The 56,580-nt window shown below is 73.2% G+C and carries 52 protein-coding genes and 1 tRNA gene (1 of these 53 only partly in view); 14 read left to right on the top strand and 39 right to left on the bottom strand.

The genetic code is table 11. The features are described from left to right. Together G8D98_RS14110 and G8D98_RS14115 are read right to left on the bottom strand one after the other, a co-directional pair. A partial coding sequence (locus G8D98_RS14110) for a helix-turn-helix domain-containing protein (protein ID WP_338088791.1) occupies nt 1-315 on the bottom strand: 315 nt, incomplete at its 3' end. A 1,079-nt stretch (nt 316-1,394) separates the two neighbouring features. After that, nucleotides 1,395-2,402: a hypothetical protein gene (locus G8D98_RS14115; RefSeq protein ID WP_166104733.1), complete on the bottom strand. Its 1,008-nt coding sequence runs from the start codon at nt 2,400-2,402 to the stop codon at nt 1,395-1,397. Between the two features lie 52 nt (nt 2,403-2,454). Between G8D98_RS14115 and G8D98_RS14120 the strand changes: the two genes are divergently transcribed. Next, complete coding sequence (locus tag G8D98_RS14120; protein ID WP_166104736.1) at nt 2,455-3,060, top strand: TetR/AcrR family transcriptional regulator; 606 nt, start codon at nt 2,455-2,457, stop codon at nt 3,058-3,060. A gap of 18 nt (nt 3,061-3,078) precedes the next feature. On the opposite strand, the gene G8D98_RS14125 is transcribed toward G8D98_RS14120, so the two are convergent. From G8D98_RS14125 to G8D98_RS14145, 5 genes are read right to left on the bottom strand one after another with little or no spacing between them, the layout of a single operon-like run. After that, a complete protein-coding gene (locus tag G8D98_RS14125; RefSeq protein ID WP_166104738.1) occupies nt 3,079-4,149 on the bottom strand; it encodes an ABC transporter ATP-binding protein in 1,071 nt (356 codons plus the stop codon). 2 nt (nt 4,150-4,151) lie between these two features. Further along, a complete protein-coding gene (locus G8D98_RS14130) occupies nt 4,152-4,997 on the bottom strand; it encodes a carbohydrate ABC transporter permease (protein WP_166104741.1) in 846 nt (281 codons plus the stop codon). Then, entirely contained in the window at nt 4,994-5,914 is a 921-nt protein-coding gene (locus G8D98_RS14135) for a carbohydrate ABC transporter permease (protein WP_166104744.1), read from the bottom strand. Before G8D98_RS14135 ends, G8D98_RS14130 begins: the two co-directional genes overlap by 4 nt. A gap of 3 nt (nt 5,915-5,917) precedes the next feature. Continuing rightward, nucleotides 5,918-7,240, bottom strand: a complete 1,323-nt coding sequence (locus G8D98_RS14140; RefSeq protein ID WP_166104747.1) for an ABC transporter substrate-binding protein — start codon at nt 7,238-7,240, stop codon at nt 5,918-5,920. Nucleotides 7,241-7,249: 9 nt separating this feature from the next. Beyond that, nucleotides 7,250-8,266 carry a Gfo/Idh/MocA family protein gene (locus G8D98_RS14145; protein WP_166104751.1) on the bottom strand — a complete coding sequence of 339 codons (1,017 nt, stop codon included), beginning with the start codon at nt 8,264-8,266 and terminating at the stop codon, nt 7,250-7,252. A 181-nt stretch (nt 8,267-8,447) separates the two neighbouring features. Between G8D98_RS14145 and G8D98_RS14150 the strand changes: the two genes are divergently transcribed. Beyond that, nucleotides 8,448-9,617 carry an ROK family transcriptional regulator gene (locus G8D98_RS14150; protein ID WP_166104754.1) on the top strand — a complete coding sequence of 390 codons (1,170 nt, stop codon included), beginning with the start codon at nt 8,448-8,450 and terminating at the stop codon, nt 9,615-9,617. Here the strand turns inward: G8D98_RS14150 and G8D98_RS14155 are convergent. Next, entirely contained in the window at nt 9,614-10,081 is a 468-nt protein-coding gene (locus tag G8D98_RS14155; protein ID WP_166104757.1) for an arsenate reductase ArsC, read from the bottom strand. The genes G8D98_RS14150 and G8D98_RS14155 overlap by 4 nt on opposite strands. A gap of 17 nt (nt 10,082-10,098) precedes the next feature. Next, complete coding sequence (locus G8D98_RS14160) at nt 10,099-10,716, bottom strand: arsenate reductase ArsC (RefSeq protein WP_166104760.1); 618 nt, start codon at nt 10,714-10,716, stop codon at nt 10,099-10,101. Nucleotides 10,717-10,762: 46 nt separating this feature from the next. Between G8D98_RS14160 and G8D98_RS14165 the strand changes: the two genes are divergently transcribed. Then, nucleotides 10,763-11,455 carry an arsenate reductase/protein-tyrosine-phosphatase family protein gene (locus tag G8D98_RS14165; protein WP_166104762.1) on the top strand — a complete coding sequence of 231 codons (693 nt, stop codon included), beginning with the start codon at nt 10,763-10,765 and terminating at the stop codon, nt 11,453-11,455. Here the strand turns inward: G8D98_RS14165 and G8D98_RS14170 are convergent. From G8D98_RS14170 to G8D98_RS14180, 3 genes are all read right to left on the bottom strand, one after another. Next, nucleotides 11,433-13,169: a SelB domain-containing protein gene (locus tag G8D98_RS14170; protein ID WP_166104765.1), complete on the bottom strand. Its 1,737-nt coding sequence runs from the start codon at nt 13,167-13,169 to the stop codon at nt 11,433-11,435. The two genes, G8D98_RS14165 and G8D98_RS14170, sit on opposite strands and share 23 nt — an antisense overlap. After that, the gene (gene selA, locus G8D98_RS14175) at nt 13,170-14,465 is read right to left on the bottom strand and encodes an L-seryl-tRNA(Sec) selenium transferase (RefSeq protein ID WP_166104768.1); all 1,296 of its coding nucleotides are present in this window, start codon (nt 14,463-14,465) and stop codon (nt 13,170-13,172) included. It abuts the gene before it with no gap. A 33-nt stretch (nt 14,466-14,498) separates the two neighbouring features. Further along, nucleotides 14,499-14,593: transfer RNA gene (locus G8D98_RS14180), tRNA-Sec, on the bottom strand. Between the two features lie 207 nt (nt 14,594-14,800). Between G8D98_RS14180 and fdh the strand changes: the two genes are divergently transcribed. The 5 genes from fdh (at nt 14,801) to G8D98_RS14210 (ending at nt 21,469) form a co-directional block, all read left to right on the top strand. Continuing rightward, nucleotides 14,801-18,040 carry a formate dehydrogenase gene (gene fdh / locus G8D98_RS14190; protein WP_229661955.1) on the top strand — a complete coding sequence of 1,080 codons (3,240 nt, stop codon included), beginning with the start codon at nt 14,801-14,803 and terminating at the stop codon, nt 18,038-18,040. 68 nt (nt 18,041-18,108) lie between these two features. Continuing rightward, nucleotides 18,109-18,954: a 4Fe-4S dicluster domain-containing protein gene (locus G8D98_RS14195; RefSeq protein ID WP_166104908.1), complete on the top strand. Its 846-nt coding sequence runs from the start codon at nt 18,109-18,111 to the stop codon at nt 18,952-18,954. After that, nucleotides 18,951-19,889 carry an NrfD/PsrC family molybdoenzyme membrane anchor subunit gene (gene nrfD / locus G8D98_RS14200; protein WP_229661956.1) on the top strand — a complete coding sequence of 313 codons (939 nt, stop codon included), beginning with the start codon at nt 18,951-18,953 and terminating at the stop codon, nt 19,887-19,889. The genes G8D98_RS14195 and nrfD overlap by 4 nt, the downstream gene beginning before the upstream one ends. Before the next feature lie 14 nt (nt 19,890-19,903). Continuing rightward, nucleotides 19,904-20,890, top strand: a complete 987-nt coding sequence (gene selD / locus G8D98_RS14205; RefSeq protein ID WP_166104910.1) for a selenide, water dikinase SelD — start codon at nt 19,904-19,906, stop codon at nt 20,888-20,890. Between the two features lie 87 nt (nt 20,891-20,977). Continuing rightward, the gene (locus tag G8D98_RS14210; RefSeq protein ID WP_229661958.1) at nt 20,978-21,469 is read left to right on the top strand and encodes an SRPBCC family protein; all 492 of its coding nucleotides are present in this window, start codon (nt 20,978-20,980) and stop codon (nt 21,467-21,469) included. A 4-nt stretch (nt 21,470-21,473) separates the two neighbouring features. Here G8D98_RS14210 and G8D98_RS14215 read toward each other — a convergent pair whose 3' ends face one another. From G8D98_RS14215 to G8D98_RS14255, 9 genes are read right to left on the bottom strand one after another with little or no spacing between them, the layout of a single operon-like run. Beyond that, nucleotides 21,474-23,066: a phytoene desaturase family protein gene (locus G8D98_RS14215; RefSeq protein WP_205859792.1), complete on the bottom strand. Its 1,593-nt coding sequence runs from the start codon at nt 23,064-23,066 to the stop codon at nt 21,474-21,476. Nucleotides 23,067-23,102: 36 nt separating this feature from the next. Then, nucleotides 23,103-24,302 (bottom strand): zinc-dependent alcohol dehydrogenase, encoded by a 1,200-nt coding sequence (locus tag G8D98_RS14220; protein ID WP_166104776.1) that lies wholly within the window; start codon nt 24,300-24,302, stop codon nt 23,103-23,105. Nucleotides 24,303-24,339: 37 nt separating this feature from the next. Continuing rightward, entirely contained in the window at nt 24,340-25,068 is a 729-nt protein-coding gene (locus tag G8D98_RS14225) for a glycosyltransferase family 2 protein (RefSeq protein WP_166104778.1), read from the bottom strand. After that, nucleotides 25,065-26,456 (bottom strand): PIG-L family deacetylase, encoded by a 1,392-nt coding sequence (locus G8D98_RS14230; RefSeq protein WP_166104780.1) that lies wholly within the window; start codon nt 26,454-26,456, stop codon nt 25,065-25,067. Before G8D98_RS14230 ends, G8D98_RS14225 begins: the two co-directional genes overlap by 4 nt. Further along, complete coding sequence (locus tag G8D98_RS14235; RefSeq protein WP_166104783.1) at nt 26,453-27,472, bottom strand: acyl-CoA dehydrogenase; 1,020 nt, start codon at nt 27,470-27,472, stop codon at nt 26,453-26,455. Before G8D98_RS14235 ends, G8D98_RS14230 begins: the two co-directional genes overlap by 4 nt. Then, nucleotides 27,469-28,365, bottom strand: a complete 897-nt coding sequence (locus G8D98_RS14240) for a glycosyltransferase family 2 protein (RefSeq protein WP_166104786.1) — start codon at nt 28,363-28,365, stop codon at nt 27,469-27,471. Before G8D98_RS14240 ends, G8D98_RS14235 begins: the two co-directional genes overlap by 4 nt. Beyond that, nucleotides 28,362-29,357, bottom strand: coding sequence for a UDP-N-acetylglucosamine--N-acetylmuramyl-(pentapeptide) pyrophosphoryl-undecaprenol N-acetylglucosamine transferase (locus G8D98_RS14245; RefSeq protein WP_166104789.1), 996 nt, complete (start codon nt 29,355-29,357; stop codon nt 28,362-28,364). Before G8D98_RS14245 ends, G8D98_RS14240 begins: the two co-directional genes overlap by 4 nt. Continuing rightward, a complete protein-coding gene (locus G8D98_RS14250) occupies nt 29,354-30,430 on the bottom strand; it encodes a glycosyltransferase (RefSeq protein ID WP_166104791.1) in 1,077 nt (358 codons plus the stop codon). Before G8D98_RS14250 ends, G8D98_RS14245 begins: the two co-directional genes overlap by 4 nt. Then, on the bottom strand, nt 30,418-31,485 hold the full coding sequence (locus tag G8D98_RS14255; protein WP_166104794.1) for a glycosyltransferase: 1,068 nt from the start codon (nt 31,483-31,485) through the stop codon (nt 30,418-30,420). The genes G8D98_RS14250 and G8D98_RS14255 overlap by 13 nt, the downstream gene beginning before the upstream one ends. Before the next feature lie 132 nt (nt 31,486-31,617). On the opposite strand from G8D98_RS14255, the gene G8D98_RS14260 reads away from it, so the two are divergent. Next, nucleotides 31,618-32,277, top strand: a complete 660-nt coding sequence (locus G8D98_RS14260; RefSeq protein ID WP_166104797.1) for a LuxR C-terminal-related transcriptional regulator — start codon at nt 31,618-31,620, stop codon at nt 32,275-32,277. 34 nt (nt 32,278-32,311) lie between these two features. Here the strand turns inward: G8D98_RS14260 and G8D98_RS14265 are convergent, their stop codons facing one another. The 5 genes from G8D98_RS14265 to G8D98_RS14285 are packed head-to-tail and all read right to left on the bottom strand — an operon-like array spanning nt 32,312 to nt 35,255. Next, complete coding sequence (locus G8D98_RS14265; RefSeq protein ID WP_166104799.1) at nt 32,312-33,382, bottom strand: YihY/virulence factor BrkB family protein; 1,071 nt, start codon at nt 33,380-33,382, stop codon at nt 32,312-32,314. Further along, nucleotides 33,379-33,660: a DUF3618 domain-containing protein gene (locus tag G8D98_RS14270; protein ID WP_166104802.1), complete on the bottom strand. Its 282-nt coding sequence runs from the start codon at nt 33,658-33,660 to the stop codon at nt 33,379-33,381. The genes G8D98_RS14265 and G8D98_RS14270 overlap by 4 nt, the downstream gene beginning before the upstream one ends. Continuing rightward, nucleotides 33,657-34,112 carry a phage holin family protein gene (locus G8D98_RS14275; protein WP_166104804.1) on the bottom strand — a complete coding sequence of 152 codons (456 nt, stop codon included), beginning with the start codon at nt 34,110-34,112 and terminating at the stop codon, nt 33,657-33,659. Before G8D98_RS14275 ends, G8D98_RS14270 begins: the two co-directional genes overlap by 4 nt. Then, nucleotides 34,105-34,401: a hypothetical protein gene (locus tag G8D98_RS14280; protein ID WP_166104807.1), complete on the bottom strand. Its 297-nt coding sequence runs from the start codon at nt 34,399-34,401 to the stop codon at nt 34,105-34,107. Before G8D98_RS14280 ends, G8D98_RS14275 begins: the two co-directional genes overlap by 8 nt. Before the next feature lie 47 nt (nt 34,402-34,448). Further along, entirely contained in the window at nt 34,449-35,255 is an 807-nt protein-coding gene (locus G8D98_RS14285) for a mechanosensitive ion channel family protein (RefSeq protein WP_166104810.1), read from the bottom strand. 298 nt (nt 35,256-35,553) lie between these two features. Here G8D98_RS14285 and G8D98_RS14290 point away from each other — a divergent pair, with 298 nt between their 5' ends. From G8D98_RS14290 to G8D98_RS14300, 3 genes are all read left to right on the top strand, one after another. Next, complete coding sequence (locus G8D98_RS14290) at nt 35,554-36,282, top strand: TetR/AcrR family transcriptional regulator (protein ID WP_166104812.1); 729 nt, start codon at nt 35,554-35,556, stop codon at nt 36,280-36,282. A 326-nt stretch (nt 36,283-36,608) separates the two neighbouring features. After that, nucleotides 36,609-38,516, top strand: a complete 1,908-nt coding sequence (locus G8D98_RS14295) for an Ig-like domain-containing protein (RefSeq protein ID WP_166104815.1) — start codon at nt 36,609-36,611, stop codon at nt 38,514-38,516. Between the two features lie 327 nt (nt 38,517-38,843). Beyond that, nucleotides 38,844-39,773, top strand: a complete 930-nt coding sequence (locus G8D98_RS14300; RefSeq protein WP_166104818.1) for a ketopantoate reductase family protein — start codon at nt 38,844-38,846, stop codon at nt 39,771-39,773. 52 nt (nt 39,774-39,825) lie between these two features. Here the strand turns inward: G8D98_RS14300 and G8D98_RS14305 are convergent, their stop codons facing one another. The 3 genes from G8D98_RS14305 to G8D98_RS14315 form a co-directional block, all read right to left on the bottom strand. Further along, on the bottom strand, nt 39,826-40,167 hold the full coding sequence (locus tag G8D98_RS14305; protein ID WP_166104820.1) for a hypothetical protein: 342 nt from the start codon (nt 40,165-40,167) through the stop codon (nt 39,826-39,828). A gap of 1,022 nt (nt 40,168-41,189) precedes the next feature. Further along, the gene (locus G8D98_RS14310; protein ID WP_166104823.1) at nt 41,190-41,747 is read right to left on the bottom strand and encodes a dihydrofolate reductase family protein; all 558 of its coding nucleotides are present in this window, start codon (nt 41,745-41,747) and stop codon (nt 41,190-41,192) included. Nucleotides 41,748-41,771: 24 nt separating this feature from the next. Beyond that, nucleotides 41,772-42,164 (bottom strand): hypothetical protein, encoded by a 393-nt coding sequence (locus G8D98_RS14315; protein WP_166104825.1) that lies wholly within the window; start codon nt 42,162-42,164, stop codon nt 41,772-41,774. 508 nt (nt 42,165-42,672) lie between these two features. Between G8D98_RS14315 and G8D98_RS14320 the strand changes: the two genes are divergently transcribed. Beyond that, nucleotides 42,673-43,014, top strand: coding sequence for a hypothetical protein (locus G8D98_RS14320; RefSeq protein WP_166104828.1), 342 nt, complete (start codon nt 42,673-42,675; stop codon nt 43,012-43,014). A gap of 615 nt (nt 43,015-43,629) precedes the next feature. Here G8D98_RS14320 and G8D98_RS14325 read toward each other — a convergent pair. After that, entirely contained in the window at nt 43,630-45,903 is a 2,274-nt protein-coding gene (locus G8D98_RS14325) for a glycosyltransferase family 2 protein (protein ID WP_166104830.1), read from the bottom strand. A gap of 189 nt (nt 45,904-46,092) precedes the next feature. Between G8D98_RS14325 and G8D98_RS14330 the strand changes: the two genes are divergently transcribed. Next, nucleotides 46,093-47,643 carry a chitinase gene (locus tag G8D98_RS14330; RefSeq protein ID WP_166104832.1) on the top strand — a complete coding sequence of 517 codons (1,551 nt, stop codon included), beginning with the start codon at nt 46,093-46,095 and terminating at the stop codon, nt 47,641-47,643. 111 nt (nt 47,644-47,754) lie between these two features. On the opposite strand, the gene G8D98_RS14335 is transcribed toward G8D98_RS14330, so the two are convergent. From G8D98_RS14335 to G8D98_RS14375, 9 genes are all read right to left on the bottom strand, one after another. After that, nucleotides 47,755-48,168 carry an HXXEE domain-containing protein gene (locus tag G8D98_RS14335; RefSeq protein ID WP_166104835.1) on the bottom strand — a complete coding sequence of 138 codons (414 nt, stop codon included), beginning with the start codon at nt 48,166-48,168 and terminating at the stop codon, nt 47,755-47,757. Between the two features lie 84 nt (nt 48,169-48,252). Beyond that, complete coding sequence (locus G8D98_RS14340) at nt 48,253-49,836, bottom strand: hypothetical protein (protein ID WP_188744926.1); 1,584 nt, start codon at nt 49,834-49,836, stop codon at nt 48,253-48,255. Beyond that, nucleotides 49,833-50,756, bottom strand: coding sequence for an ABC transporter ATP-binding protein (locus G8D98_RS14345; protein ID WP_205859793.1), 924 nt, complete (start codon nt 50,754-50,756; stop codon nt 49,833-49,835). The genes G8D98_RS14340 and G8D98_RS14345 overlap by 4 nt, the downstream gene beginning before the upstream one ends. Beyond that, entirely contained in the window at nt 50,753-51,553 is an 801-nt protein-coding gene (locus tag G8D98_RS14350; protein ID WP_166104840.1) for a MerR family transcriptional regulator, read from the bottom strand. The genes G8D98_RS14345 and G8D98_RS14350 overlap by 4 nt, the downstream gene beginning before the upstream one ends. 371 nt (nt 51,554-51,924) lie before the next feature. Next, nucleotides 51,925-52,422 carry a GNAT family N-acetyltransferase gene (locus G8D98_RS14355; RefSeq protein ID WP_166104843.1) on the bottom strand — a complete coding sequence of 166 codons (498 nt, stop codon included), beginning with the start codon at nt 52,420-52,422 and terminating at the stop codon, nt 51,925-51,927. 364 nt (nt 52,423-52,786) lie between these two features. Further along, entirely contained in the window at nt 52,787-54,376 is a 1,590-nt protein-coding gene (locus G8D98_RS14360; protein WP_166104845.1) for an alpha-amylase family glycosyl hydrolase, read from the bottom strand. A gap of 102 nt (nt 54,377-54,478) precedes the next feature. Continuing rightward, nucleotides 54,479-55,168: a nucleoside/nucleotide kinase family protein gene (locus tag G8D98_RS14365; RefSeq protein WP_166104849.1), complete on the bottom strand. Its 690-nt coding sequence runs from the start codon at nt 55,166-55,168 to the stop codon at nt 54,479-54,481. Between the two features lie 5 nt (nt 55,169-55,173). Continuing rightward, nucleotides 55,174-55,941: an SDR family NAD(P)-dependent oxidoreductase gene (locus G8D98_RS14370; RefSeq protein WP_166104851.1), complete on the bottom strand. Its 768-nt coding sequence runs from the start codon at nt 55,939-55,941 to the stop codon at nt 55,174-55,176. 132 nt (nt 55,942-56,073) lie between these two features. Continuing rightward, nucleotides 56,074-56,580, bottom strand: the end of a protein-coding gene (locus G8D98_RS14375) for a sugar ABC transporter substrate-binding protein (protein ID WP_166104853.1). It continues 507 nt past the right edge of the window; only the last 507 of its 1,014 coding nucleotides appear in the window; its start codon lies off the right edge, out of view; it ends in the stop codon at nt 56,074-56,076.

Genomic DNA, 56,580 nt, shown 5'->3' on the forward strand with positions numbered 1-56,580 from the left:
GATCGTCGCCCGCGACGGGGCGTGGACCCCGGCCTGTTCCACGTGCCAGGCGATCGTCTCCGGGCCGGCGTCGTGCCCGGAAGTGGTCAGCCGGTCCCGCTGAGCCAGGACCGCCTCGACCACCTCGCCGGGGACCGCGCGCGGCGAGGTGCGCGACCGACGCGAACGCGGCTCGAACGCCGCCTCACCCTCGACCCGGTAGCGGGCCACCAGCTCGTACGCCCACGACCTCGAGACTCCGTAGCTCGCAGCGACCTCGGCCACGGAGCGGTGCTGCTGAACGACGGCTGTGATCACCAGACGGGCTTTCGACACCCACCCCAGCGTCCCGCGTCAGTGTCCGGGATGTCTTGAGACACCTGTCCGGGATGTCCTGAGACTCAACACTGTCACCCCGACCAAGAGATTCATGGTGGAACCCTGGTCCTCGTGGACCGGGGTTCCTTCGTTTTCCCAGGCCATCGGCCCGTCGGGTAGAGATCGTCTGTTCGGTCCAGCGTGACGCAGCAGACGCCGCCGGTGGCTACGAAGCAATCGCGGAGTCGTGGACATCCGCAACGACAGGGGAGGTCACCGGAACGACGAAGAGGTCGATGGTTCGACCGTGAGCGGTTCGGTGGCTTCTGCTCGATGGCTCCAGTCGCTCCCGCAACTGGTCTGTGTCGACCGCGTCGGCGTAGAAGGCGTGCTCGCACACCAACGCTCTGACCCCACTCAGGGCGTGATCCGTGAGCTGGATCTTGGCTCACCCGTCCTCCACGGCACGGTTGACGCTCGCCTGGCTGGTCGTACGGAAGTCGCAGCAGTTCTTCCGGACCTGTCGTCTGGTGCGCACGAATTCAGACCTGCGACGTGAACAGGCGATCTAGGGCGGCGAGTACGCACCTCGACTACTTCTGCGAAGCTGTCGGAGGCCCGGATTCCTGACACTCGGCCACCAGCGCCTGAAGAGCATCTTCACGCGACTCGCCGCGGCGCAGTCGCCTCTGGTACAACACTCGGTCACTGCCCATTCGGCGAGCCTCCACGACACCGACCTTCCACCGCCGAGCTGTGGCCTGTCGAATCTCGAGGTATATCGTCCAGATCAGGTTGTCGACTATTCCTGTTCCGGGGGTGTTGGTGATGCGCAGCGGAAACCACGTCGGAACAACGGCAACCTGCAGTCTTCGGCCATCGGGAGACCGTGCCTCTTGGCGCATGTCATCTCCGTTTCTGGGAGTCCCTCAGAGCCACGTAGAGCACCTTTCCCACGGCCGTCGTCATGCCGATGATAGTTCGGGCGAGGCCCCGGGACAGCAGAGACACGGGTTGCGGGACACCGGTGCCACGAGCCCAGGTACCGGAGTGAGGGGGCGCCCCCGAGGCTCTGGTGTGGGCCCCGGGCGCCGGCGTCAGGCGGGAACGTCGAGGGTGCGTCGGTTCCCGGCGGCGCGCGGTCGGTGGTGCAGCAGGAGCAGCCCGCCGGCCGCGAGCGCCCAAGCCGCGAGCACGACGAGCTCTCGGGACATCCCGTCGCGGCCGTAGTACCCCGCGTCCACGAGTGCGCGGAACGCCGCACCGGGCGGGAGAGCGCGCCCCACCGCCGCGACGAGGGCGGGCATGAGGTAGGCGCTCACGGTGGCGCCGCTCGTCGCGTTGCCCAGTGTGGTGAAGACCAGCGTGGCGAGCACGTTGCCCATCGGCCCGACGAGGGCGGCCACCGCCAGGGTCGAGAGGGAGACCGCGGTCGCGAGGAGGACGAGGACGCCGACGAGGACCGGCCCGGACGCCGGCGTGGCACCGAAGACCGGGCCCGCGAGGACCGCCACGGCGACGGCGCTGGCCACGGCACCGACGAGCAGGGTGAGGACCCGCCAGCGCAGGCGCACGAGAGCGCCGACGGAGACCATGACCTGCGCCAGGACGAAGGAGGCCAGGGTCACCCCGAAGACGATGTAGAAGCCCACGAGTCCCTGCTGGTCGTGCTCGACGAGAGGCACGAGGTCGATCGAACCGCTCAGCCGCTGGCCGCTCACCCGGGCCAGCACCTCGGCGCTGGCGGTGGCCGCACCGACGGCGCTGCGCCCGTCCGCTCCCGCGACCGAGAGCTCGAGCGACCCCGGCGCGGACGCCGGGGTGAGCGCCGCGACCGCCTCGTGGGCACGCACTGCCCGCCGGGCCTCCTCGGCCGAGGCGTAGACGTGGACGACCACGCCGTCCGGCGCCGCGTGCCCGGCGACCTCGCCGAGGGAGGCGCCGCTGACGGCGACCGGAAGGCCGTGCGGCCTGGGGTCGCGCTGCAGGCCGACGTACAGCCCGACGAAGGCGGTGGCGACGACGACCCCGACGAGGACCTGAGTGGCCAGCATCCCGGCGAGGCGGGCACCGGTGAGACGAGAGGGCACGGCAGGCTCGGTCATGTCGGCTCCAGTAGTAATTGAATGATTACTACGTAGACCGTAGCATGACGGCATGACCCGAGCACCCCGGATGTCGGCCGACGAGCGACGCGAGGCGACGGTCCTCGCGGCCACCCGGGTCTTCGGACGGCGGGGGTACCACGGGGCGACGACCGACGAGATCGCCCGGGAGGCGGGGATCAGCCAGCCCTACGTCGTGCGGATGTTCGGCAGCAAGCAGCAGCTCTTCCTCGCCGTGACCCAGCAGGCGCTGGAGCTCACCCTCGCCGCCTTCCGCCACGTCGTGGAGGACTCGCGGGAGGAGTCCCGGGCCGTCGTGGTGGTCCGCCTCGGGGAGGCCTACCGGGCGCTCGCGGCGCGCCGGGAGATCCACCTGGTCCAGATGCACGCGTACGCCCTCGGCGCCGACCCGGTGATCGGGCCGGCAGCCCGTGCCGGCTTCCGCCAGCTGGTCCAGTTCCTCCTCGACGAGGCAGGCCTCCCGCCGGCCCAGACCGACGACTTCATGGCCCGGGGGATGCTCGTCAACACCGTGCTCGGTCTGCGCATGGCCGAGGACCCGACACCCGTGAGCCGGCAGCTCGTCGACCGGGTCCTCCCCGAGGCCCCCGCGGCCGCAGGAGCCACGGAGCGAGGGCAGCGGGGGGCGGCCGGCTGACCGCCTGTGCCGGCAGCATCAGCCCAGGCGGGCGCCGCTGTCGACGTCGAACAGGTGGGGCAGCGCCCCCTCGGCGGCGACCCGGACGGGGTCCCCCGGGCGCAGGTCGGTGAAGCCGGAGACCCGGACCCGGAAGGCGCCGCGTGCGGTGTCGACGACGAGGTCGGTGTGGCTGCCGAGGGGCTCGGTGACCCTGACCGTCCCCGTGGCCGGCGCGCCCGGCTCCGGGCGCAGCAGGTCGCACTCGTTGGGACGCAGCCCGAGCCGCACGACGCGCCCCTCCCCGAGGTCGTGGTCGTGCCGCAGCTGCCACCCCTCGGCCAGGTGGAGGCCCTCGTGGGTGGTCCGGACCGTGAGGAGGTTCATCTGCGGCTTCCCGACGAACGACGCGACGAACTCGGTGGCCGGGCGCTGGTAGATCTCACTCGGCGTGCCGTACTGCTCCAGCCGCCCCCGGCTCATGACGGCGATCTCGTCCGAAAGCGACATCGCCTCCTCCTGGTCGTGCGTGACGTACACCGTGGTCGCTCCGACCTCGGCGTGGAGGACCTTGAGCTCCTCGCGGGTGCGGTCCCGCAGCAGGGCGTCGAGGTTGGAGAGGGGCTCGTCGAACAGGAGCACCGCGGGACGGCGAGCGATGGCGCGGGCGAGGGCGACCCGCTGACGCTGCCCACCGGAGAGCGACCGCGGCTTCTTGCGCAGCTGCGCGGTGATCTCGAGCCGCTCCGCCGCGTCGGTGACCCGCGCGTCGATCTCGGCCCGGTCCATCTTGCGCATGCGCAGCCCGAAGGCGATGTTCCCGTAGACGTCCAGGTGGGGGTAGAGGGCGTAGTCCTGGAAGACGAACGCGAGGTCGCGCTGGTGGGGCTCGACGTCGTGCACCGGCCGGCCGCCGATGCTGATCTCGCCCTCGGTCACCCCCTCGAGGCCGGCGATCATGTTGAGGGTCGTCGACTTGCCGCACCCGGAGGGGCCGAGCAGCGAGACGAAGTGCCCGCTGCGGATGGTGTAGGACAGGTCCCGGACGGCGGGCTCCTCGCCCTTGCCGGGGTAGCGCTTGCTCACGTGCTCGAACCGGATGTCTGCCATGGTCAACCCTTGACGGCCCCTTCGGTGATGCCCTGGACGATCCACCGCTGGGCCACGAGAGCGAGCGCCAGCACGGGCAGGGCGGTGATGACCCCGGCCGTCGCGGCCGCGGTGTAGTCCATCGCGAACAGCCCCTGGAACGAGGCGGTCCGGACCGGGAGCGTCTCGGCGTCCGGCCCGGTGAGGATCTTGGCGAGGAAGAAGTCGCTCCACGCGGTGATGAAGGCGAAGATGGCGGTGGCCGCGAAGCCCGGCCCGGACAGCGGCAGCACGACCCGGCGCAGGACGCCGAGCCGCCCGCAGCCGTCGATCCGGGCCGCCTTCTCCAGGTTGACCGGGATCGAGTCGAAGAAGCTCACCATCATCCAGATGACGAGGGGCAGGATGAACGCCGCATAGGTGAGCACGAGGCCGACCAGGGTGTCGTACAGCCCGAAGTCACGCATGAGGACGAACAGCGGTACCGCGAGCACGATGGCGGGGATCGCCTGCACCGTCATCATCGACAGCAGCAGGGTCTGGCTGCCACGGAAGCGGAAGCGCGAGATCGAGTACGCGGCGAGACTCCCGAGCAGCATGCACAGCACCGTCGTCGCCGCCCCGACGACCGCCGAGTTGCGCATGGGCAGCAGGAACGAGGGGTCGCTGAGCAGGTCGGCGTACTCGGTGAGGGTGAGGTCGCCGGGGTCGAAGCTCATCGGGGTCGCGCGCAGGTTCGTCGAGGGGTAGACGCTGTAGACGACCATCCAGGCGAACGGCGCGACGAGCCACAGGACGAGGACGGCGACCGCGAGGCGGTGGGCGACCCGGCCGACGGTCCAGCGCCGGCGGCCCGAGAGCGCGCTCATCGCGAGGCCTCCTTGCCCCGACGGCCGAGGACGAGGACCCAGAAGGCCGTGACGACGGCGACGAGCACCATGATGGCGATGGACATCGCGGCGCCGTAGCCCCGGTCGAGGTAGCTGAAGGTCGTCAGGTAGGCGAGGAAGTTCACCGTCGTCGTCGCCCCGGCCGGGCCACCGGAGCCGCCGGTGAGGACGTAGATGCTGTCGAACACCTTGATGCTCCACATCGACTGCACGATGAGCAGGAACATGATGGTCCCGCGCAGGTTCGGCACCGTCATCCGCCAGAACCGCTGCCACGAGCCGGCCCCGTCGATGCTCGCGGCCCGGTACATCGAGGCGGGGATGGACTGCAGCGACGCGATGACCATGAGGGTGAGGAACGGGGTCAGCTTCCACAGCTCGGCGAAGACGAGCACGCCCATCGTCAGGTCGGGCACGGCGAGCCACTGGACCCGGTGGTCGACGATGCCGAGGGTCATCAGGACGCTGTTGGCCACGCCGTAGGAGCCGTCGAAGACGAGCTTCCACATGATCCCGTTGACCACCGGCGGCACGGCCCACGGCACGAGCAGGAGGACCCGCGCCGCGAGGCGTCCGCGGAAGGGCTGGTTGAGCAGCACGCCGAGGCCGACCGCCAGGGCCACCCCGCCGAAGACGGTGAACAGACAGAACACGCCGGTGCGGGCCAGGGACGCGAGGAACTTCTCGTCACCGAGCAGCTGGAGGTAGTTCGCCAGCCCGACGACCCGGGTGGCCGCGGGTCGCTTGTCGTTGAGCTCGTAGAGGCTGAGGACGACGGCGTAGCCGAGCGGGTAGACGAACAGTGCGGCGATGGTCAGCGCGGCCGGGGTGGCCGCGAGCAGCGCGAAGCGCCGGTCGCCCCGCTCGATCGCCGATCGCCCCGACCGCACCGCCATCGCTCAGCCCAGGTACTTCTCGACGATGGGCTCGAGCTCCTGCTGGGCCGCGGTCATGGCCTCCTGGGGCTCCTCCTTGCCGTTCATCGCCCGGTTGACGTGGACGCTGAGCAGCTGGTCGAGCTCGTTGGACCAGGGGGTGCCGTAGCGCTTGGTCACGTACTCGGTCGACTTCTGGTAGGTCTCGACGACCGGGAGCGCCTCGAGAGTGGCCGGGTCCTGGAGGATCTCCTGGGAGACCGGGAACCAGCCCTCCTGCTGCACGATCTCGGTCTGCGAGGTGGCGCTCGAGGCGAACTCCAGCCACTTCATCGCCGCCGCCTTGTTCTCGGAGAACCTGCTGATCGCGTACCCCTCGGAGCCGTCGATGGAGGCCGAGCGGACGTTGACGCCCGGCAGGAGCCCGTTGCCCACGGTCTCGGCCGAGGTCTTGGCGCCCTTCTGGGTGGCCACGGACCACTGGAAGGGCCAGTTGAAGACGATAGAGGTGTTGCCCTGGGCGAACACCTCGACGAGGTCGGAGGCGTTGGTGATCTGCAGCGAGGCGGGGTCCATCGCCTTGTGGACGCGGAAGAGCTCGACGAGCTTGCTCATCGCCTCCACCCCGGCCTCGCTGTCCAGCTGCGGGGTCCAGTCGCTGTCGTAGAGCTCGCCACCGCACAGGAGCATCGTGCGCAGGAAGTTCTGGTAGGCACCGGCGGGGTTGCCCATGTCGCACGTGTACCCGTAGCGGCCGTCGGTCGTCAGCTTCTTGGCCGCGGCGACGAACTCCTCCCAGCTCTGGGGGCCGGCGTCGGGGTCGAGGCCGGCCCGCTCGAAGTGCTCCTTGTTCCAGAACATCGTCTGCACGCTGGCGAACTTCGGCAGCCCGTACACCTTCCCGTCCCACGAGACGGCGTCGAGGGCCGGGCGGATGACGTCGCTCGGCAACGCGTCCTGGGAGATCTCCTGCAGCCAGCCGGCCTGGCCGAACTCGGCCGACCAGCCCGCCCAGGTCATGATGACGTCGTAGGAGGAGTCCTCGCCCGCGAACATCGTCGCGAAGCGGTCGTGCAGGTCGTTGAAGTTGGCCATCTCGTAGTTCTTGACGGTGATGCCCGTCTGCTCCTGGAACGTGTCGATGAGACCGTTCTTGAAGACCGAGTTGGTGTTGTCGTCGAGGATGGAGATCTCCCCGCCGGCGTCGCCGGTGGCCTCGAGCGCGCCCGAGGACGCGGTGTCGGAGGAGCCGGACGGGCTGACACACCCTGCGAGGGTGGCGCCACCGAGGACGAGCCCACCACCCATGAGGGCGCGACGGGTCAGGGTGCGGTGCGGAGCAGGCATGGCGGGTCCTTAGTCGTCGATGCGGATGTTCTGGCCGGTCGCGAGGGAACGGTGGAGAGCCTCGATCGCGGTGGTGACCGTGACACCGTGGTCGAGGGAGGGGACGTCGACGTCGGCGCCCCGGCACAGGTCGATGAAGTCGCGGGTCATCTCGACCGGCGCGCCACGCAGGCGTCCGCGCAGGTCGTGCTCCGGTGGGCCGAGGTAGGTCAGCCCGGTGTCGGTCACCCGGGTGACCCCCGAGCGGTCGACGTCGACGAGGTAGTGGCCCGCGCGGGTCTCCACCTCGAAGCGGAAGTCGAAGACGGCCGGGCGTCCCGTCGGCAGCGCCCACCCGGAGTCGAGCGTGACCAGCGAGCCGTCCGACATGACGAACGAGGCGCTCACCCGGTCCCAGGTGTCGATGCCGTCGGCGGCCAGGACGGTCCGCACCCCGCGGGCGAACACCTCCACGGGGGTGCTCCCCGAGAGCCACATGGCCATGTCGAGGCTGTGTGGCATGAGGAACCAGGCCGGCGTCGAGCGCGAGCTCCACGCGAGCATCTCCCGAGGGACCCAGTGGGTGTCCTGCAGGGCCGCGCGCTGGGCGAGGAAGGCCTCGCCGCTCTCGTGCAGCGCTGCCCGCACGCTCTGGAAGCTGGGGTTCCACCGGTTCTCGAAGCCGACCATCGAGTGCACGCCGGCCGGCCGGGCGTCCCGCAGGGCCCGGGCGTCCTCGACGGTCGTCGCGAGCGGCTTCTCGAACAGGGTGTGCAGGCCGTGGGAGAGCGCCAGCTCCCCCGCCTCCCGGTGGGCGAAGTCGGGGGTGGCCACGATGACCGCGTCCACCGCGTCCACGTGCTCGAGCAGCTCGGCCAGCGAGGCACGCACCGGGACGGCGAACTGCTCGGCGACGGCGGCCGAGGCGGCGGGCGCGGTCTCGCAGACGCCGACGAGCGTGCTGCCCGGGTGCTCCTGCACGACGGCGCCGTACATGCGCCCACGGATGCCTCCGCCGACGACGGCGACGTGGAGCCGGTCAGTCATCTGTGGCCTTCCTCGGGGTGGGCCGGACGGGGGTCACGGTCCCGCCGGTAGGTATGTCGTGGAACACTACAAACCTGATGATGGGCTGTAAAGAGGTTCGGTGGATGTTTCTGGCGCCCGTGCGCGAGCATGGGGGCGCAGCCCGAGGCCGGTCACGGCCGACCCCGTCCAAGGAGCACCGATGAGCGGCCCGCTCGACCACCTCGTGAGCTCCACGGACGTCGGCGGGGTCAACCGGGCGAGGGTCATGCGGGCCCTCTACCGGCACGGTCCGCTCAGCCGCTCGCAGCTGGCACGTCACCTCGGGGTGAGCCGCGCGACGATCACCGCCGTCGTCCAGCCGCTGCTCACCGACGCCGCGCTGCGCGAGCTGCCGCAGCGGGCCGCGTCCGCCCAGGGCGGCAAGCCGCCGAAGCCGCTGTGGTTCGGCTCGGACACGACCATCGGGGCGGTCTACCTCGCCGCCGACGCCGTGACCGTCGCCCTCGTCGCCAAGGACGGCTCGGTCCTGCGCCGCCGCGACGTCGCGTTCACCGACGGCCGCGACGTGGACGACGTCCTCGGCACCCTTCGGGAGGCCCTGGGGCTCTTCCGCGGCGAGTCGCTGCTCGGCATCGGGGTCGGGATGGCCGGGATGATCGACACGAGCGAGGGGCGGGTGCTCGCGAGCCACCGGGCGCCCTCGCTCAACGGGCTACCCCTGGCCGAGCACGTCACCGCCTGGTTCGACGTGCCGGTCTACGTCGACCACCACCCCCGCGTCCAGGCCATCGGTGATCAGTGGTTCGGCCTCGGCCGCGACCTCGAGGACTTCGTCTCCGTCTTCACCGGTGAGGTGCTCGGCGCCGGGATGGTCATGTCCGGGCACGTCGTCCGGGGGCCGGACGGCGCCGGGGGCGAGGCCGGGCACATGGTCCTCGACGCCCGGGGCACCCGGTGCGAGTGCGGGCGCCGGGGGTGCTGGGAGACCGTCGCCACGCTGCCCTGGCTGCGCGCGGAGTCGGCCCGGGCCGGCGTGCCCGAGCCGTCCTCGGCCTCGAGTGCCCGGCTCACCCGCCTGGCGCGTGAGGGCTCGCAACCGGCCGAGGACGTGCTCGACCGGTACGCCCGCAACATCGCCGAGGGGATGGCCAACCTCGACCAGCTGCTCGGGCTCGGCCACTACATCGTCCACGGGGACGCCGTCGGCGGCGGGGAGGAGATGCGTGCGCGCATCGCGGGGCACCTCGAGCGGTCGGCCCCGCACCGCGGGGCGGCTCCGGTCGTCATCCTCGCCGAGCCCTCGGACGAGTCGACGATCCTCGGCGCCGCGGGACTCGTGCTCTCGCGGGTCTACTCCTACAGCCTCTAGCCGGCCGCGGCGGCCTCGGGCACCCCGAGCTGCCCGAGCAGGGCGACGACGCGGGCGCGGATCTCGTCCCGGATGGGTCGCACCGCCTCGAGCCCCTTGCCCGCCGGGTCCTCGAGCACCCAGTCCTCGTAGCGCGTCCCCGGGAAGACGGGGCAGGTGTCACCGCATCCCATGGTGACGACGACGTCGGAGACGCGCACGGCGTCCGCGGTGAGCACTGTGGGCCGCTCGGCGGTGATGTCGATGCCCTCCTCGGCCATCGCCGCCACCGCCGCGGGGTTGACCTGCTCCGCCGGTTCGGACCCCGCCGAGCGCACCTCCACCCGGCCACCGGACAGGTGCGTCGTGTAGGCCGCCGCCATCTGGGAGCGTCCCGCGTTGTGGACGCACACGAAGAGCACCGACGGCCGGTGGCTGTCGGAGGTGTCGTCGGGGACGTCGGTGTCGGGCGCGGTCGCGGCCATGGGGTCTCCTTCGGTGGTCACGGTCGGTCGAGGATGTCGCGCAGCAAGGTGGTGACCCGCCCCTGGAGGTCGTCGCGGATGTCACGGACCTCCTCGAGCGGCCGGCCGGCCGGGTCGGCGACGTCCCAGTCCTCGTAGCGCTTGCCCGGGTAGATCGGGCACGCATCACCGCAGCCCATCGTGACGATGACGTCCGCCGCCCGCACGACGCTGTCGGACAACGGCTTCGGGTACGGGGCGCTGAGCTCGATCCCGCGCTCCCGCAGGGCGGTGACGACCACGGGGTTCACCTGCGTCCCCGGCTCGGACCCGGCGGAGCGGACGTGCACGCGGCGGGCGGAGAGGTGCTCGGCCAGGGCGGCGGCCATCTGCGAGCGCCCGGCGTTGTGGACGCACACGAAGAGCAGCTCGGGGACCACCTTGGCGACCCGCCCCTCGACCTGCGCGGCCGCCATGAGCTGCTCGCGGGCCTGGCGGGCCACGAGGACCGGCAGGTAGGTACGCACGGCCGCCCGGGGCTCGAGGAGGCGACGGGCCTCGGCGACGGCCGCGGCCACGCTCGCCCGGGAGAAGACCCCCTCGTAGGCGTAGGCGAGGTCGTCGACGAGCGGGTCCTCGGCCGGCACGTCACTCATGTCGGCATCTTGACCCACGCCAGTTATCTCAGTCAAACTTGAGTCAATGAACAGTGAGCAAACTACCGACATCGCCCGTCGGGTCCGGTGGCACGCGGCCCTGGCCGACCCGACCCGGCTGCGGGTGGTCGACCTGCTCACGGTGAGCGACCACTCCCCCTCCGAGCTCGCCGCCGTCCTCGGGCTGCCCTCCAACCTGCTCGCCCACCACCTGCACACCCTCGAGGAGGCCGGCGTGCTCGAGCGCCGCCGGTCCGAGGGCGACGGGAGGCGCAGCTACCTGCGGCTCACCTCGCAGGCCCGCCGACGGGCCGGCGAGGACGGCCGCAGCGCAGCGTTTCCCACCCCGCGTCGGGTGGTCTTCGTGTGCACCGCGAACACGGCACGCTCCCACCTGGCCGCGGCCCTGTGGCGGCGCGCCAGCGCCGTCGACGCCACCTCGGCCGGCACCCACCCGGGTGAGCGGGTCCACCGAAGGGCCCTGGAGGTGGCGCGACGTCACGGGCTCGACCTGCCGGACGTGCCTCCCCGGGGTCTCGAGGAGGTCACCGGGGAGGGGGACGTGCTCGTCACCGTCTGCGACCGTGCGCACGAGGAGGTGGGTGGCCGGGCCTGGGCCCACTGGTCGGTGCCGGACCCCGTCGCCCTGGGTACCCGGGCGGCCTTCGAGTCGGCCCACGACCTGCTCGCCGACCGGGTCCGAGGCCTCGCGCGGCTCACCCGGGCCGGCTCGGTCTGACCCGGCGCCGGTCGTCGGGGAGCCGGCTGGTCAGGCCGGCCGCGTCGAGGTGGGCCAGGAGCGGCAGCGCGACCCGGCGGCTGGTGTCCAGGGCGGCACGCGCCTCCCCCGCGGTGAACGGCTGCGCCAGGGCAGCGAGGCGGCGGACGGCCTCGGCGGTGGCTCCGGGCAGCAGGACGACCCCACGCCCGGCGCGCTCGAGGTGACCGGCCCGCACGAGAGCATCCAGCCGGGGGCCCTCGAGGCCGAGCTCTCGCAACCGCTCGAGGGTCGGCGCCGCGAACGGCCGGCCCTCGAGGTCCGCCCGCACGGCCGCCAGGGCGTCCCTCTCGTGCTCCTCGAGGGCCACCGCGGCGTCCTCGAGGACGATGCGTCCAGCGGCGAGGGAGAGCGGCGCTCGGACCAGGGCCAGGGCGACCTCGGCGTCCTCGACCCCCACGGCCCGCGCGGCGGCGGCGGGGGCCAGACCCGCCGGCCCGGACCCCCGGACCGCCTGCTCGAGCGCCGCCCGCAGCTCCTCGGCCCGGTGGCCGGAGAGCACGTGCTCGCCCGCGAGGAGGGCACCGGGCGGCGGGTCGCCCGGTGTGCCGAGGCGGCGGAGCAGCTCGCGGGTGACGAGACCACGGCGGGAGACCTCCCCGGCCAGGGTGCCGTCGTGCCCCTCGAGCTCGGCCGCCCGCTGCCGGGCCGCGCCCCGCCCCTGCAGCGGCGGCGGAGCCGGGTCGAGCACCTCGAGCGCCCACAGCCGCCGGCTCCCCGGGTCGCGCAGGACGCCCCGGTCGCCGACCCGCAGCGGGAGGGCCCGCGAGAGGCGCAGCCGGAGGAGCCCCGGGCGAAGGGGGCGGGCCCGCACCTCGAGGTGGTCGCTGCCGACGTGCAGCAGAGGGCGCTCGGGCGGCCGCTCCCCCGGCCGGACCCGGACGTCCACGACATCGGCCCGCACCAGCGCGCCCGGCGTCACGACCTGGGTCCCGCGCCGCAGACGCGGGGCGCCGCTGCCGAGAGCGAGCGCCACCCGCGCCGGTGCGCTCACCTGCGCACGTGAGCGGCCGAGCGCCTCGACCCCGCGGACCCGCACCTCGCCCTCGTCGGTCTCGAGGACGTCGCCGGGCCGGACGGTGCCCGAGGCCAGGGTGCCGGTGACGACGACGCCGGCGCCGCGCACGGTGAAGCAGCGGTCGACCCAGAGCCGGACGTCCGAGCCGGTCGGGCCCGGCGCCGCGCGCAGCACCTCGGCGAGGGTGTCCCGGAGGCGGTCCATGCCCTCGCCGGTGCGCCCGCTGACGACGACGTCGGGCACGTCACGAAGTGTCGTGCGCCCCACCTCGGCCCGCGCCCTGGCCAGCGCCGGTGCGGGGTCGGCGAGGTCGGACCGGGTCACGACGAGCAGCCCGTGTCGGACGTCGAGGGCGTCGAGCGCTGCGAGGTGCTCGGCCGCCTGCGGCATCCACGGGTCGTCGGCGGCGACGACGAGCATCGCGACCCGCAGCGCGCCGAGCCCGGCCAGGGTGGTGCCGATGAACCGCTCGTGCCCCGGCACGTCGACGAAGGCCACCTCGCCGACTCCCGGCAGCTCGCTCCAGCAGTAGCCGAGCTCGATGGACAGCCCCCGGCGGGCCTCCTCGGCGAGCCGGTCGGGGTCCTGCCCGGTGAGCCCCCGCACGAGGGTGGACTTGCCGTGGTCGACGTGCCCGGCGGTGGCGACGACGTGCACTCAGCCGCCCCCGCCGGCGCGGGCGCGGCGTACCGCCTCGAGAAGGGTGGGCTCGGCAGCCTCGGGCACCGTGAGCAGGTCGAACAGGAGCCGCCCGTCGCGCACCCGGCCGACCACGGGTGGGTCGCCGCGGCGCAGCGGGAGCGCGAGAGCCGCCGGGAGCGACAGCGCGGCGCTCGGCAGGGGGACGCCCGGTGCGCCGCCGCCGCCGACCCGCCCGTCCGTCGTCTCGACCCTCACGTCCCCCCCGAGCTCGGCGGCCAGCCGGCGGGCCCGCTCCTGGAGCTGCGGCTGCCGTCGGGCGAGGGCCTCCGCCACCGGCACCGGAGGCCCGGCGAGGGTGGCCTCGAGGGCGGCGAGGGTCAGCTTGTCGACGCGGACGGCCCGGGCCATCGGGTGACGGCGGACGGCATGGACCAGGTCGCCGCGCCCGAGGACGAGCCCACACTGCGGCCCCCCGAGGAGCTTGTCCCCCGAGGCGGTGACGAGCGAGGCGCCGGCTCGCAGGGCACTCGCGGCGTCCGGCTCCTCCGGCAGGCGAGGGTGCGGCGCGAGCAGGCCGGAGCCGAGGTCTGCCACGACGGGCAGGCCCAGCGACGCGAGCCGGTCGACTCCCACGGAGGAGGTGAAGCCCTCGACCCTGAAGTTGCTCGGGTGCACCTTGAGGACGAAGGCCGTCCGCTCGCCGACCGCGGCGGCGTAGTCCTCGAGCCGGACACGGTTGGTCGTGCCCACCTCGCGCAGCCGCACGCCGAGCGACTCGACGAGCTCGGGGATGCGGAACCCGTCACCGATCTCGACGAGCTCGCCGCGCGCCACGAGCACCTCGCGGTCCGCGGCCAGGGCCCGGGCCACGAGCGCCACCGCGGCCGCCCCGTTGTTCACGACGTGCACGTCCTCGGCGTCCGGGACGGCGCAGCGCAGGGCTTCGAGCGCCGCAGCACCGCGAGGCCCCCGACGGCCGGTCTCGAGGTCGAGCTCGACGTCCGTCGTGCCGGCGGCGAGGGTGAGCGCCTCGACGGCGGCCGCCGAGAGCGGGGCTCGGCCGAGGTTGGTGTGGACGACGACGCCGGTCGCGTTGAGGACCGGGCGCAGCGAGGTGCTCGAGCGCGGCAGCCGCTGCAGCACCTCCGCGACGACGGCGGCGGGCGTGAGGGCCCCCTCGCGGCAGGCCTGGAGCACCTCGGCGACCACGCCCTTGACCCGGGGGCGGCCGAGCCGGGCCGCGGCGTCCGCGACGGCCGGCTCGGCGAGCACGGCGTCGGTGCGCGGCACGTGGCGACGAGGGTCCTCCACGGGGCTCCTTCGCGGTCGAGGCGGACGGGAAGCTGGCGGAGGCGGACGGGAATCGAACCCGCCTGACCGGGTGTCCCGGTCACGTCGGTGTTGAAGACCGCGCCCGTCACCAGACGAGGAACGCCTCCGCGACCGACCCTAGCCCGCAGCGGGCCCCGCATCGCACCGGAACCCCCGGGGTCCCGCCGAGGTCGAGGCGGCGCAGGTCGGTCGGGTTTCCCCCGCGGCGCGGCGGGTAGCAGTACGGTGCTGACCAGGCCCGACCCGAGAACCCACCCGGGCTCGAGACCGACCGAGCGCCAGGACCTTGCCCCCGAGCCAGGAGGACCGCCGACGTGCGTACCCCGCTGGAGTGGCCGGTGCTGCGCCAGGTCCGCGGCCGTGACCGGCTCGGCCGGGGCGCCGCGGCGCAGTCCGCCCACACGAGGGCACTGACCCCGCGCACCGAGACCGCCGACCGGGTCGTGGACTCCGTCTGCCCGTTCTGCGCGGTCGGCTGCGGCCAGAAGGTGTACGTCGAGGACGGGCGGGTCACCCAGATCGAGGGCGACCCGGCGAGCCCGGTCTCCCGGGGCCGGCTGTGCCCCAAGGGCAGCGCCAGCACCCAGCTCGTGACCTCCGACCGGCGGGTCACGACGGTGCGCTACCGCCGGCCGCACGGCACCGAGTGGGAGGACCTCGACCTCGACACCGCGATGGACATGATCGCCGACCGGGTCGTGGCCACCCGCCGCCGCCACTGGGAGTGGGAGGACGACCAGGGCCGGCGCACCCGGCGCACCCTCGGCATCGCGAGCCTCGGAGGAGCGACCCTCGACAACGAGGAGAACTACCTCATGAAGAAGCTCTACACGGCGATGGGTGCGATCCAGATCGAGAACCAGGCGCGTATTTGACACTCCTCCACCGTTCCCGGTCTGGGAACGAGCTTCGGCCGGGGAGGGGCCACCACCTTCCAGCAGGACCTGTCCAACAGTGACTGCATCGTCATCCAGGGCTCGAACATGGCCGAGTGCCACCCCGTCGGGTTCCAGTGGGTGATGGAGGCCAAGCGCAAGGGGGCGACCGTCATCCACGTCGACCCGCGGTTCACGCGCACCTCCGCGGTGGCCGACCTGCACGTGCCCCTGCGGGCGGGCACCGACATCGCCTTCCTCGGTGGGCTCGTCCACTACGTCCTGGACAACGACCTCGACTTCCGCGAGTACGTCGTCCACTACACGAACGCCGCGGCCATCGTCGGAGAGGAGTTCGCGGACACCGAGGACCTCGACGGGCTCTTCTCCGGCTACGACGAGGAGAGCGCCCAGTACGACCCGACGAGCTGGCAGTACGAGAACGCCCCCCAGGCCCCGGCGGCCGGGATGCGCGACCCGCGCCAGCCTGCGGGACCCGAGGCGTCCGAGGAGCCCGCCGAGCACGAGGCCGCCCGCTCGGAGGAGACCGGCTCCGGCGGCCCCGCGGTGCACGCCAAGCCCGAGCGGGACGAGACCCTCCAGCACCCGCGGTGCGTCTTCCAGATCCTCAAGCGGCACTTCGCGCGCTACACCCCCCGGCTCGTCGCCGAGGTCTGCGGCGTGCCGGAGGAGGACTTCCTGCGGGTCGCCCGCGCCCTGACCGAGAACTCCGGGCGCGAGCGGACGAGCGCCTTCTGCTACGCCGTCGGCTGGACCCACCACTCCACCGGGGTGCAGACGATCCGGACGGCCTCGATCCTGCAGACCCTCCTCGGCAACATGGGCCGTCCCGGCGGTGGCATCCTCGCCCTGCGGGGGCACGCGAGCATCCAGGGCTCCACCGACATCCCGACCCTGTTCAACATCCTCCCCGGCTACATCCCGATGCCCCATGCGGCCCAGCACGAGAACCTCGCCCAGTTCGTCGCGGAGGACGCCGGCTCGACCGGCTTCTGGGGGAACATGGACGCCTACACCGTCAGCCTGCTCAAGGCCTGGTGGGGGTCGGCGGCCACCCCGGAGAACGACTTCTGCTTCGACTACCTCCCGCGGCTCACCGGTCACCACGGCACCTACGACACGGTCGTCAACCAGATCGAGGGGCGCAGCCCGGGGTACTTCGTCATCGGCGAGAACCCCGCGGTGGGCTCGGCCAACGGCAAGATGCAGCGCCTCGGGCTGGCCAGCCTGGAGTGGCTCGTCGTCCGCGACCTGACGATGGTCGAGACCGCGTCGTTCTGGAAGGACGGGCCGGAGATCGAGTCGGGGGAGCTGGTGACCGAGGAGATCGGGACCGAGGTCTTCTTCCTGCCGGCCGCCTCGCACGTCGAGAAGAAGGGGAGCTTCACCAACACCCAGCGGATGCTCCAGTGGCGCCACCAGGCGGTCGAGCCACCGGGCGACGCCCGCAGCGACCTGCAGTTCTACTACGAGCTCGGCCAGCGGATCCGCGAGCGCCTCGCCGGCTCGACCGACCCCATGGACGCCCCCCTGCTCGACCTCACCTGGGACTACCCGACCGAGGGGCCGCTCGCGGAGCCGGACGCCGACGCGGTGCTGCGCGAGATCAACGGGCAGGACGCCTCGGGCGAGCCGCTCTCCTCCTACACCCAGCTCGCGGCCGACGGCTCGAGCAGCTGCGGCTGCTGGATCTACTGCGGGGTGTACGCCGACGGTGTCAACCAGGCGGCCCGGCGCCGCCCGCACTGGGAGCAGTCGCTCGTGGCCCCCGAGTGGGGCTGGGCCTGGCCGGCCAACCGTCGCATCCTCTACAACCGGGCCTCGGCCGACCCGGACGGGCGGCCGTGGAGCGAGCGCAAGAAGTACGTCTGGTGGGACGCCGAGCAGGGTCGCTGGACCGGGGAGGACGTCCCCGACTTCGTCGTCGACCGGCCCCCGGACCACGTCCCCGACGAGGGCGCGACCGGCCCGGACGCGCTCGGCGGGCGCGACCCGTTCATCATGCAGACCGACGGCAAGGCCTGGCTCTACGTGCCGACCGGGCTCGCCGACGGCCCGCTGCCGGCGTTCTACGAGCCGGTCGAGTCGCCCGTCGGCAACGCCGTCCACGGGGTGCAGCGCAACCCGGCGCTCGAGGACGTCGCCGAGCCCGACAACCCGCTGAACCCGGCCGGTAGCCGGGTCTTCCCCTACGTCTTCACGAGCTACCGGCTCACCGAGCACCACACGGCCGGTGGGATGTCGCGGACGCTGCCCTACCTCAGCGAGCTCCAGCCGGAGATGTTCTGCGAGGTCTCGCCGCGCCTGGCGCAGGAGGGCGGGCTCGAGCACGGCGGGTGGGCCACCATCGTCACCGCCCGCTCCGCGATCGAGGCGCGCGTCCTCGTCACCGCCCGGATGCGCTCGCTGCGCCTCGGGGACCAGTGGGTCGAGCAGGTCGGGCTGCCCTACCACTGGGGTGCGAACGGCCTGGTCACCGGCGACTCCGCCAACGACCTCGTCGGACTGGCCCTGGACCCCAACGTGCACATCCAGGACAAGGTGGGCACGTGCGACATCCGTCCCGGCCGCCGTCCGCGCGGCCCCGCCCTCGTCGCCTTCGTCGACGACTACCGGAGGCGCTCCGGCGCCCACCCCGCACCGGAGGAGACCTCGTGAGCCACTCCCTGTTCGGCCCGCTCGAGGACGTCGCCGGCGACGCCGGGCACGAGGCGCACCCGCCCCGGATGGGCTTCTTCACCGACACCTCGGTGTGCATCGGGTGCAAGGCCTGCGAGGTGGCCTGCAAGGAGTGGAACCTCGTCCCCGAGGACGGGCTCTCGCTCACCGGGATGTCCTACGACAACACCGGCGCGCTCGGGGCGAGCACCTGGCGGCACGTCGCGTTCGTCGAGCAGCCGGCCGGGCGGGCCTCGCGCACCGACCTGGGGATGCCCGGGATGGGCCCGCCGGAGCCGGCCCCAGCGCCCGACGGCCCGGGGCAGGAGAGCGAGTCCGGTGAGGGCGGCGTGCGCTGGCTGATGTCCTCGGACGTGTGCAAGCACTGCACCCACGCGGCCTGCCTCGACGTCTGCCCGACCGGCTCGCTCTTCCGTACCGAGTTCGGCACGGTCGTCGTCCAGTCCGACATCTGCAACGGGTGCGGCTACTGCGTGCCGGCCTGCCCGTACGGGGTCATCGACATCCGCCCGGGCGACGGCCGGGCGTTCAAGTGCACCCTGTGCTACGACCGGATCGGGGAGGGGCTCACCCCGGCGTGCGCCAAGGCGTGCCCCACCGAGTCCATCCAGTACGGCGAGCTCGACGAGCTGCGCGAGCGCGCCGGGCGCCGCCTCGGGCAGCTGGAGGAGCAGGGGGTGGACGGCGCACGGCTGTACGGCGCCGACCCCGAGGACGGCGTCGGCGGCGACGGCGCCTTCTTCCTCCTCCTCGACGAGCCCGAGGTCTACGGCCTGCCCCCGGACCCGGTCGTGACCACCCGCGACCTCGCCTCGATGTGGCGGCACGTCGGCGCCGCCGCCCTGGGGCTGGTCGGGGTGGGCGTCGCGTCGTTCCTCGGGGGACGCCGATGAGGGAGGCCCCGATGGTCCCGCAGGCCACCCCCGACTCCTACTACGGGCGGCCGATCCTCAAGCAGCCGACGTGGAAGACACCGGACGTCCCCCTCTACCTCTTCCTCGGCGGGCTGGCGGGCGCCTCCTCCGTCCTCGCCGAGGGCGCCGCGCTCACCGGGCGCCCGGAGCTGGAGCGGGTGGCCCGCGTCGCCGCGGGCGCCGGTGCCGGCCTCGGCACCGTCGCCCTCATCCACGACCTGCACCGCCCCGAACGCTTCCTCAACATGCTCCGGGTCTTCAAGCCGACCTCCCCGCTGTCGGTGGGCTCGTGGGTCCTCGCGCCCTTCGGGACCCTCTCCGGCGCGTCGGCGGCCTCGGCGGTCACCGGGTGGCTGCCGCGGGCGGGCCGGGTGGCCGGAGCCGGGGCCGCCGCGCTCGGCCCCGCGCTCGCCACGTACACCGGAGCCCTGCTCGCGAACACCGCGGTGCCGGCCTGGCACGAGGCCCACCGCGAGCTCCCCTACGTCTTCGCCGGCTCGGGCGCCACCGCGGCCGGCGGCCTGGCCTGCATGCTCGTGCCGCCCGCGCAGGCCGGCCCGGCCCGGCGGATGCTCGCCGCCGGGGCCCTCATGGAGCTCGCGGCCGCCGAGCGCGTCACCCACCGGCTGGGCCTGGTCAGCGAGCCCTACCAGCAGGGCCGGCCGGGGCGGCTGATGCGTACCGCGCGCGTGCTCACCGCGCTCGGCGGGAGCGCCGCCCTCGTCGCCGGTCGGCGCTCGCGCACGGTCTCCGTGGTGGCCGGCGCCGCCTGCGTCGCCGCCTCGGTGATGACCCGCTTCGGGGTCTTCGAGGCCGGGCTGGCCTCGGCGCGCGACCCCCGCTACGTCGTCGAGCCACAACGTGCGCGGCTGCGGGCCCGCCACGAGGAGGCAGCGGCGACAATGGCCAGGTGACGGCCACCGACGACATCACCGACCGGACACCACGCCTCACCCAGCTCGCCTCGGGGGGCGGCTGCGCCTGCAAGGTGCCGCCCGGGGAGCTCGAACGCGTCCTCGGCGGCCTGACGCCCGCGGCGGGGGCTGACCTGCTCGTCGGGGTCGAGTCGGGGGACGACGCGGCCGTCGTCCGGCTCGACGGTGAGCGCGCGGTCGTCCTCACGACGGACTTCTTCACCCCCGTCGTCGACGACCCGTACGACTGGGGCCGGATCGCGGCGACCAACGCGCTCTCCGACGTGTACGCGATGGGGGGCGAGCCGCTCGTCGCGGTCAACCTCCTCGCCTGGCCGCGCGACCGGGTCCCGTTCGACCTCGCCGCCGAGGTGCTGCGCGGCGGGGCCGACGTCGCGCTCGCCGCCTCGTGCCACCTCGCCGGGGGGCACAGCGTCGACGACGTCGAGCCCAAGTACGGTCTCGCGGTGACCGGCACCGCCGACCCGCGGCACCTCCTGCGCAACGACGCCGGTCGCGCCGGGGTGCCCCTGACCCTGACCAAGCCGCTCGGTCTCGGGGTCCTCAACAACCGGCACAAGGCGACCGGTGAGGTCTTCCCCGAGGCGCTCGAGGTGATGACGACGCTCAACCGCGAGGCGTCCCGGGCCGCGCTCGAGGCGGGGGCCCGATGCGCCACCGACGTCACGGGTTTCGGGCTCCTGGGGCACCTGTACAAGCTGTGCCGGGCCTCCGGGGTCTCGGCGGTGCTCGACGCCGCGGCCGTCCCGTACCTCGAGGGGGCCCGTGCCTCGCTCGAGGCGGGGTTCGTCCCCGGCGGCAGCCGGCGCAACCTGGACTGGGTCCGGCCCCATCTGTCCGCACGCCTGCCCGAGGACGAGCTCGTCCTCCTCGCCGACGCCCAGACCTCCGGCGGCCTGCTCGTCGCGGGCGAGCTGCCCGGCCACCCGGTGGTCGGCGAGCTCGTCCCCGCGGGCGAGAGCGTCCTCGAGGTCCGCTGACCCCGACCCGCGTGCGGGGCCTGCGCAGCGGGTAGGGAGCAGGCACGCCCCGGCCGCCGGCCGGCCCGTTGACCACGGAGGACCCTCGTGACCGACGACCGTGCGCTGGACCGCCCCCGGGTGTCCCGGGCCGTGGCCGCTCCCGCCGAGGCCGTGTGGGACGTGGTCTCCGACGGCTGGCAGTACGCCACCTGGGTCGTCGGTGCGGCCCGCGTGCGCGCCGTCGACGACTCCTGGCCCGCACCGGGGGCACGGTTGCACCACAGCGTCGGCCCGTGGCCGGCCATGCTCTCGGACACCACGAGCGTCGAGGAGTCCGAGCCGCCCCACCGGATCGTCCTCACCGCTCGCGGGTGGCCGGTCGGGGAGGCACGGGTCGAGCTCGAGGTCGAGCCGGACGGCGCGCACGCCTGCCGGGTGTCGATCGCCGAGGACGCGAGCACCGGACCGGGTCGGCTCCTGCCGATGCCGGTGCGCCAGGCGGTGATCCTGCCGCGCAACCGGGAGACCCTCTACCGCCTCGCCCTCGTGGCCGAGGGGCGCCACCGCGAGGCTGCGCAGGGCACGGACGCCGGCTGACCGCTCACCGCTCGTCGAGCACGCGCGCCCACGCCGTGCCGACCAGCCGGCGACGAACCCGCCCCAGCGGTGCCCGGTGCCGCATCGCGGCCAGCGCCGCGTTCCAGCCGCACGCCCCGTGGACCCCACCCCCGGGGTGCGCGGCCGCGCTCGCGAGGAACAGCCCGGGCACGGGGGTCTCCGGTCGCCCGAGGCCGCGCGTCGGCCGGAGCACGAGCTGCTGGTGCAGGGCCGCCGTCCCACCGCTCAGAGCTCCGAGACTGAGGTTGGCGTCGGCCCGCTCGAGAGAGGCCGGGTCCTGGACGTGACGGCCCACGACGTGGGCGCCGAAGCCCGGCGCGACCTGCTCGAGCGCGGCCTCGACCCGCTCGACGTGCCGGGCCACGACCCCGGCGTCGCCCGCGGCAGCCCGGGGCAGATGGGTGTACGCCCAGGCCGACTCGGTGCCGTCCGGGGAGCGGGTCGGGTCGGCGGTCGTCATCTGCCCGAGGAGGAGGAACGGCGGGTCCGGGACGCGCCCGACCGTGAGGTCGGCCGCGACGTCGACGAGGCCGTCCTCGCCCACGCCGAGGTGCACCGTCCCCGCCTGGCGGACCTCGGGCGCGAGCCACGGCAGCGGCGCGTCGAGGGCCCAGTCGACCTTGAGGGTCGCCGGGTCCCACTGGAAGCGCTCGAGGTCGGCGAGCAACCGGCGCGGCACGTGGTGCTCCTCGAGGAGGCCGCGGTAGAGGGCGGGGGCGGAGACGTCGGCGAGGACGCCGTGCGGGGCACGCACCACCGACCCGTCGGCGAGCCGCGCGCCGCGGGCCCGGCCGCCGGCGACCTCCACCCGGGTCACGGCCTGCCCGCAGCGCACCTGGACACCGGCGGCCTCGGCTCGGGCACGCAACGCGGCCGCGAGCATCCCGGCACCCCCCTGCGGGACGGGGAAGCCGACGTCCTGGCCGAGCATCGCGAGCAGCCACCCGTAGAGGGCGCTCCCGGCTCCCTCGGGGGGCAGGTCGCTGTGCATCGCGTTGCCGGAGATCAGGACCCGCGCCTCCTCGCTGCCGAACTCCTCCTGCCCGAGGCGGCGCGCGGACAGGGCCGCGACTCGCGCCATGTCGAGGGACCCGGCCACCCGCGCCCGCCGGAGCAGCCGCAGCCCGGCACGAACCGGAGGGAACGGGGTGAAGAGCAGGTCCAGGAGCGGGTCGCGCACCTGCTGCCACCCGGCGACCAGCCGCAGCCACGCCTCGCCGTCTCCGGGCGCGCACGCCTCCAGGCCGGCCGCGGTGTCCTGCGGGTCGGCCTTCAGGGCGACGCCCCGACCGTCGGGGAAGGCGTGCGCGACCGGGTCGGCGGACCGCACCCAGGTCAGCCCGTGCGCGGTGAGGCCGAGGTCGCGGATGACCGGGCTGGCCGCGGCGAGCGGGTAGAACGCGCTGAACAGGTCGGTGACGAAGCCGGGAGCAGCAACCTCGCCACTGCGCACCGCGCCACCGACCTCGTCCTGCGCCTCGACGAGGACGACGTCCCACCCGGCGTCGGCCAGGGCGATGGCCGCGACGAGCCCGTTGGGGCCCCCGCCGACGACGAGCGCGTCGCACGTCGTCACGGCCACTCCCGGCCCCGCGGGTGCGTCGGGGGCATCTCAGCCGGCCCGGCGCTCGCTCGGGTCGAGGACCACCTTGACCATGCCGTCGTCCTTGGCCTGGAAGGTGGCGTAGGCCTCGGGCGCCGCGTCGAGCGGCAGCCGGTGGGTGGCGAAGCTCTCGACCCCCAAGGGGTCCTCGTCGGTGAGCAGCGGCATGATCTCGGGCACCCAGCGCAGCACGTTGGCCTGGCCCATGCGCAGCGTCACCTGCTTGTCGAAGAGGGTCATCATCGGGAGGGGGTCGGTCATGCCACCGTAGACCCCGCTCAGCGACACGGTCCCGCCGCGCCGGACGGCGTCCACCGCCGTGTAGAACGCGGCGAGCCGGTCGACCCCCATCCGGGTCATCAGCGGCTTGCCGACGGCGGACGGCAGCGCGGCGACGATCTTGTGCGACAGCTTGGCCACGCCCGAGCCGTGGGCCTCCATCCCGACGGCGTCGACGACCGAGTCGGCGCCGCGGCCCCCGGTGAGGTCGCGGACCGCGTCACCGACCTCGTCGACCTCGCGCAGGTCGATCGTGCTCACCCCGCGGGCGCGGGCTCGCTCGAGCCGTTCCGGGACGAGGTCGACCCCGATGACCTGCGCGACGCCGCGCTGCTGGGCGATCCGGCAGGCCATGTCGCCGATCGGCCCGAGCCCGAGGACGAGGAGGGTGCCCTCGGGGTCGGGGTCGGCGTAGGCGACGGCCTGCCAGGCCGTGGGCAGGACGTCGGAGAGGTAGACGAAGCGCTCGTCCGAGGGACCCTCCGGCACGGTGATGTGCGTGGAGGAGGCGTGCGGCACCCGCAGGTACTCGGCCTGCCCACCCGCGAGCGAGCCGTAGAGCTCGGAGTAGCCGAAGAGGGTGGCGCCGGTGCCCTGGTCGGTGTTCTGGGTGGTCTCGCACTGGGTCTGCAGCCCGCGCCGGCACATCCAGCACTCGCCGCAGGAGACCTGGAAGGGGATGACGACCCGGTCGCCCACCGCGAGCCCGGTGACCTCCGGGCCGACCTCCTCAACGACGCCCATCGCCTCGTGCCCGAGGACGTCGCCGGGGTTCATGAAGGCGCTCAGCGGCTCGTACAGGTGCAGGTCGGACCCGCAGATGTTCGTGCTCGTCACCCGGATGACCGCGTCGCCCGGAGCCTCGATCCTCGGGTCGGGGACCTCCTGCACCGAGACGTCCTTCGTTCCGTTCCACACCACCGCTCGCACGGCGACCTCCTGTCGTCGACTGGCCTGTGCCGGGTCGCTACCCGGTTCCGCTGCCGGACACACCCCCGGGCACCGGCAGGCCGGCGAGGTAGGACGCGAAGCCGCCCTCGACCCGGCCCAGCCGACGGGCCGAGGTCCGCACGCGCACCTGGTCGGTGGCCACCTCCGGGCGGGCTCGGGCGCGCACCGCGGCGACGAGCGCGACGTCCTCGTGCACCGGCAGGTCGGCGAACCCGCCGACGGCGAGGTAGGTGTCCCCCCGGATCCCGAGGTTGGCCCCGTGGACGTACTCGTGGCCGTCCCGGAGGGAGTGCCGCGCGTGCCAGGCGGCGAGCCGGGCGGGCTCGACGTCGCCGACCGGCTCCACGGTGCCGACGACGAGCTCCGCGCCGGCGTCGGCGAGCGCAAGCTGCCCGGTGAGCCAGTGGACCGGCACGAGGCAGTCGGCGTCGGTGCCCGCGACCCACGTCCCGCGGGGGGAGCCGCCCCGCGCGCGTACCGCGGCCAGGCCCGCGGCGACCGCCAGCCGGCGGGCGGCCCCCACCGACCCGGCGTCGCTGCGCACGACGGTGACCGGGCGGGAGGCGGCGACCTGCGCGGACGCGTCGAGACAACGGTCGAGCGCGACGACCACCTCGACACCGACCCCCGGTCGTGCCGTGCGCAGCCGGGTGACGGAGCGCAGCAGGGCGTCGAGGCAGTCGCCGAGGACGGCCTCCTCGTCGCGCGCGGGCACCGCGACGACGACGTGCTCGAGCCGGCTCACACCCGCCCCTCCCGCGACGCGACCGAACCGGCGGGCCCGCCGAGAACGTCGAGGAGGACGTCCGCGTCCTCGTAGTGGACGGCCGGTGCGAGGTCGGCCAGGGCACTGAGCGCCTGGGCGTGGACCGCCGGACCGTCGAGGGGCACCCCACGGGTCGGGTGACGCCAGTGGACGAGGACGACCTCGCCCCCCCGGGCGAGGGCGACCCGCAGCCGGCGCAGCGTCTCGAGCAGCTCCAGCGGGGTGAGGAAGTAGCCGACCTCGGAGAGGACGACGAGGTCGACCGGGCCGTCGGGGACCGCCTCCGGGGCGCGACCCGCCCGCCACTGGACGCCGTCGGGGGTGTGTGCCCGGGCCACGGCGAGGGCCCGCTCGCTGACGTCGACGGCGACGACGTGGTCCGCTCGCTCTGCCAGCCGGGTGGTCAGCAGGCCGGTGGCACACCCGATCTCGAGCGCAGTGTGGTAGTGCTGCCGGCCCAGGACGGCAGCGACGAGGTCCCGCTTGCGGCGCTCGAAGAAGGAGCCCTCGAAGCCCCACGGGTCCGGGCCCTCGTCGTACATGGCGTCGAACGGGGCCGCCACCTGCGCGTCGGGTCGCGCCGGGATGAGCGGCAGCGCCCCCGGGGCGGACAGGACCAGCTCGACGAGCCGCCCGGCCCGGCGGAGCACCGGCTCGGTGACGACCGGGCGGTCACCGGGACACGGCCCGAGCGGCTCGGTCTGCGAGGCGTGCTCCGCGACGGCGGCGGCCTTGGCGTCGAGCAGCCCGCGGTCGAGCTCGACGACGTGCGCCCGCGACCAGTCGAGGTCGTCCGGGCGGCCCCAGTGCCAGAGCCACAGTGGGTAGTGGGCCACGGCGGCACCCCGACGCCGCCCGGCCTCCTCGGCGGCCCGGCCGAGGGCGTCGTGGTCGGGGTGCCCGTCGCCGGTCCACGGCGCGAGGAGCAGCGTTCGCTCGCCACACCGGGCGGCGAGCTCGTCGGCGAGGCTCGGCTCCAGGCCGGCGAGCCCCCCGTCGGGAAGGCCGAGATGCTCGGCGGGCGACCCGGGCGCGAGCCGGCCGAGCGCGGCGTCGAGCTCGGCGCGGCGGACCGCGGCCAGCCGGGATGGCGACCAGGCGGAGGCGTCCGGGTGCGAGGCCGCACCGTCGGTGGCGACGACGACCCGCACCGGCAGACCCACGGCGTACGCCCCGGCGAGGACACCGCCGACGGCGAGCGTCTCGTCGTCGGGGTGTGCGGCGGCGACGACGAGCTCGTCGAAGCGCTGGGGCAGGGCCGCCAGGTCGACCGACGGCGTGGCGGACCACCGCGCGTCGAGGAGCCACTGCGGCTCCGGCGTCCCGGGCTCGGCATGGTGGAAGCGCCGGGGCGCCCGGCTGCTCACGACCCGTCCAGGGCCCCGAGCACGAGCCGGCCGAGCGCGGCGAGGTCGCGTTCGGCGTGGTGCTGGCGCAGGTAGACGGTGAGGTCGGCCACCCGGCGCGCGTGCTCCTCGTCGTGGGTGAGCGGCGCCGGGCCGAGGGCGTGCCCCACGGTGGCGAGGACGTCCTCGGCGGCGGCGGCGACGGTGGCCCGTACCCGGGCGGCGAGCAGGGCCCCCGACGGGCCCGTTCCGTCGCCGGCGGCGACCACGAGGGCGGCGTCGCGCAGCGCGAGAAGGGCTCCGTGGAGTGCCCGGTCGGCCCGGCCGAGGTGCATGAGTGCGACCTGGTCCGGCTCGCGGAGGGCGGCGGCGTCCACGAGGCGTCCGGCGAGGGCCGCGGCACCGCCGAACCACACGGCGGCGACCCCGATGCCTCCCCAAGCGAAGCCCGGGCGCTCGAGGTACCAGCGCGGGCCTCCGACGGGCACCGCGGGCACCTCGTCGAGCTCGAGGGTGCCGGTCGTGATGCCGGCGAGCCCCCGTGAGACCCACGTGCCGCTCTCGTGCCGGACGCCGCGGTGGCGCAGCGGGAGGGCGTACAGGCCGGGACGCTCGCCGTCCTCGACGGTGACCAGGGCGTGAGTCACCGTCGTCGCGAGCGAGCACCACGCCTTGCGCCCGGAGAGGAGCAGCCCGCCGTCCCGGCCGGGCGCCGCCCGCAGGACCGCTCCGGGGGCCCGCGCGGCGTACACACCGAAGGTGCTGTGGTCGTCGACGCCCACGTCACCCAGGTCCGGGTCGCCGGCCTGGGCGAGGATCGCCACCGCGTCCAGGTGGGGCTCGAGCGCCCGGGCGCTCGTGAGGTCGTCGGCACCGAGCGTCGCCAGGGTCGCGAGGTAGCGCCACGGCTCCTCGGCGAGCCCCCGGGCGACCGGGGCGAGCTCCCGGCCCGCCGCCAGCACCCGCTCGAGGTCGCCCGGCGGGACGTGGGGGACCTCGGGCAGCGCCCACTCCGCAGCGCGCCAGAGCGTGCTCACGCGTCGGTCCCCACCCGCAGGCCGCGGGCGCGGCTCGTGACGACGTAGCCGCCCGCGCCGTCGCTCTCGACGAGGCCGAGGTCCTCGAAGGCGTCGAGCCAGCCGCGCATCGGCCACCATCCCCATCTCCCGGCGAACCGGGCGCCGTTGTCGACGATGTCGTGCACGTGCTGGACGGGCAGCCCGCCGGCGCCGTGGTGCTGGTGGTAGGCGGCGGCGTCCCCGAGCCAGAGGATCGTGCCCCCGGCCGCGGAGACCCGTTGCCCGAAGTCCGTGTCCTCTCCCCCATACCCCACGTAGCCGTCGTCGAAGCCCCCGAGCACGGCCCAGTCGGTGGCCGTCGTGGCGAACGAGAGCGACCAGAACAGCCGGGTGTCCTGCCCGGGACGGACCGCCCCGGGCGGAGGGGCAGCACGCGCAGGGTGGAGGCTGGAGCCGCGCTCGAGCCGGTGCCACGTGCGCTCGGCCTCGGGCAGCGCCGTGGTCGCCGCGTCGAGGTAGCGGACGATCCCGCAGGCCACGGCCGGCCCGCGCGGGCTGCCCCCGACACGCCCCGCGAGGACACCGGTGTAGCGCGCGACGAGGTCCTGCCCGGGGATGCAGTCGACGTCGAGGAGGACGACGACCTGGGCGCCCCGGCCCACGGCCGCCTCCACGCCCGCGTTCCGGGCCCCCGCGAGCGGCAGCCGGCCGCCCGGGGCGGGTACGTCGAGGACGTGGGCCGGCGGCCCGGGCGAGCCGGCGAGCACCTCGCGCACCCCGGGGTCGTCCATGGCGACGACGACGTGCTCCTCGGGCGCGCGGGACTGCCGGGCCAGCCCCCAGCGCTGTCCGAGCAGATGGCGGTGCCGTCCGTGGACGATCGTCACGACGGCCACCCGTGGCTCGCTCATCGCTGCGCTCCCATCGCGTCGGCGAGCCCGTCGAGGTAGGCGGCGGCCGCACGCGCACCGGCCCGGGTGCTCCACCGCACCCAGCCGTGGCCCCCGAGGGCCCGCGCCTGCTGGAGCAGCTGGGGCCAGGCCGCCGGCACCGGCCACTCGGTCAGCCCGACGGCGACCCCGGCGGCCTCGACCGCCCGGGCCGTGGCCACCTGCTCGTCGTAGGGCCGCGGCTGGGCCACGACGACCGCCGGGCGACGGGCCGCGGCGACCTCGGCGACGGCGTTCTGGCCGCCGTGGGTCACGACGACGTCGGCGTCGAGCAGCGCCTGCCAGACCTGCTCGCCGCTCGCGTCGCCGGCGCACTCGACCCACTCCCACCCCGGCGTGGCCGCCCGGGCGGCATCGACCTGCTGCGCGCCGGTCGAGCGACCGCCGCAGCCCCACAGCAGGAGGACCCGGGGGGCGTCCCGCCGCGCCGGGGGACGCAGCGGCCGGTCGTCGAAGCGGCTCACCGTGCCGACCGGCCACGCCTTCTCGACCCAGCGCGCCGGCCAGTCCCGCTCGTGCGTCCCCGGGGGCCACGGCGCGAGGAGGGCCTCGGCGAGGTCGTAGGCCAGCTCGTGCGCCGGGTCCCGGCGGACACCGGGCAGCGCGGTGACGACGACGGGGACGCCGCACAGCCGGGCGAGCAGCGCGACCTCGACCGAGACGTCGACGACGAGGAGGGCGGGATGGCGCACGGCCGCCCAACGGGCCACCCGGGCGCTGCGGGCGGCCAGCCCCTCGTCGTGGCGCGGCGCCCAGTGGAGCAGTCCCCGAGCGCTCACGTCGGTCGGCGCGGGGTTGCGGTCGTCGCGCTCGAGCCGCAGCCACTCCCCCGGCCAACCCTCGGGCCTGGGGCCGCAGCCCAGCCCGGTGACCGGCCGGCGCAGGTGCGCGGCGACCGTGGCGGCCCGGGTCGCGTGACCCCGGCCGGCGTGGTGGACGTACCAGCCGATCACGCGACGAGCCCCGCGCTCATGCCCTCGTAGCGGGCGAGGTACTCCTGCACCATCCGGGCCACCGAGCACTCCTGGACGGCACGCTGCCGGCAGGCGCGGCGGTCGAGGCGCTCGGCGGCCACGACGGCGGCGGCCGCCCGGCCGACCAGGTCGGGCCCGTCGGGGTCGACGAGCACCCCCGTGGACCCGTCGAGGACCTCGGGCAGACCGCCCCGGCGGAAGGCCACCACGGGGGTGCCACAGGCCAGCGACTCGGCGGCGACGAGACCGTACGGCTCGTCCCACGCGGGCGTCACGAGGCTGACGGCGCTGGAGCCGAAGAGCCCGGCGAGCCCGGCGGTGTCGAGGTGACCGACGTACTCGACCCCGTCGCCGAGGAGGGGCAGCAGCTCACGCTCGACGTACCCCACGTCACCGACCGGTCCCGCGAGGCGCAGCCGCCGACCGGCCGCCCGGGCGATGCGGACGGCCAGGTGCGGGGCCTTCTCCGGGACGAGCCGGCCGGCCCAGACCAGGTCCGGGCCGCCCGGGCCCGGCGTCCAGCGGGTCACGTCGACCCCGTTGCGCACGACGTCGACGTCGGCGACGTGCCGCCAGGAGGCCGCCGTGTGCTCGCTGACGGCCACGTGGTGGGCGGTCCCACCGTTCCCGCGGGCGATGGCGATGGCGGGCTCGAGCCACGGGGTCGGCGGTGTGTGCAGTGTCGTCAGGACCGCCGCCGGGACCGAGGAGGCCATGGCGACCGGCAGGTGGTGGAGGCTGTTATTGTGGACGACGTCGACGTCGGTGCGGCGCTGCAGCTCGAGCATGACCTGGAGGTAGGCGTGGTGCTCGCGCAGCCAGGGCTCGGGCACCATGCTGACGTCCGCCGCGGCGGCCGCGCTGAGCCGGAGCGGGCTGGCCCGCAGGACGCGGGCGTCGAGCAGCGGGTCGCTGCCCTCCCCCGCGAAGACGGTGACGGCGACGTGCCGCTCCCGCAGGCCGCGCACGAGGTGCCAGGTCAGGGACTCCAGCCCACCGGCGAAGGGCTCCGCGACGGGGTGCCGGGAGGCGGCGAGGATCACGACGTGCACGCGACCTCCTTCGCGGCGAGGACGCTGCGGTAGAGCTGCGCGTGGGACGCCGCGAGCATCGCGCGCTCCGCCCGCCGGGCGGCCGCGTCGGCGCGCCAGGACGGGCGGTCCTCGTGGGCTCGGGTCACCGCGGCGACGAGCGATGCCGCGTCGCCCGTGCGGTAGCCGAGCACCGGGCGCTGCTCGGCGTAGTAGCCGCAGTCGGGCGCGACCACGGTCGTGCCGAGGTCGTAGCAGGCCTCCAGCCAGCCCGAGTGCGTGCCGAACCGGTAGGGCAGGACCGAGACGTCCAGCCCCTCGAGGTAGTCGACGAGCTCGTCGTGGGTGAAGTAGTCGTGCACGGCCAGCTCGAGCCGCCCGCACGCGGCCAGCTCCCGCAGCCGGGTCTCGAGGGCCGCGTCGTGCCGGGGGCTGCCGGGGGCCATGACATCGGTGTGCGCGTCGACGACCAGCCGTGCGTCGGGCCAGTCGGGGACGCAGCCCGCGAGGGCCTCGACCACCGGCAGGGGGTCCATCCCGGCGCGCAGGCTCTTGCAGTGGAGCCCGACGACGAACCCGTCGTGGCCCCGGCGCGGCCGGGCGATCCGGTCGAGGTCGACGACGTGCGGGTGCGGCAGCACGCGGGCGGCCCGTCCCGAGCGCCGTCGCACCTCGGCGGCCGCCCCGGGCGTCAGGGTGACCACCGCGTCCGCCGCCGCGAGGAGGGCGCCGAGCTGCGCGTCGTGCAGTGCGGGCTCCTCGTGGTGGGGGTTGCGCAGGTCGTGCACCGTAAGGACGAGCGGCTTGCCGAGCGTCCGGAGCGTGCCGGCCCAGGCGGCGAGGTCCTCGGGGTCCTGCGCGTCGTAGCCGAAGTGCACGTGGACGAGGTCGAACTCGTCGGCGTGCGCACGCACCCAGTCGGGGTCGAGGATGCGCGGCGGCCACCAGGGTGCGCCGGTCACCGCCCCGCCCGGGCGCGGGTCGGGCAGCCGGCGCACGTCGTCCCCGCCACCTGCCGGTGACAGGTGGCGGACGTAGACGTGGTCGCTGGGGACGGAGGCGACGCGGAGGCTCACGTCCCGGGTCCGGTGGTGCTCATCCCCCCACTGTGCAGAGCGGGGGCGGCCCGCCGCTGCACCCCAAAGGGTGGTTTGCGGGCGCCGGCCACCCCCTGCTCGCTCACCCGCCGGGTGGTCTATTTTGTCGCCATGGCGAAGCACGCGCGCCCGGTTCGGGTCGCCCTGGTCAACGACTACGACATCGTCGTCCAGGGCCTGGCGCGCATGTTCGAGCCGTTCCGCGACCGGGTGCACCTCGTCGAGTTCGACTCCCGGATGCCGGTCGAGCGGCGGGTCGACGTCCTCCTCTACGACACCTTCGCCCAGGACCAGGCCGACCGGGCCTCGATCGCCGAGATCCTCGCCGCGGGCGAGGCCGACCGGATCGTCCTCTACAGCTGGAACACCCACGAGTCGCTCGCCCGCACGGCGCTGGAGCGAGGGGCCGCCGGGTACCTCTCGAAGGGCATGACCGCCGAGCAGCTCGTCGCCGCCCTGGAGCGGGTCCACGCCGGCGAGCAGGTGACCGACCGCACCGACTCCACCGAGGACGCGTCCGGGGACTGGCCCGGCCGGGCCGAGGGCCTCACGGCCCGCGAGGCCGAGATCCTCGCGCTGATCACCCAGGGTCTGCGCAACGAGGACATCGCCCGCCGCACGTACCTCTCGATCAACTCGGTGAAGTCCTACATCCGCAGCGCCTACCGCAAGATCGGGGTGCAGCGGCGCTCCCAGGCCGTCCTGTGGGGTGTGCGCCACGGGTTCGAGCCCGACACCCTGCGTCGGCGCGGGCCGGACGCCGAGGACTGACCGCCCGTCGGGGCCCGGCACCGCCGGACCCGGCTCACTCATCGGACGGGGACTCGCTCTCGCCCGCGCTGCGGCGCAGCCGGCGGCCGCGCTCGACGTCCTCGGCACGCTTGCGTCGGGCCGTGCGCAGGGTGCGGTCGTCCCGGGTCGGCAGCTGGACGCTCTCCTCGGCCGGGATGCCCGCCTGCAGCTCCCGTCCGCGCTCGAGCTCGGCGTCCAGCTCGGCGCCGAAGAGCAGGGCCAGGTTGGTGATCCACAGCCAGAGCAGGAAGACGATCGCCCCCGCGAGCGAGCCGTAGGTCTTCTCGTAGCTGGCGAAGTTGGCCACGTAGAACCCGAAGGCGGCCGAGGCCAGCACCCACACGACGATGGCGAAGACCGCGCCGACACTGACCCAGCGCAGGCGTGGCTGCCTCACGTTGGGGGTGGCGTAGTAGAGGAGGGCGACGATGACGACCACCGCGAGGAGCAGCACCGGCCACTTGAGGATCCCCCAGAGCAGCACGGCGGTCGAGCCCAGGCCCACCGCGTCGCCGACGGCCTGGGCGGCCGGCCCGGTGAGGACGAGGCCCGCGGCGACGAGAGCCGCCAGGACGATGACGACCAGGGTGAGCAGGAGCATCTGGGGCCGCAGCTTCCAGAACGGGCGCCCCTCCCCGACCTCGTAGATGTCGTTCATGGCCCGCCCGAAGGAGGTGACGTAGCCCGACGCCGACCACAGCGCGGCGAGCAGGCCCGCGACGAGCGCGAACCCCGCACGCGGGGCTTGGCTCAGGGAGGTCAGCGTGGGCTCCAGGGTCGAGGCGACCGACCCCGCCCCGACGTCCTCAAGGATCCCGACGAGCGTGCGCACGGTGCTCCTGCCCTGCCCGACGAGCCCGACGAGGGAGAGCAGCGCGATGGCGGCCGGGAAGACCGACAGCACGGCGTAGTACGTCAGGGCGGCGGCGAGGTCGGTGCAGCGGTCGCGGGAGAACTCCCGCGCCGTGGTGCGCGCGACGTAGCGCCACGACGGCCGGGTGATCTGGGCCGGGGAGTCCGGCTTGCGCGCGGACTCCCCCTCCGGGGTCGCCGCAGCGGTCTCCGGGGGGTCCTCCCGGCTCATCGGCGACGGCCGAGGACCACGGCCGCTGCGACGAGACCGACGACGACGACCGCGGCGGCGGCGAGGACCGCCGTGCGCGGCCGCCCGACCTCGTCGGTGGCTGCCGCGCGCAGGGCCCGGGCCCGGTCGGACGCACGGCCCACGACGTCGACCTTGGCCTCGAGCGCGTCGATGGTGGCGGCGAGGTCCTCGCGGGTGGCCGCGATGTGCTCCTCGATCCGCTCCGGGTCGGTGCTCTCCTCGGGCCGGGGAGTCGGCTCGGGCGGGGTGGTGCTCATCGGGGGCCTCCCGTCGGGTCGGGGCCGGTCTCGTCGGTGGCCGTCGCCGGATGCCGGACGGCGTCGACGTCGGCCTTGACGTTCTCCACCGTCCGCTGCACCGGCGGCGAGGCCCGGCCGACCTGGCGTCGCCCGATGACCGCCGCCACCCCCGCGGCGACGAAGAGCGCCGCGGCGACGACGAGCGCGGCGAGCCACGCGTCGAGCACGAGGGAGAGCGCGAGCACCGCGGTCGCGACGAGCGCTCCCACGCCGTACAGGGCGATCAGGCCCGCGGTGCCGAACAGCCCGGCGCCGACCCCGGCATGCCGCACCGACTCCTGCAGCTCGGCCTTGGCCAGCTGGATCTCGGAGCGGACCAGGTCCGAGAGGTCCGAGCTCATCCGGGCGACGAGCTGGCCGGTGGACGCGGACTCCACCGGGGCGCTCGTGGGCGGCCGACCCTCACTCATCGGCGGAGCCCCCCGCCGAGCGCGAGGCGGAGGTGCCCGACGAGGCGCCGTCCACCGTGGGGTCCTCCCCGCCGTGGGCGATCTCGCTCGCCTTCCGGCTCGCCGCCCGGCCGGCGGCGCGGCTCAGCCGGGTGGCGGTCCGCTGGGCCTGGGCACTGCCCTCCTGCACCCGCGGGTGCTGCCACAGCCGGCGGGCCACCGAGCTGATGTCGTCGTAGCGTTCGCGTCCGGCGCGTGCGCCGAGGACGTACCCGGCGGCCGCCGCCGCGAGGACGGTCAGTCTGGCCATGCGTTCACTCCTTGTCTCGGGCGTGCCGTGGGCGGTGGCCCCGGGCCTCAGCGGGCGGGACCGGACCCACCGGACGTGGTCTGCTGCCCCGGCTCGAGGACGGTCGTCGTGGACGAGTCGCTCTCGTAGCGGGCCTTGGCCTCGCCCGCCGCGTGGCGGGCCTGCTCGGCCACACCCGGAGCGTCCTCGAGGTGCTCCTTGACCTTCGGCGCCTCCTGCTCGGCCCGCGTCAGGTAGGACTCCCACCGCGACTGCATCGGCTTGACCAGCCCCCCACCGACCCCGACGACCACGACCCCACCCACCGTGGCCAACACCGCGACCAACACCGGCGTCGTGACCGTCGTGGCGATCCCCACCTGGTTCAACGCCGCCACCAGCCCCAGCCCGATGACGAACACCGCCGCCACGTTCGCCAACACCCGCCCGTAGGAGAGCCCACCCAGGCTCCCCTCGACCAACGTCCTGAGCGCCGCCGCGACCGCCGCAGCCACCACGACGATCACGATCGCGACGAACACCGCCGGCAGGAACGCGATGATCCGGGTCAACAGGTCACTAACCGGGTTCGGCCCGAACGCCGAGAACGCCAGCTGCAGGGTGAACAGCAGCACGAAGTAGTACACCAGCTTGGCCAGGATGTCCGACGGGTCGTACTCCGACCCGGCCATCACCCGACCCACCCCACCCCGCTCGATCGCCCGGTCGAAACCCACCCGCTCCAACACCCCGGCCACGACCTTCGCCACCACCCGCGCCACGACGAACCCCACCACCAGCACCACAAGGAACAACACCAGCCTGGGCACGAACTCGGCGACCGTGGTCAACCCGTTCTGCAGTGCATCGTCCATGAGCGGAAAACCTCCGTGGTTCGGCGCGCCCGTGCGGGCACATCTGCGATGGCCGCCCGGGCGTCTCCCGGGCCGAGGCCCTGACCTGTGTCTACACCGTAGACCACATGTGTCTACAGCGTAGACAGGGATGCATCTACAACGTAGACCACATCTCCGGCCCGATGCGAGTCGTGGACCGCGGCGTTCGGCGCCACCCGGGTGCGGGCGGGGGTGACGCGGACCGGCGCGGGCAGGGACGACAATGGGCCCAGGCCGGGCGCACCGGCGCACCCGAGCCCCGACCGCGAGGACTGCCATGACGAGCGAGCACACCCCCACCCCGGAGCAGGCCGCGACCCCCGCCCGGCCCCTCGGCCGGGAGCTCATCGTGCAGGAGGCCATCGCGATGATCGACGAGCACGGCCTGGAACGGCTGACGATGCGATCGCTCGGGGCCCGGCTCGGGGTCGACGCGATGGCCCTCTACCGACACGTCAACGGCCGTGAAGACCTCCTCGAGGGCATCGTCGCCGCGCTCGTGGACCAGATCCAGGTCGACCCCGACGGCCGCCTCGGCCCCACCGAGGGATGGCAGGGCCTCCTGCAGTGGCTGGCACGCTCGGTCCGCCAGATCGCCATCGACCACCCGCGGATCTTCCCGCTCGTGGCCACCCGCCACCCGGCCGCCCCCTGGCTGCGCCCACCCCTGCGCAGCCTGCGCGTCGTCGAGGACTTCCTGCGCGGACTGACCGACCGCGGCTTCAGCGACACCCAGGCCGTCGAGACCTACCGCGCCTTCACCAGCTTCCTCCTCGGCCACCTCCTGCTCGAGGTCGCCGCCGCCGGCGCCACCACCGGGCCGGTGGAGCAGCCGCTCGACGAGGGCGACGCCGACCTCGAGCCCCACGACCAGAGCCTCGACGTCACCGACTACCCCCTGATCACCCGCACCCGGGCGCTGCTGTCCGAGGACCACACCGAGCGCGACTTCGAGGTCGCCCTCGAGGCGCTCCTGGACCGCCTCGACCTGGCCCTGAGCCAGTGACGCTTCAGGATCCCGACACACGGCTACGTCGCCGACATCATCACCCGGACACCAGCAAACCGCCGCCCGACCGCGGTTGTCGAAGAAAGATCGAGCAATTGACTGCGGAACTCCAATATCGGGTTTACGTTGTAGACCGGTCACGGCGACGTCGGCGTTGCTGCAGATCAGCGCGCTGAGGCCGTGGGCAGGGGCCTGCACCACGCACTGTGTTCAGCGAAGGGGCGGTAATGTTCAGATTCCTCATGTCACGGCGTCGGGGTCGCCCGGTGGCCGTGGGCGCGGTAGCGGTGGTCGCTGCCGCGCCTTTCGTCCTCCTGCCCGGGGTGGCGTCTGCCGCCCCGTTGCCGGCCACCTACACGGCGACGGCGTCCGGCGACGTCCTCACCGTCGAGAGCACGCTGGCCGGCGGTGAGCTCGCGGCCGTGGACCTGGTGCACTCCGATGCCAGCGTGGACAGCGAGGCCGACCCCGCGGCGAGCGCCACCTCGGCCAACCTCGGCGCACAGGTGGGCGGCTTCGCGACGGTCGACGTCGACAGCAACACGACGACGGCGCCGCCCTCGGGCTCCGACAGCGGCTCGCTGCTCGAGGCCTCGGCGCTCGGTCTGAACACCGGCGTGATCACCTACACCGACACCGCCACCTGGGCCGGCGCGGAGGCCTGTGTCGACGACGGCACGCCCATCTCCCAGGCGAGCACGGAGACGGCAGGGGCCTCCCTGGACCTGCTCGGCACCTCGGTCCTCACGACGGGTGTCTCCTCGGTCACCGGCACGACGAGCCTCGAGCAGACCGACCCGACCTTCGACACCCGTGCCGTGGTGGCCACCACGACCGGCGAGCTCACCGACCCCGCTCTGCTCGACGGTCTCCTGACGATCGACGTGCTCAGTGCGCCGACGCTCACCGCGACCGCGACGGGCACCGCCGACGGCTCGGACGTCGTCTTCACCCCGGCCGAGGCGACCGCGACGGTCGGCGGGACCACGGTGACCCTGGACGCCGGGGCCGACGTGCCGCTCGACGTGCCCGGTGTCGGGTCGGTCGTCCTCCACCTGAACTCGGCGAGCGAGCTGGCCAACCGCAGCGTCGCCGCGGACGGGACGAGCGCCAGTGGTGACGCGGTCGCGCTGACCGCCGACATCACCCTGCTCGGCGGAACGGGCACGGTGAGCGTGGACCTGCTCCCGCTGCACGCCGAGGCGACCGCCCCGGTCGGTGGGGTGGAGTGTGGCCGGCTCGCGCCGGCCGTCGACATCGTCACCCCGGCCGACGGGTCGAGCACGGATGACCCGACCCCGCCGATCACCGGCACGTCGAACCAGCCGAACTCGACGGTGACGCTCGTCATCGACGGTGGCGACCCCGTCGAGGTCGACACCGACGGCGACGGCAACTTCACCTACACGCCGACGACGCCGCTGACCGAAGGCCCGCACACCGTGGAGGCGTCGGTCACCGACGGGGCCGGGGACACGGCGACCGACAGCACGACCTTCACGGTCGTCGCCGCGGACGTGGAGCCGACGGTGGACATCACCTCACCCGAGGACGGGTCGAGCACGGATGACCCGACCCCGCCGATCACCGGTACCTCGAACCAGCCGAACTCGACGGTGACGCTCGTCATCGACGGTGGCGACCCCGTCGAGGTCGACACCGACGGCGACGGCAACTTCACCTACACGCCGACGACGCCGCTGGCCGAGGGCCCGCACACGGTGACGGTCACCGCGGAGAACGACGCGGGGAGCGCCAGCGACAGCGTCACCTTCACCGTCGTCGCCGCGGACGAGGAGCCGACGGTCGAGATCACCGACCCCGAGGACGGGTCGAGCACGGATGACCCGACCCCACCGGTCACCGGTACCTCGAACCAGCCGAACTCGACGGTGACGGTCGTCATCGACGGTGGCGACCCCGTCGAGGTCGACACCGACGGCGACGGCAACTTCACCTACACGCCGACCACCGCGTTGGCCTGTGGTGAGCACACGGTGACGGTCACCGCGGAGAACGACGCGGGCACCGCCAGCGACTCCAGCACCTTCACCGTCCTGTGTGCGGCGGGTGCGGTGGCCGATGCCGGGCCGGCGAGCCTGGCCTACACCGGGTCCGACCTCGGGATGGAGCTCTCGGTGGCCGCGGCGCTCCTCGCCGCCGGTGTGCTCTTCGTCGGGGCGTCCCAGCTCCGCCGACGGCGCTTCGTGCCCCGCCACGCGGCCCGGTAGAGCGGCGGCTCCCGGTCTCCGGGAACCGGTCGTGCGAGACACGCGACAGTGACGACCGGTCCCGGGTGGCGGGGCCGTACGCTGGAAGTGGCCGCCCAGGAACGTGGCGAGGCCGACACCTCAGGTAGGAGTGTCGGCCTCGCCACAACGCCCGCCCCCGCCTTCCCCTGCATCGGGCGGGGGCGGTGCGTTGGCGTCAGTCTGCCCAATCACTTGACCAAGTAGGGGAAGTTCCTTGACCCATTCCTTACCTTCGGCTCAGGATCGTTCCCTTGCGGCCCACATGTCACATCTGGGCCGGGGCGCATTGCGTGCCCAGACCATCCGATGACCCGGGTGGGGGTCGTCGGTGCCGGCGTTGTAGGGCAGGTTTACGCCGGCCTGCTGCACCAGGCAGGAGTCAACGTGACTCTCATCGCTCGCGGGGAACGACTGCCCGAGCTCGGGACGGGAATTCGGCTCGAGTGCGCGCGGCCTGCCCTTTCCTCGGGCAGCGTGAGGGTGCCGGTGGCCGACGCGGCTGCATTGCCGCCGGTAGACGTCCTCATCCTCGCCGTGCGCGCTCACCAGCTTCGGGAAGCGGCCGCGCTGGCCGATAGCGCCACGGCTCCCGTCGTTGTGACCCTGATGCACCTCACCGGTGGTGCCGCGGAACTGTCGGCCAGAGTCGGCGCTGGTCGCCTCGTGCGAGCCTTCCCCGGCTTGGGGGGCCGGCGCGGACCCGACGGAGTCGTCCACTGGACGCCCGTGAAGCAGCAGCCCACCACCGTCGACGCCCACGCCGTCCATGGCCAGGAGATGGCCACCCTGCTGAGGCGGACGCGGTTGCCGGTGGTGACCGAGCCGCGGATGAGCGACTGGCTGGCGACCCACGCCGTGCTCGTCGCCTCCCTCGGCGCCGGCGTCCTCCGTGCCGGGGGTGACCCAGTCCGGCTCGCGGAGGACCCCGTCTTGATGCGACAGACCATCGATGCCATTCGAAACGGCTTCCGGGCACTGCGCGAACGCGACCAGGACGTCCGGCCGCCCAACCTCGCGACACTCTTCGGCCCGGTGCCGCCCCGCTTCGCCCGCCTCTACTGGCAGCACGCGCTCCGGACGGACGTCGGTACGCTGAGCATCGCCCCCCACGTGCGGGCCAGTGCCCGTGACGAGTTCCCTGGTGTCTGCCGCACCGCCCTCACCCACACGGGAGGGGATGCCTCCCCCCTTGCCGCCTGGCTCCAACCGCATCTCGCTGAGGACCCGGAGTACTAACTGCCTGGGCTGACCACGACCGCTGGCTCGCGGGACGCTCCACAGCCGCCGCTCACCAGTACGGCAACGCGGCGCGCAACCGCCGACTCAATCGCTGAAGGCTCAAGACAAGCTCGGGTCGCGTCGTGGGGGCGCCCTCTGAAGTGCCCCGAGTGACCGCCCGGCCGCCCCAGGTAGCCTGCTCGTCGTCAACCATCGCCAGCTCCAGCAGGGCCGCGAACTGCGCGACCGCGGCCATGGCCTGCGCCAAGTCACGAACCGGGACCGGGACGGCCTCGTCGGGGCCTCTCTGGGTCGGCACTCGATACAGGATGCCGCCGACCCGGACCTCCACTGTCGGGCTGTCTGGGTACTTCTGCACCGATGGGTGGTCAAGCGGCTCGCCGCCGTTCACGTCTGGCCTCCTTCAGTCGGCTGCACCCATCGTTGCTGACCGCCCACATGTGTGCTCACCAGGCAGTCGTCATCGATCCTGCGGGTCCCCCGTTCGGCCATTTCTGCACGTCGCATTACTCGGCGCCCCCTCCGGACGAGGGGACGCCGTGTCGTCTGAGGCCTCGCCGGCAACGTCCGCGCGCCTGCTCGCCACCACCGCGACCCCTGTGTTGGTCACGTCTCGGCCGAGGCTCGTTGTCGGTCAAGCTCAGCCAGTGCTCCTCTGGCCACGGTCGGCTCTTCCCAACAGCAAGAGGGCGCCATACCGGGATGCACTTCCAAGAGTCCGGCCTCGTGCAGCTCCTCCGCCAACGGCAGCGTCCCGTGCAACGCAGCGGTGGCTAGCCAGGTCGCCTGATGAGCTCGACGACCACATCCGGCTCGGCTGCTCGACATCCCGTCCAGCTCGACCGTGGAGTCGGCCGCTGGGTCGGGCGAGGCCCCCTGCGGCTTCGCCGACGCACAAGAACCGAACGCCACGGTGACTCGGCCGTCTGCCTCGAGCCTGACGTGCCGTGCCGCGTACCTCAAGATGGCCGCCAACACCATGGGCAGGGAACACGCGGACTTCCTGCATCAAGGAGCCGTCGATGCCTAGGTAGCCCAGCACCCGAGGCCCCCGCCAAGACATCTCTATCTGAATTCGCCCTGGCCGGTCTCCACTTGGCGATCGACCACTACCGGACAGGATGCGAGGTGCAACAGGCTCGCCAATGTCTTGCGCAACGGGACTCCCCCTGCAGCGTCCCTCCCACGCACAACAAGCCGGCGGTGCTCTCTGCACGCTCGGCGCTCGCGCACTCACCGGCTACACGCGCGACGACGCGTTCACGGCCTGGGCGAGAGAAGTGTGGGTGAGATGGCACCGTGTACACGCTGAAGGGGCCGAGATGACGACCAACGACGAGTTGCAGCCACTGACAGGCTTCGGGCTCGCCCTCACCACCGAAGGTCGACGCGGAAACGCCGGTGGCGATGCCACTATCGGGGTCGGAATCGCATCGCAACGACACCGGAACGGAACGCTCGCCGGGCCACGAGCTCCAGCTGGATGCGTTCACGCAGGCCGGCGAGCAGCGACGGACCGTGTCCGACCACGACGGGGTGCACCAGGAACTCGAACTCGTCTATCAGCCTCAGGTCTGCCAACGTCGTGGGGAGCGTCACGCCACCGACCCACAGGCTGCCGTCGGATTCTTCCTTGAGGCGCTGGATTGCCTGGCCAACATCGCTTTCGAGCAACCGGGCGTTCCAGTCGGGCGAACTGAGGGTGCGGGAGACGACGATCTTCTCTGCTCGGTCGATGGTCTCGGCGAAGGGCACCTGCCAGTCGGCCATCCAGTCGGGCCACCCCCCGTCGGCCGGGCGCCGCCACACCGACTCCATCATCTGATAAGTCACCCGCCCGAGAATCAGGGCGTCGGCCCGCGCGAGCTGGGTGGTCCAGTAGGCCATCGACTCCTCGTCCGGAAGTAGCCCAGCCTCGTGGTGACAACAGCCGTCGAGAGTAACGTTGATCGAGTAGCGAAGTGACCTCACCGCGTCACCACCGGGCTTGCGGGCTCACCGAGCGCTGGGTTGCTCGTCGTTTAGCAGCTGAGCAGCGCGTTGATGAGAGCCGAGCGCGAGCCTGATGTCCCGGAGCGGGATGTTGCGCGACGCAAGGGAACGGGCCGCAGCCCGGGACTCACGAGCCGCCGCCGAGATCGCCTCCGCAGCTGAGGCGCGCAGGCGCTTCGCTTCGTGCAGGTGGTCTTGGACCTCCCCAGGCAGGTCGAGTTCGACGACGAGGTCGAACGATGCCGGGTCAACCTCGCGCACAACTGCGACCAGGTCCCGTGCCATCGCCTCGACCTCCCGCAGGGTGCGAGCCTGGGCCTCCCGGTCGACCTCGGGAACACGGATCAGCCACAGGCTGCCTTCGCGCTGCACACGCGCCGAGTAGGTGTCCATCATCGCAACGAGGCCTTCCCGGTCCTCACTCCTTAGTCTAGTGCACCCTAGACAGGCGAGACCGTGCAGCATCCGCGCCCGCTGGAGGCTGTCGCACATGCGAAACATCGAACACCTCCAGGATCGACGTCCACGTGAACATCCACGGGCTACGTGGTCGCCGGTGGGAAAGCCGCAGCGCTAGCCGGGGCCAAGCCGCGCCTGACGCTGTGTCGGGGCGGGACTCAGTGCGAACACGGGCAGATCGCGGGCGACGGCGGCAAAGTTCGCCAGCGGCGCACCCACGGGGACAGGGATGTGTGGACGGCTACCGGGGACCTTCTCCACGTACCTCTGAAACACCACCGCAGTCTTGGTAGTCCGGGGGCGCTGGCACTGCTGCGGCCCTCAGGCAGCGTCTAGGGGTGGTCCTTCCTGTTGCCGGCGGGCGAGCATCCCTCTAGTCTGCCCAGGTCGGCGCCCGCCGACAGTGGGGCCAGTCCGTGGACTGGATCAGGGGAAGGAACATGTCATGACAAAGAAGTCTGCCCTCGCGCGGCTGTTGGCCGTGTCTGCCGTCGCCGCGACCTCCGTGGTAGGGGTCTCGACGAGCGCACAGGCGATCGACTGCACGCAGTACGGGCCCAACGTCGACCCCGGCTATCTCTACACCAGCGGTCCCTACCACCGCGGACCGGCCGGCGAGTGCGCCACCCTGCCTGGCCACAGCGGCAAGGCCTACATCCAGTGCTCGAAGTTCAACAAGTACGGCAACCTCTGGTACTTCGTGCGCGACGCCTCGGACAACACCGTCGGCTGGGTGTGGTCCGGCAACGTCAGCCGCGTGGTGAACTCCAACCACAAGAAGTGCTGACGCAAGACCGCGACGAGGCTGGGGCCACGGGGTACGCCCCGCGTCCCCAGCCTTGCCAACCGCCACCGGCGAATGTCCTCGTGTGGCCAGCCTGGGCAACCCGGGCACGCCCGCTTGGCACCGCAGTGAGCTGAGTGGCTGCGGACGAGACGCCGGCCGGGCCCTGGCAGGTACGGTGCGGTGGGCAAGGGAGCAGCCCGAAGCACCCTGGGCAGACGGCTGGCGGTCTGCGGCTCGGGACTGCCTGCGAAAAGCTAGCGCGTCCTTCCGTGCTTCCAGCCAAGGCCCGCTAGCCCGGCGAGCACGAGCGATGTCCCGACCGTCGGTCCTTGCCCGCTCTCCTCGTCGACGAGCATGACGGTGAGTCCAGCGGCGACAACGAGCAACCATTCACGCGTCGTGCTCTCGTTGCGGGGACCGTAGGGCATTGCCCTACTGTGCCGTAGATGCGCGTTGTGGGTCCGGCGAACGGAAGACGTCGCTACATCGGCCACGAGGTCCTCACTCGCTCACGCGTCACCATCGTCCCAACACCGATCCCGAGGGCAGAACGTCGCCCTCGGGGGGGTGATCTTGAGCCGAGGCCGCAGCCTCGGCGCCGACGCTGCGGCAGGGTCAGGTCGACCGGGAGCGCCGGCTGGGCAGCCACCGGCGACTCCGCGCCAGGCGGGTATGGGTGACCCGGCGCCGCCGGTCGCCCCTGCCGCGCAGGTCCCTGCCCAGCCGCCGGTCACCGTGGTAGAGGATGGCCTGCCAGTCCACCGGTCGTGGGCCGGTGTCCGCGGTCGGTGTGAGCGCGGGGGCGGCCCGTGGCACGAACAGCCAGTTGACCACGCCCATGGTCATGTCGACGACGGAGTTGCGGATGCCGATGTAGGCCTGGATCGCCATCGCCGCGAGCACGGCGTTGAACAGCGCGAAGGCCAGGTTGCCCCAGTTGCCGTGCAGGGAGCTGCGCCATGCGGTGACCAGCGAGTAGACGACGATGAGGTATGGGACCAGCACGTGCAGGCCCGGGGCGGCCGTACGGTTGCGGACCTTCGGGGTCCGGGCGAAGGGGATCTTCTGTCCCGTGAAGGCCTGCTGGATCGACTTCAGCACGCCGGCGAGGTTGACCGGCAGCAGGACCAGGTTGAACCCGTAGATCCGGAAGACGTCCATCCGCCGGTGGCCACACAGCTTCAGGTCGCTGGCCATGCAGATGAAGTACGGCAGGGCGGCCCCGACGACCAGGGGGGAGAGCAGGCGCCCGTCGTAGGGGTAGAACAGCAGGAGAAGGAGGGCGAAGGAGGCCCAGGCGATCGAGGCCATGTAGTTGACGCGCAGCCAGAACTGGCTACGGCGCCCCTGTCGGTGCTCGGTGGACCGCCGGCGCCGTTGACGCCAGTACTTGGGCAGGATCAGGAGTCCACCGTTGGCCCAGCGGCGCCGCTGCACGACGAGGGAGCCGAAGTCCGGTGGTGTGGCGCTGTAGCTCAGCCGCTCCGGGTAGTTCACCAGGCGCCACCCGGCAGCGGCGATGTCGATGCTCGACTCGGTGTCCTCGATCACCGTGCGGTCCTGGATGTAGGTCCGGATCTCGAAGCCACCGACCGTCTCCACCTCGACGATGTCCTCCAGCGCGCGCCGTCGGATCACCGCGTTGGCGCCGACCCAGAAGGTCGCGCCGTGGTAGGACATCCCCTGGTGCAGGATGTGCTGGATGTCGGTCGTGGCGCCGGCGATCCGCTCGACTCGGGTCGGCGCGCCCCGGTAGGAGGAGTAGGGCGTCTGGGTGATGGCGACGTCGGCGTTCTCCGGCTGCTCGAGGAAGTAGACCAGGCGCAGGCAGTAGTCCCGCAGCAGCTGGGAGTCGGCGTCCAGGGTGAGCACGTACTCGCTGGCCGGCACGTCGAGGTCACCCTCCTCGGCGGCCTGGCCCGCGGGCACCCGCCGCAGGACGGTGCCCTCGGCGGACGGGGTGGGTCGCCAGGTGGCGCCCATCAGCCCCAGGTAGGCGTTGATGTTCATCGCCTTGTTGGCCTCCTGGGAGAGCGACGCGAACCGCTTGCGCTCGAAGCTGCCCAGTCGGGCGCTGAAGATGCGCACGAGCCGGTGGTGCAGCTGGCAGAGCCGCTCCGAGGGCATCTGTCCCCGCTGGTCGACGGCTGCCTCGATCGCGAGGAGGGACAGCCGCAGCTCGCTGGCCAGGCCCATGAGCACCTGGTCGACGAAGAACTCGGCGACGTGGTCCGCGACGACCTCCCGTTCGGCCATGTCCTCGATCCACTCGGCCGCTGCGCGGTACTCCGCGGCGAGCGACACCAACGCGTCCGGCGACGCGACGGGCGTCGTGGTCGCGTCGGCTCGGGCGCGCCGGTAGGCCGCCTCGGCGCGGGCGCGCGGCGCGGCGAGGGCCTCTTCGATCTGCCCGGTCACGGCGCGGGTGGCCTCCAGGCGCGCTCGGGTCACCCGGTCGGTGGGGGTCGGCGGGTCGTCCAGCAGCAGGACCACCCGCAGGTCCGGGTACTCCTGCAGCGCCGCGCTCCACAGCGTGAGCCGGACGATGTCGGGCTCTTCCGCGTACGAGGGCACCAACACCGTGAGCGGCGCTCCCGTTCCGGTGAAGTGCTGGTCGAGCAGCTCGCGGGGGACCCGTTGGTGCGTCCGGAACCGCGTCAACGCCCCCTGCCGGGCAACGAGGTACATCAGGGCCGAGAACGAGAGCAGGGTGACCACGGTCAGGTAGGAGAGCGCCTCCATCGTGAACCGGAAGCCGCCGGCGTCGTTGAGGAAGTGGCGGATGACGGACGAGACGAGGTAGGCGAGCCAGAACAGCACCGTGGTCGTGATCGCGATCCGCCCCCACGTCAGCTTCGCGACGCTGGGCACGGCGTGGACGATCGGCATCGGTTCCGACCGGCGTTCGGCGCCCCACTGCCGGCGACGCACCGAAGAGTCCGGGCTCGCATGGGCGGCGGCTGCAGGCGGCACCGTTCTCTCCTTCCTATGCGCGCGAGAGGTGCGCGCCGAGAGGGGGATGTCGCACTATAGTCACGCCCTCGACCCCTCGTGGGTGTCGACGGGATGGAGGGTCCGATGGAGCTGGTGCAGGGACGACGGCTGTCCTGGCCGCGCCTGGTCCTCGTGCTGGTCCTCGCTGCTGCCCTGGTCTTCGCTGCGCTCCGCGGGTGGCGATGGTTCGAGGACGTGCGCGTGGACGTTCCGGACAGCCGATGGTTCGCCGGGTACGTCGACGTCACCGCCGTGCCCTCCTACACCTTCGAGGACCCCGCCGACGCCTCGGGTGAGAACGCGGTGCTCTCCTTCGTGGTCGCCTCCGGTGCGAGCGACTGCACACCGTCCTGGGGCGGGTACCACACCCTCGACGGTGCCGAGGACGAGCTCGACCTGGACCGGCGGATCGCCCGCCTCCAGCAGCTGGGCGGGACCACCGTCGTCTCCTTCGGGGGCCAGGCGGGGACCGAGCTCGCGCTCGCCTGCACCGACGTCGAGGAGCTGGTCGACGCCTACCGCACGGTGGTCGAGCGCTACCACCTGCGGGTGGTCGACCTCGACGTCGAGGGAGCGGCGCTGTCCGACCCGGCGAGCGTCGCCCGACGTGCCGAGGCCCTGGCGCGCCTGCAGGACGCGACGGACGTCGACGTCTGGCTGACGCTGCCGGTCTCCCCGGACGGGCTGGGGACGGGCGGGCTGGACCTCGTGCGGACCACGCTGAGCGCCGGGGTGCGCCTCTCCGGGGTCAACGCGATGACCATGGACTACGGCGACAGCCGCCCTGAGGGCCAGTCCATGGGGGAGGCCGCGGTCGCCGCGCTGAACAGCACGCACGCCCAGCTGGCGACCCTCTACGACACGATGGGCCGGCACCGTACCGCCGCACAGCTGTGGCACGGGATGGGTGCGACGCCGATGGTCGGGCAGAACGACCTCGCCGGTGAGGTCTTCACCCTCGCCGATGCCGAGCGGCTGACGTCCTTCGCCACGCGCCGAGGAGTGGGCCGGCTGTCCATGTGGTCCCTCAACCGGGACCGGCAGTGCAGCGCCAACTGGCCGGATGTGACCAAGGTGTCGGACTCGTGCAGCGGGGTCGAGCAGGAGGAGGGCGAGTTCTCCGCCGTTCTCGGCAAGCGGGCCTCCGCTGCCCGGGACTCCGCGACCCGGGCAGCCACCCCCACCGCCGACCCGACCGCCTCCGTCGTCGACGACCCGCAGACCAGCCCCTACCCGGTCTGGGACACCGACCTGGTCTACCTCAAGGGCCAGCGGGTCGTCTGGCGCCAGAACGTCTACGTCGCCAAGTGGTGGAGCAGCGGTGACGAGCCGGACGACCCGACAGTGGAGGCGGCAGCCTCCCCGTGGCGGCTGGTCGGGCCGGTGCTGCCGGGCGAGACCCCCCGCCCGAGCCCGACCGTCCCCGAGGGCACCTACCCGACCTGGGGCCCGACGCAGGTGTACACGGCAGGGGACCGGGTGCAGATGGGCAACACCGCGTACGTCGCTCTCTGGTGGAACCAGGGCGTCAGCCCGGACGCGCCGAGCACCGAGAGCCAACCGACCCCGTGGCGGCAGCTGACCGCCGCCGAGATCCGGCGCACGGACCATGCGACACCAGCCCACCCGGACTGACCGAGACCCCGCGCACCTGACCGAGTGGTGTCGTGCGGGCCCGCGAGGGCCAACGACCTGGACATGCCGGCCATGACGTCCTGGGCTCGTGGTCCCGGGTCGGCGAGGCGCCTAGCCCCAGATGCGGCGCAGCACACCGTACGCGCCGGGCAGCCCGGGGACCACGGACGTGACGACGCCGGGCATCACCGTACGAGTCCTGAGCGAGACCGCCAGGTGCATCGCGAACGCCCCCGACCACCCCAGGCACAGCGCCGTGGTCGTCAGGCGGGTGGCCAGCACCGAGTTCTTGGTGGCCCGGTAGGCGCACACGGCGGCCACCGCCTGGGCACTGACGGCCGCGGCGCGTCGGCGGGGGGAACGAGAGGCAAGAGCACTGCGGGCCAGCGCGGAGTCGAGCGCGGGCCACCCACTTCCGCCGACACGCTCGCTCCAGCGATCGATGGGCCAGAGCAGCTCTTCCGCCTGGTGGAGCCCGATCAACGCGAGAGTCAGCCCCCATGCCTCACCCGTCGTGCCAGCCATGCGTCGATGATGACACCGATGACCCGCGCCCGGAGTGTGTGCACGATGGCTGCGACGATGCTCGCGGCGTGCGCCGGGTCGGTGCTAGCCAGTCGAGGCGTCCCTCCGGCTGACGGCCGCCAGGCCCAGGGTGCCCAGCCCGAGGCCGACAGCCAGGAGCACGGCGGATGGCGCCAGCTCGCTCAGCTGCCAGCCGTCCGGGGCGTGCCCGAACACGCTGAGTCGCGCGACGGGCTCGGGGATGCGCAGCAGGCCACCCAGCATGGTCGCCAACGCGCTGAGGCCGAGGGGTAGCCACGCGAGAGGTGCGCATCGCACCGAGCAACCGACGAGGAGCATAGCGGCGCCACCCAGCGCCACCGATGCGGGCCACTGGCAGACGACGGTGCGCATCGCGATCGACACCGCTCCGTTGACCTCCAGACCGACGCGAGCCACCACTGCGGCTGCACACCCACTTACAGCGAGCACGACAAGAGCACCGCCAGCGGCGACCACGCCCCTACCGCGCAGCGGCGCCGAGGGGGAGCATCCGGTGGCCCGCACGTGCTCGACGGTCCCAGCACGCTCGTCCGCGGCGGCGGCCTGCACACCGAGCACCACGAAGACCGCGACCACGACGCCGACCACTCGGGCGACGTAGCCGAGATACGCCGCTGCCGGGTCCACCGATCGGAGCTGGTCCGCTAGGAAGCCTTCCTCGAGGTCGCCGCGTTGCGCAGCGGCGATCACACCTGAGCCCATCGCCGTGAACAGACCGGCCCCGAGGGCCACCGCCCCGGCCCAGGTCGCGGTGGTCGTGAGCGCGAGCCGCGTCGAGAACGCGGTGAGAGTGGTGACCCTGAGTCGCCGCGTGAGGCTCTCGCGGGCGCGGATCAGGCCACGCCCCGGATCGCGACGTGCCCCGAGCAGGAGTGCGAGACCGACGAGCGCGCCCAGCGCGACCAGCCACGCGGCCACCGGGGCGAGCCGGTCGTCGGTGAACGGACGCACCAGGCCACGTAGCCCCAGCGGGCTGAGCCACGTGGCCGCGGGGTGGTCCTCGAGGTCGCCCCAGGCACGCAGGGCCAACCAGACCGCCAATGCCAGCGTGCCGGCCCGGCGCGCGCCCGTGGCAGTGGGCGCCACCTGGGCCAAGACGACAGAGGCGACCCCGACGAGGGCGTAGGTCAGGGCGACGGTGGCGCCGTAGGCCATCGCACCGGCCGTGTCGAAGCCCGCGAGAGACGCCCGCCGTGCCCACAGCGCACCGGCGGTGGTCAGCCCGAGAGCACTGCCGACGACGAACAGCCAGGCCACGACGGCGCACAGCTGCGTACCGGCGGAGGCACCGGTGGCCCTCACCAGCTCCACGGCCCCGCTGTCCTCGGCTCCGCGGGTCAGGCGCACCGCCGCGAGGAGAGCCGCCACGCCGGCGAGAAACACCATGTACGCGCCGATCTCCCACACGAACATCTGCGCTGGTGTGCCCGGCATGGGCAGGACACCGTAGAGCAGGAGGGTGGAGGCGTCGTGTCCCGCGTGCTGCACAGCGGCGGCACGGGCGGAAGCGCTGGCATAAGTACTCGCATATGCCGGAGCGGTGAACAGGGTCAACGCTCCCAAGAGCATCGGCCAGACCAGCGCGGAGCGCGCCTCTGTGCGCGCGAGCAGGATGAACACCCTCATCGCGGGTCCTTCGTGTAGTGGCGTAGGAAGAGGTCACCGAGGGTGACGGCGGAACAGGTGATGTCCCACGCATCGACGTCGAGCAGGCAACGGAGTACCGGAGCCACGGCGGCCGACCCGACGTGGACATCCAGCGTGCCGTCCACCTCCACGCGCATGTCGTGAGGGCCGATCGCATGCGACACGCTGCGGGCGACGTCGGTGACCGCGGCCGGGTGAAGGCGCGCTCGAATGTGGGCACCGGCCAGATGGCGCAGATCGCGCAAGGCTCCGGTCTCGACGAGGCGGCCGGACCTGATGATGGTCACCTCGCTGCACAGGTTCTCGACCTCGGCCAGAACGTGGCTGGACAGCAGGACAGTGCGCCCCTGCTCGGCGGCCTCGCGCACGCAGTGCTGGAAGACCTCCTCCATCAGTGGGTCCAGCCCTGAGGTCGGCTCGTCGAGGACGAGCAGGTCGGTGCGGGCGGCGAACGCCGCGATGAGCAGCACCTTCTGCCGGTTGCCCGTGGAGTAGGTGCGCACGCGCCGGTGCGGGTCCAAGGCGAAGGCCTCGACGAGGCGGCGCTCGCGTGCGGCGTCGTAGTGACCCCGCAGGCCGGCCAGCGCGTCGAGTACCTGCTGACCCGTCAACGTCGGCCACAGCGCACACTCCGCAGGAACGTAGGACACGTCGACGGTCACGTCCGAACCGTGTGTGACCGGGTCGCGACCGAGGACCCGCACAGTTCCCGCATCGGCTCGGTACAGCCCGAGGAGCACCCTGAGCGTCGTCGACTTCCCGGCGCCGTTGGGTCCGAGGAACCCGTGGACCGACCCCCGGCTCACCCGCAGGTCCAAGCCGTCGACCGCGGCGAAGCGACCGAACCGCTTCACCAAGCCGGAGACGGCGACAGCCAGCCCCCCGGGGTGGTTGCTCACAAGCCACGCTCCACAATCACAGCTTCCTCCAGGCGGCGGTACACCGCAGCGGCGACCGCCCGATCGCCGGCGTCGACCGTGCGCGCGAACAGTTCGTAGGTGCGTCGCACGCGATCGAGCTCGAGGGTGCCGGCGGCTCCAGCGACGGCCTCCCCCAGCCGCTTCATCATCCGTGCGACGATGTCGGCCGCCAGCTGCTCCACCTCGTCGGAGGACAACGGACGGTCGCGATCCCGGCCGAAGGCGGCCACGGACTCCGCGAGGGCGGCGTCGTCGAGAGCGGAGAAGAGCAGCTCGGCCTCGGGTGGGATCTCCTCCCGGTAGTACGCGAGCTCGACGAAGTCGCGTTCGTGGCGGATCGCCCGGCGAGTACGGCTGTCCGGCGCGGCCGCCTCGAGCCTGTCGTAGAACGTGGTGGCGACCACGGGCATCGGTGTCAGCGAACGGCCCGACTCGGCGATCTCGGCGAGCCGGGCCAGCCGCACGCGTTGGTGCCGAAGGCGAGTCAGCTGGTCCTCGAGCGCCGCCAGCGCTGCACGCAGATCCGAGATGGCACCGTCATGAGGGTCTGCTGCGGCGCCCCCCGGCTCCGGATCGGCCAGCAGCTCGCGAATCGTCGCTAGCGACAGCCCCGCCTCGGACAGCCACCGGATGCGGCTGACCCGCGCCACGTGATGCAACCCGTAGTCGCGCCAACCCTCTCGCACCTCGGGGACCGGCAGCAGACCGACGGCGTGGTAGTGCCGGACCGCTCTGACGGTCGTGCCTGTCAGGTCAGCGAGCTCGGCGATACGCATGCGGTCAGCATCGACTACGACGCCGCGTCACACGCAACTCCGTGCACTTGCGACCGCGGGAGGGCGGCCGGCAGGGGCGGAGCGGAGGGTTGTCGGCCGGACGGGTGATACATCCGTCGTCCACTCGGCTCGTCCAGACCCGCGCCGCACCTAGAACCGTAAAGTAGTAGTAAAGTTCTCGTATAGCAGTGGTCAAGGCAGCAGGGGTCGGGGCCACCGCGGCAGCTGGGCCCGTCGCCCCGGGGCCTGGCTGCGCACGGCCTCACGGCGCCCCTCTCCCGGACGAGAGGGGCGCCGTGACGCCGTGCGGGACACAGCTCACGTCACGCACGTCTCGCGTGCGCCCGGGGGCGAGGAGCCGCGGTAGGTACTCAGTGCCCGGGGCGCGTCAGGGGCAGACGACGCCAGATGACATCACCCGCAGGGGACGAGCCGACGGGTGCCGGCTCCGTTCGGATGACAGTGAAGCCCTCACGCTCGTAGAACCTTCCGGCGCCCGTGTTACCCCGAAAATGCTCCACGTCGACGTGGTCCACGACCGCTGGAAGGACGGCGATGGCGTGGCGGAGCAGGTCGACGCCGAGCGAGTGACCCCGATGGGATGGAGCCAGGTACAGCTTCCAGATCACCTGGCCGGACGACGTCTCACCGGTCTGGCAGACTCCGGCGAGCTCGTCTCCGACCGTGGCGACATGAACGCGTCCCGCCTGGACGGCCGGTTCGAGGTACTCACGCGTCCACCAGTCCAACTGCGCCAGGGCGGCCCGCGGGCCGAGGATCGGCGTGTAGTGCGGCGGCACCACCGCCGTACCGAAAGCAACGACAGCCTCGATGTCGTCGGCACCGGCTCGCCGTACACTCGCTCCCACGGCCGCGAGCCTATGCCGTTGCGAGCTCGGCGAGCCAACCGCAGGTCCCGCCTCGGCCCCGAGCTGGCCCCGTAGGGCGACCGGGGCGCTACGGTGGGTATACCGCAGTCCTGGTCTGTGGGTGACACACGGCGCCCCCTCCCGCCACGAGAGGGGGCGCCGTGCTGTGCGCGGTCGGAGGGCGCGTGCATCCAGCCGTGGGCCATCCGGGCCGACGCCGTCCTCGCCCGTGTGCATACGGCAGGTGGCATCGGCGTGCGGGTCTTGGGGACGGCCGCGGCTCCGCCTGATGCTCGAACCTCACCCGACGTCGGAGACCACCTGCGGAGCCTGGGCGGCCCGCCTCGGAACCCGTCCCCGCAGGTCAGGGCCGGCGGAAGATCCCGAAGCCGAAGCCCGCCGTCTCGGCCCGACCGGACCTCAGCCGCACGCCCTCGACCTCGACCGGCGACGCCCCGGCCCAGCCCTCCGGCAGGGCCAGGCCCGCCGGCTCCCGGCGGGGGTTGAGCACGACGAGGTGGCTGCCTCCGCGCACGTAGGCGAACGGGTAGCCCTCGGTGAGGACCTCGAGGCTCCCCGCCGGCTGGAGGGCCGGGGTCGCGTGCCGCAGCGCGACGAGGCGGCGCACGAGGTGGAGCAGGGAGTCCTCGTCGGCGCGCTGGCCGGCGACGTCCGGGCGCTCCGGGGAGGGGTCGAGCGGGAGGTAGAAGCGGTCCTCCGGTGCGGTGGAGAACTCGGCGCCCGGGCCCGCCGCCCACTGCATCGGGGTCCGGGAGCCGGTCCGGTTGTTGCTCGGGGAGAGAACGCTGCCCTCGACGTCCGGGAGGTCCTCGACGTAGCGCATCCCGATCTCGTCCCCGTAGTAGACCGTGGGCAGCGCGGGCCAGGTCATCAGGAAGGCGAACGCCGCGCGTGCCTGCTCGGCGGTCCGCGGGCCGTTGACGAGGCGCGCATAGTCGTGGTTGGCACTCGGGAGGGCGACGTGCCCGCCACCGGCGCCGATGGCCGCTGTCGCCCGCCGCCACTCCCGCAGGAAGACCTCGATGCCCCCGCTGCCCTCGGGGTCGAAGAAGAACCGGCCGGTCTCGCTCCACGTCGGGTCGTGCGTCCCGACACCGGTGTGCCACAGGGACCGCAGGGCGGGGTTGCCGAACTGGAGGAAGAAGTCGGCGTGGAACCCGGCCGGCACCGCGACCGACGGCTCCCCCCACTCCGACAGGAGCGCGGCCTCGGGGTGCTCGGCGTCGAGCCAGTCGCGCAGCTCACCCCACAGCCGCGCCGTCTCGACGTGCCCGGGGTCGTCCTTGACGAGCGAGGAGGCCATGTCGACCCGGAAGCCGCTGACCCCGAGGCCGAGCCAGTGAGCCATGACCTGGCGCAGAGCGCGCCGGTTGGCCCGCGGGCCCTCGCCGTCCACCGGGTCGCGCCACGGCTCACCGGGGGCCGGACGTGCGTAACCGAAGTTGAGCGCCGGCTGGCAAGGGTAGAAGTTCAGCTGGTAGTACCCGCCGCGGCGCCCCGGCGTCGGGGCCCAGCTGCCGGCGGGGCTCCCGACCCGCGCGCTGCCGATGTACCGGTGGTCCTGCGGGTCCTCCGCCCACTGCCGGAACCAGGGGTGCTGGTCGCTCGTGTGCCCGGCGACGAGGTCGAGGAGCACCCGGATGCCCCGGCGACGCGCAGCCTCGACGACCGCGACGAGGTCCTCCGTCGTGCCGTAGCGCGGCGCGACGGTGAGGTAGTCGCTGACGTCGTAGCCGGCGTCGGCGAAGGGCGAGGCGAACAGCGGGCTGAACCACACCGCGTCGACACCGAGCCAGGCGAGATGGTCGAGGTGCTCGAGGACGCCGGCGAGGTCACCGACGCCGTCGCCGTTGGCGTCCGCGAACGACTGCGGGTAGATCTGGTAGAGAACGGAGCTGGCCAACCAGCTCGGCTGAGGACGTGAACGGCTCATCACGGCCACCCTAGCCACCGGCGGGGCCCGTGGACCGACGTCCCCGGGCCTCCCCCGTATCGGTGCCGGCCGAACGGGTCGCCGGTGGCTGCTCGCGCCGGCTCAGCCGCGCAGGCTCCACCCCCGTGGCCCCTCGAGGACCACCCGGTCCGGGGCGGCCGCGGTCCCCCGGATGAGGGCCGCGTTCGCCTCGTCGACGGTCTCGACCCAGGAGCGGGCGGCGGCGGGTGCCTTGCCGAAGCGCTCGTGCCGGGCCACGAGGCGCTCGCGGCGGGTCCCGTCGTCGTCCTCGAGCCACCAGACCTCGTCGAGGGCCTCGCGCACGGCACGCCACGCTGCCGTGGCGAGCAGCAGGTAGTTGCCCTCGGTGAGGACGAGCCGGGCCCGCTCGGGGACGACGAGGGCGCCGGCGAGCGGCTGCTCGAGGGTGCGCTCGAAGCCCGGGGCGTAGACCGGACCGCGCTCGACCCGCAGCCGGCGCAGCAGGGCGGCGTACCCGCCGACGTCGAAGGTCTCGGGCGCCCCCTTGCGGTCGCGCAGCCCGAGCCGGTCGAGCTGGACGTCGGCGAGGTGGAAGCCGTCCATCGGCACGTGGGCGACGACATCGGGGCCCAGGGTGTGGCCGAGACGCTCCAGCAGCGCCTCGACGAGGGTCGTCTTGCCGACGCCGGGGACGCCGGCGATGCCGAGGAGGGCCCTGCCCTGGGGAGGGACGAGGTCGGCCACGGCCCGCGCGAGCGCCTCGACGCCCTCGGCTCCCGGGCCACCCTGCGAGGTGGCGGTGGTGTCCACGGCGCTCAGAACAGCGTGTACCCGCCGTCGACGACGAGCACCGTCCCCGACATGAAGCTGGCGGCGTCCGAGGCGAGGAAGACGACCGCCGGGCTGACCTCCTCCGGCATGGCGTAGCGCTGCTGGGCGGAGTCCTCGATCCACTGCCGCCGGTACTGGGGCTCGTCGACCGGCGACATGTCGGTCTTGATGTAGCCCGGGGCGACGGCGTTGACCCGGACACCGGCCGGAGCCCACTCGGCGGCGAGGGACTTCGTCAGCTGGTGCACGGCGGCCTTGGAGGCGTTGTAGGCGGGCTGCATCTGGGGACGGTTGACGATCATCCCCGAGATCGAGCCGATGTTGACGATCGCCCCCCGGCCGCGCTCGACCATGTGCGCGCCGACGGCCTGCGACATCCTCCACAAGGCGGTGAGGTTGGTGTCGATGACGTGCGACCACTCCTCGTCGGTCACCTCGAGGGCCGGGCGGTGGATGCAGGCGCCGGCGTTGTTGACGAGGACGTCCAGACCACCCGTCGCCTCGACGGCACGGGCGACGACGTCCTCGACGGCGGCGCGCTCGGTGAGGTCGCCGAGCACGACGTGCGCCGTGCGGCCGAGGGCCTCGATCTCGCCCTTGACCTCCTGCGCGGCACTCGCGTCGCGGCCGTGGACGACGACGTCACCCCCCGCCTCTGCGACGGCGCGGGCGAAGGCCCGGCCGAGGCCACGGGTCGCTCCGGTGACCAGGGCGGTACGACCGGCGAGGGAGAAGGTGTCGAGGACGGGCATGGGGGGCTCCTTGGGCCTGGGAGGACGAGCGGGGGAGGGTCCCGCCCGGGCGCGCCGCAGCGCGCGCCGGGCAGGACGGTGGTGACGGCCCGCGGCGGGGGGAGGCGGTGAGCACCCGCCGCGGACCGCCGGTCACTGGGTGATCAGGCCGGCCTTCTTGTAGAGGTCGACGTACTTCTGGGCGTTGTCCTTGGTGATCAGCGGGTTGCCGATGTCGACGTTGACCTCGTCCTCGGCCCCGGTGAGCAGGTCGTGGACGGCCTTCATGTTCAGCTGGGCCAGCTCGGCGGCGTTCTGCAGCGCAGTGGCCGTCATCTCCCCCTTCTGGATCATCAACGTGGCCTCCGGCGTGCCGTCCACGCCGTAGGCGAGGATGCCGTCGAACGCGGACTTGCCCTTGACGGCCTCGAGCGCGCCCGCGGCCATGTTGTCGTTCATCGAGATGATCGCGTCGATCTGCGGGTTGGCGAGCGACCAGTCCTCCATGAGGGTGAGGGCCTCGTCCTTGTTCCAGTTGGCGATGTCCTCGGCGACGATCTCGACGTCGGGGCGCTTCTCGAAGAACTCGGCCTCCCACGCCTTGCGCCGCTGGGTGCTGTGGAAGTTGCCGCCCGGGCCGTTGAGGACGACGACCTTGGC

This window comes from Phycicoccus endophyticus, assembly GCF_011326735.1.
Lineage (GTDB): Bacteria > Actinomycetota > Actinomycetes > Actinomycetales > Dermatophilaceae > Phycicoccus > Phycicoccus endophyticus.

Coding starts and splice junctions, on each gene's coding strand:
- G8D98_RS14115 (WP_166104733.1), bottom strand. CDS start 2,402: ATGACCGAGCCTGCCGTGCCCTCTCGTCTCACCGGTGCCCGCCTCGCC.
- G8D98_RS14370 (WP_166104851.1), bottom strand. CDS start 55,941: ATGCCCGTCCTCGACACCTTCTCCCTCGCCGGTCGTACCGCCCTGGTC.
- G8D98_RS14260 (WP_166104797.1), top strand. CDS start 31,618: ATGGCGAAGCACGCGCGCCCGGTTCGGGTCGCCCTGGTCAACGACTAC.
- nrfD (WP_229661956.1), top strand. CDS start 18,951: ATGAGGGAGGCCCCGATGGTCCCGCAGGCCACCCCCGACTCCTACTAC.
- G8D98_RS14330 (WP_166104832.1), top strand. CDS start 46,093: ATGGAGCTGGTGCAGGGACGACGGCTGTCCTGGCCGCGCCTGGTCCTC.
- G8D98_RS14275 (WP_166104804.1), bottom strand. CDS start 34,112: ATGAGTGAGGGTCGGCCGCCCACGAGCGCCCCGGTGGAGTCCGCGTCC.
- G8D98_RS14285 (WP_166104810.1), bottom strand. CDS start 35,255: ATGGACGATGCACTGCAGAACGGGTTGACCACGGTCGCCGAGTTCGTG.
- G8D98_RS14130 (WP_166104741.1), bottom strand. CDS start 4,997: ATGAGCGCGCTCTCGGGCCGCCGGCGCTGGACCGTCGGCCGGGTCGCC.
- G8D98_RS14270 (WP_166104802.1), bottom strand. CDS start 33,660: ATGAGCACCACCCCGCCCGAGCCGACTCCCCGGCCCGAGGAGAGCACC.
- G8D98_RS14340 (WP_188744926.1), bottom strand. CDS start 49,836: ATGAGGGTGTTCATCCTGCTCGCGCGCACAGAGGCGCGCTCCGCGCTG.
- G8D98_RS14300 (WP_166104818.1), top strand. CDS start 38,844: ATGACCCGGGTGGGGGTCGTCGGTGCCGGCGTTGTAGGGCAGGTTTAC.
- G8D98_RS14150 (WP_166104754.1), top strand. CDS start 8,448: ATGAGCGGCCCGCTCGACCACCTCGTGAGCTCCACGGACGTCGGCGGG.
- G8D98_RS14325 (WP_166104830.1), bottom strand. CDS start 45,903: ATGCCGATCGTCCACGCCGTGCCCAGCGTCGCGAAGCTGACGTGGGGG.
- G8D98_RS14120 (WP_166104736.1), top strand. CDS start 2,455: ATGACCCGAGCACCCCGGATGTCGGCCGACGAGCGACGCGAGGCGACG.
- G8D98_RS14165 (WP_166104762.1), top strand. CDS start 10,763: ATGAACAGTGAGCAAACTACCGACATCGCCCGTCGGGTCCGGTGGCAC.
- G8D98_RS14290 (WP_166104812.1), top strand. CDS start 35,554: ATGACGAGCGAGCACACCCCCACCCCGGAGCAGGCCGCGACCCCCGCC.
- G8D98_RS14195 (WP_166104908.1), top strand. CDS start 18,109: ATGGGCTTCTTCACCGACACCTCGGTGTGCATCGGGTGCAAGGCCTGC.
- G8D98_RS14360 (WP_166104845.1), bottom strand. CDS start 54,376: ATGAGCCGTTCACGTCCTCAGCCGAGCTGGTTGGCCAGCTCCGTTCTC.
- G8D98_RS14280 (WP_166104807.1), bottom strand. CDS start 34,401: ATGGCCAGACTGACCGTCCTCGCGGCGGCGGCCGCCGGGTACGTCCTC.
- G8D98_RS14240 (WP_166104786.1), bottom strand. CDS start 28,365: ATGAGCGAGCCACGGGTGGCCGTCGTGACGATCGTCCACGGACGGCAC.
- G8D98_RS14145 (WP_166104751.1), bottom strand. CDS start 8,266: ATGACTGACCGGCTCCACGTCGCCGTCGTCGGCGGAGGCATCCGTGGG.
- G8D98_RS14135 (WP_166104744.1), bottom strand. CDS start 5,914: ATGGCGGTGCGGTCGGGGCGATCGGCGATCGAGCGGGGCGACCGGCGC.
- G8D98_RS14155 (WP_166104757.1), bottom strand. CDS start 10,081: ATGGCCGCGACCGCGCCCGACACCGACGTCCCCGACGACACCTCCGAC.
- G8D98_RS14350 (WP_166104840.1), bottom strand. CDS start 51,553: ATGCGTATCGCCGAGCTCGCTGACCTGACAGGCACGACCGTCAGAGCG.
- G8D98_RS14335 (WP_166104835.1), bottom strand. CDS start 48,168: ATGGCTGGCACGACGGGTGAGGCATGGGGGCTGACTCTCGCGTTGATC.
- G8D98_RS14265 (WP_166104799.1), bottom strand. CDS start 33,382: ATGAGCCGGGAGGACCCCCCGGAGACCGCTGCGGCGACCCCGGAGGGG.
- G8D98_RS14315 (WP_166104825.1), bottom strand. CDS start 42,164: ATGATGGACACCTACTCGGCGCGTGTGCAGCGCGAAGGCAGCCTGTGG.
- G8D98_RS14140 (WP_166104747.1), bottom strand. CDS start 7,240: ATGCCTGCTCCGCACCGCACCCTGACCCGTCGCGCCCTCATGGGTGGT.
- G8D98_RS14160 (WP_166104760.1), bottom strand. CDS start 10,716: ATGAGTGACGTGCCGGCCGAGGACCCGCTCGTCGACGACCTCGCCTAC.
- G8D98_RS14125 (WP_166104738.1), bottom strand. CDS start 4,149: ATGGCAGACATCCGGTTCGAGCACGTGAGCAAGCGCTACCCCGGCAAG.
- G8D98_RS14320 (WP_166104828.1), top strand. CDS start 42,673: ATGACAAAGAAGTCTGCCCTCGCGCGGCTGTTGGCCGTGTCTGCCGTC.